Origin of the sequence: Butyricimonas paravirosa (assembly GCF_032878955.1) — a bacterium.
Taxonomy (GTDB): Bacteria; Bacteroidota; Bacteroidia; order Bacteroidales; family Marinifilaceae; genus Butyricimonas; species Butyricimonas paravirosa.
This window is the reverse complement of record NZ_CP043839.1, coordinates 2479876-2535605: the sequence shown is the minus strand read 5'-3', so window position 1 is coordinate 2535605 and position 55730 is coordinate 2479876. Positions and strand designations below refer to the sequence as shown.

Below are 55730 nucleotides of genomic sequence, written 5' to 3'. Positions count from 1 at the left end.
CACGATGATGGCTCCTCTTTCGTTGACTTCGACCCCGGCCGCCTTTAGATTCAAGCTTTCCGTGTTGGGTTTTCTACCCGTGGCGAGGAGAATTGCATCCGCTTGGAGCGTGTTCAATTCGCCGCTTGCTGTATCCTTATAGGTGAGGGTTGCTTCCTTTTCGCCATTAGTCACGGATTGCACGTTGGCATTCAGGATGAAACGAATCCCTTTTTTCTCCAGTACTTCCTGCACGTTGGCTGCAATATCCCGATCTTCCCGGGGAATCAATGCCGAGAATCCTTCCAGCACGGTGACTTCCGCTCCGAAGGAGGCGTACATGGAGGCAAATTCTAAACCGATGTAACCACCACCGACAATGATTAACTGCCGGGGAAGTTCTTCCAGCTCCATGATTGTTGTGCTTGTGAATACCTTGGGATTATCCTGAATCCCGCTGATCGGGGGTATCACGGTTTCCGCTCCCGTGTTGATAAAAATATGTTTTGCCGTTAGTTCGAAAGTCTCTTCTTTTGTTGTCACCCGAACGATCTCGGGTGAGACGAATTGTCCTTCGCCCGTGTAAACCGTAATGTTGGGGTTCCCGGCGAGGTTATCGTAGTTTTTCTGGCGTAACTTGTCTGTTACATTATTTTTGAACTCGATAGCCTTCCGGTAGTCCGCTTTCCGTTCTTCGAAAGAGAGCCCTTTTTTCAGCGTGGCAAGTTCTGCTTGGTGGATGAGTGCTTTGGTCGGGATGCACCCGATGTTGATGCAGGTCCCCCCGTACATTTTATCTGATCGTTCAATCATGGCAACTTTCCAGTCATGTTGAGCTAGTTCCGTGGCAAGGGTTTTACCGCCTTTGCCGAAACCAATGATGATAGCGTCAAATTCTTTCATGATTCTTGATGTTTTAATTGATTTAATACGCGTTGTGCAGAATCGGATAGTAGAACTATGGCTCCTGCTAATATGGCCGTGTCTTTAATCACGAGACGTCCGGCACCGGATAACAGGGGAAAGCCAAATTCCCCGCTTCCCAGGTTGGGGACCCATACTTCGGGTGTCGTGACAAGAAATGACAAGGTACCGATGGTCATAATGATGGCCAGAATATCTCCGATGATACCGATACGGGGGAAAAATAATCCCAAGAAGACCAGTATTCCGATGGTACAGATCAAGGCTCCCAGGCCGTGGGCGAAAGTGTATGTTCCGTTTGCTTGATGCCATTCCCGGTTCTTGATCACGTAGGCTCCTTCCGCGTTTTTGTATTCCTTGTATTCCGGGGCTTGTTTGTTGTAGAAAAAACTCATGAATGGACTGTTGGCAACGAACGGTACAATCCCGTCAGCCTCGTAGTGATAGTATTTCAGACCTCCGATCCACACGAAAATGATGAGTATGGCCACACGGATAAGTTTTATGCCTAAACCTTTGCTTGATGCTGCTATCGTTAAAAAACGACGGATGAATTTTGTTACTTGCTCGTTCATTTTATTCCTGAATTAGATTGTTTAACTTCAGGTACAAAGATCGGCTATCCGTGTGGGGTTAAAAATGGCAATTTTTCTGTTTTAGTTGTCAATTTTTCCCGATTCTTTCAACTGACGCTTGTACTGTGTAATACTTTCCCCGGAAACTTTCTTGAAGAAACGGCTGAAACTTGCCTGATCTTCGAAGCCTAAGAGATGGGCGATCTCCTTGGCTGTCATTTCACTATATAGTAAAAGCCGTTTTGCTTCTGCTTCCACCCTCTGGTGTATCACTTTCAACGGGGAAGGTAAATTGTATAACGATAAAAGGTGCGAAAGGGTTTTAGGGGATTTGCATAACATATCGGCGTAATCCTGTACTTGTTTCTTTTCTTTGAAGTGCTGGTCTACAAGCACGTAGAAACGACGAACCGAATTAAAACTTTCTTCCATGTCCGGCGTGATATGCAAGTTTTTGCGGGCAACCCGTGTTGCGTGAATGATAAAATGTTTCAACAGGATGCGTAACATTTCTTCTTTCAAGTTGTCGTTTACTTGAAATTCACTTTGCAGGCTGGTGATGATGGCCTCGCAAGTTGCTTTTTCTTCTTCCGAAAGGCGGAAGTGCATGATGCGGGAGGTGCCGTTGAAAAGGAATCCGCTACATGAAACTTCGTGGTCGTTCCCGTAGATGCAATAGAAATTACTGTTAAAAAGAAGTATCATGTAGTCTCCTTCAGATTCTTTGATTTCCAAGTGGTGAAGGTTGGTCAGGGAAATAATATCGTTTTCTTGTAGCGTGATGAGTTGATGGTCAACGTCTATCGTGACGGTTCCTTTCCTTGCCCAGATAAATTTATACAGGCTGTCATCTTCACGGAGCGTTTTCGTGAGTTGAAAAGAATCCGTGAGGGCAATTGTCCCTTTTAGTTTCGTGCTGAAGGTTAATTCCATTGGAAGTATTTGTTAAATTACGTCGTCCCTTGTGCAAAGGTACGTATTTCCGTTGGAATGTGGAGAATAAAAGAGCGTGGCAAAGGTCATTTTATGAACTCCCTCCCGGCTCCGCCGTACTCCCTCTATAAACAGAGGGAGAGTTGAAATACTCCCTGTCTTCGGGAGAAGTCACCAGCTCCTCCTCTGTTTATAGAGGAGGTGGCAGCGTAGCTGACGGAGGAGTTTGTTGAATAAAATGACTTTTGCCACACTCGTAAACCGATTGGTAATCAGCCTCCCCCTTGTATCAAGGGGGAGGAGCTGTTTTATGAAGGCAGACAAAAAGAAAAGATGTCTATATCCAGTTGTTTTTGGATAGCATCTTGTAACAGTAAATATTTTTGTTCTACCAAGGGATATTCCTCCATGAGTTCGTCTAGTTCCTCTTTCGTGGAAGAGAACAAGAATTGAAAATATTGCTGCACGTCCATCTCTTGACTTGGGATAAATAGAAGACAATCTTCCGGGTCTTCGATTTCGGACATATAAGGATCGAACGTGATGAATCCACATTCTCTGGCCTCGATAATTCCCTCTTCTACCGTGTACGATTCAAATAGGCTGTAGTCCCCGTAATACTCCTTGCTTACCTCGTAGAAAGCTCCCGGTACGAACCATGCCTCACGCTTTAGTAAATATTCGGTCCAAAGACTTTGATTAATATCTCCCCGGTAATTGTTGCGGGTGGTTTCATCGAGCGTTGCCAGATCGTCATTGATGTTTGCGATAGCGATAAAGCCGGAGCTTGAATAGGCGTTGACTAAATCATAATCACCCAGTATCCACAACTCAATACGATTGGCCAATTGAATCGTGAACGGGAAATATTTCTTTTTGAAATTGTCGTCATATATATTCAAGAACTGCTCCTCGATAAATTGCAGTCCGGTTTTAAGGACTTCTTTTTCCTGTTCCGGGGCTTTTAGCGAGATCGGGTTTTGATTGTTAAAGTTATAAACGTAGTCACTGGAATCCGGGTTGGTTAGGATGACCACACCGTATTTCTGGTAAAAGTCATAAACGTAATGCTGCACGTAATCGTTGGGATCATCGGTTAACGTGTACTTTCCGGCTTGTAATTCCACCTTTGGATTGTTTTCATCATGACATCCTAGAAGGATAAAAAATAGGGGTATGATATATATACTTTTCATGGTTTTGTTTTTTATAAGTTTATTGCTGTTCGGGGCGTTCAATGTTCACGATAATCTTGTTTTGTTCTCTGATCTTTTTGGGGATGGGTAGCGTATAGGATTTACTTCCCGCGGGTAGAATGTACTCTTTCCGACTTCCCCCGTTCGTGAAAATGTGTCGTAGTTCCGGCATTCCTTGTCTTCTCAGGTCGAACCAGCGATGTTTCTCGAAACAAAGTTCTCTCCTGCGTTCTTCCCAGACTTTGTTCAGGGCATCCTCCCGGTTGGTAGCCGTGATTTCATAATCGTTCTTGATACGCTTTTCCCTGATCGTGTTAATATCCGTGATGGCCGATTCCCATTTGTCCAAGAAAACCAATGCCTCGGCCCGGTTCAGATAGGCTTCTGACAGACGATAGGTGTTCCCGTAGGACTGGGAATTCGTGCTACTGAATTTGTGAGGTTTCTTGTTCTTGTCCCAAAATGTGGTTTTGCGCAAGTCATCATTACTAAAAAGTGAAATGATCTTATCGGAGACAAGGTATGTTGCATACGTGGAAGAGTAATTATAGATAAAATCAAAACTGGCCATGCCGTAACAGAACATGATCTCAGGGTTATTTCTGTTGATAAAATAGGAGTAGGAAGTCAGGCCGGCCGTATGTAGGTCGTAGAGCTGGTATCTCTCGTTATTAATAACGCTGTCTGCATAATTCTTGGCTAACTGGTACTCTTTTTTGTAAAGATGCAGCCGGGAGGCAAACAGGTAAGCCACGTCCAGGCTCGGGTGAACCACATTCTTGGTCCATTCCGTGTTTTTAAAACGTGCGATCGACTCGTGCAAATCGGACTCTATTTTCGCGTACACTTTCGCTAGAGTCTCTCTGGAATAGATGTTATCCATGATCGTGATTTCCTCGTTGATCGGGATTCCGAGGGCTTTCTCGGCTTGCTCTGCGCTTTCGTAGGGTTCTCCGTACAAGTTTATTAACTCGAAATAAGCTTGGGCCCGCATGAAATAAGTCTCTGCCAGAAGTTGATTCTTTTCTTCATCCGTGCCGTGCATGGAAGGTGTTTTATCGATGATGATATTGCAGGTGAAAATGGCGTGATATAATTCGCTCCATGCCTCGTCATTCCTCGTCGCCAGATCTCGTCCCTCTTCGGGTTCCCGTTGCCACGTGTAGTAGCCCCACAGCTGGTTGCGGTATTCATACTGGTTCCCGTCTTGATCTGCGAAATCATCTGTCATGACGGATAAATATTCGGTGTAGTCTTTTTTGTTCTGGATAATCTCTCCGAGTAAAAGTTCCCGCAGTTGGGAGACTGTTTTAGGAACGACTTTGTCCTGTGATTTAGGTTCAAGGAAATCATTACATCCTTGTGTCAACAGAACCAGAATTGCGAGTATAAAATATATGTTTTTCATGACTTCAGGGATTAAAAGTTAAGTGATAGCCGCATGGAATAAGTTTGTTGTGGGGGAATGGAGCGTGCCCCGAGGCTGATTTGTTCCGGGTCCCGTCCCTTGAGGGCTTTATCCTTGATAACAAAAAGGTTGGACACGGAGAACCCGAGATTCAACGAATTCAGGAAGAGCCTTTTGCACCATTCTTCCGGGAACCTGTAATTCAAGGACAGGTTCGTGCAGCGCAAGAAACTACTGGACACGGTCCGTAAATCCGAATAATTGTACATGTCCCATAAAGATGCCGCAACAGGGTATTTCAGATCTTGCGGGTACACCTTCATGTAGGCATCGTTCCATTCCGAAATTCTTAAAGCATCGTCACTTAACCGGGGTATATTCGTCCGGTCTTCATCCCCGGGCTTTCGCCACCTGTTCACGTATTCGGTACTCATGTTTTGCTGGGGATAGGGCAGCGTTTGATTCGCCACGTAGAGATTGTTTAGTCGTACCTTATGTCCCAGGTTAAAGGCGAACGTGGAACTTAGAGAGAAACGTTTATACCGGAAGTCGGCAGAGAGACCACCGCTTAAATCCGGTTCCCGGCTTCCCATGGCAACGAAAGCCCGGGCGTATGCCTCGTCGTAGGAACTGATGATGAAATCCCCTTTTTTGTGACCATTCCCGTCTTCCAAGTATTGTTCGTTGTAGTTCTTGAATGTCGGATAACCATTAGCGTCCAATTTGTCAAATTGATAGGAGTAGAACGTGTTTACCGGTTTGCCGTTGGTGATCACGCTTCCATTGACGTAATTTGTATAGGTGGTATGTTGTTCCTTGTCGGCGTTGGTAACCTTGTTGTACACTTTGGATGTATTAAAGGATAGACTTATCCCGTAGTCTTTGCGATTTAAAGGTTTAAGCCCGACGGATAATTCCCAACCTTTATTCCGGAGAGAACCTCGGTTGATGGCCACCCGGGATGCCCCGTTCGTGGAGGTGATTTCCTTGGTCACGATCATGTTCTTTCCCGTCTTTTTATATCCTTCTAGGGTAACGTCAAGTAAGCCTTTCAAGACAACCAGATTGATTCCCAAGTTGTAGGATTGTGTCTTTTCCCATTTTAAATGGTCATTGGGAACCTTGTATAGCGTGGACGAATACTCTTCTGAGATATTATCCATGCCTCCCATGGTCAGGATCATATCGGGGACTTGCTCCTCGTTGACATTCCCCTGTATACCGAAAGAGCCTCGCACGGCCAGAACGTCCAGCCATTTCACGTTTTGAAGGAATAGTTCCTCGTGGGCGTTCCATCTTCCGGAGATGGACCATATCGGTAGGAATCGGGTGGAAATGTCTTTCCCGAATTGATTTGAACCGTCAGCCCGGATATTGAAATTGAAACTGTACCTGTTGTCGAACGTGTAGGTGAAGGCCCCGTAAAAGGAGACTTTGTTGTCTTTGGTGTCCGTGATAGCCGGGTAGTTTTCGGCCACGGTGTTCCTGTACTTGCTGTAATTTTCCAGAACGATCTTGGCGAATTTATGTCCCCGTTCCCGGAGATACCCGTAATTTGTTTCCGTTTTACCGTCCATTTTCCTAGAGTTGATTTCTATTCCGGCGATGGCGTTAACTTCATGTTTTTGGAACGTTTGGAAATAGCTGAGGGAACTTGTTAACTGGTAGGACTGTCCCCGGTAATCCTTTTCATTCAAGATCCCACCCATGGGAAGTTCCGTGTCCGTGTAATAATTGGAAGCTAATTTCGCATCGGGTTCCTTGACGCCGTACGCGAGCAACCGTTTGGATTGTGCGAATGTGGATTGTTCATCCACCCATTCCTGTTCATTTGTGTGAGTAGTGGTCAGGTTGAACTGGGTGTGCCAGTTGAACATGGAGAACAGTTTCCAGTCCAGGTGGAAATTCATGGACGTGTTGCTGGTCGTACTCTCGTAACCGGAATGATCCAGTTCGTGAAATATGTTGAACTTAATATCCGGCGAGTAATAATCTTTTGCCGTGTTTTTCAACCCTTCTTTCGTGGTGTAAAAATAGTCACTTCCGTCCTCGTTGTAGGCGGGGATGGCCCGGGAGGTTTCGTATGCGTACTGGTATAAATCGACAGAACTATGCGTGCGCTTGCTTTTTACTCGGGCAGAAGAAATGTCTGCCCCTATTTTTAGATTGGGGTATAAATTGACATCCACTTTTGCCAAGGCGTTGTAGCGAGTGTATTTTTCCGGCTTTGCCACGCCTTTTTGATCATTGTACCCGGCTGATATGTAATAATTCACCCGATCACTTCCCCCGGAAACGGATAAGTTATAACTTTGCGTGAACGAGGTGTGGAACAGTAGATCGTACCAATCCGTGTTCATTTCCTTTAGTTTTTTCACTTGTTGATTGAATTCCTGGTAGGTGATGCGACGCTCCCACAGGTCCCTCAACGCTCCTTCGTAACCGATTTCAGACGGGTCATATTTGTTGAAATGTAATGCTTTCTCCTGCATTTCTTCCGAGACCTCGATGCGGTCTTTCGAATTCATTTGTTTCATGATGGAATAGTTTGGGCGGGCAACGACGGAAAGGTTCGTCGAGAAGTTCACCCTTGGCGGGCCGGATTGGCCTCTTTTGGTGGTGATCACGATTACCCCGTTGGCGGCACGTACCCCGTAAAGAGCCGTGGCAGAGGCATCTTTTAAAATGTCAATCCGGTCAATGTCTTCCGGGTTTAGGAAGGAAATCGCGTTCCCGATCAGGTTCACGTTGTCCATGCTGTTGATCTCTTCCGGGGTAAGTGGTATCGGGTCGGAAAGGATCACGCCGTCAACCACCCACACGGGTTCCCGGCTTCCCGAGATTGAGGAGGAGCCTCGAATCCTAATTTTTGGCGCTACTCCCGGTGTGCCCGACTGATTAATGGCCTGCAATCCCGGAATCTTCCCCTGCAACATTTGGTCGATGGACGTGTTGATCGGGTCCAGCACATCTGAACCTTTCACGCTCACCACGGCAGATGTCAGTTTACGTTTTTCGATCACTTGGTAACCTGTAACAACCACTTCTTCCAGCTCTTTTTTACTTGATTTGAGCGTGATCGTGACCGTTTTTTGTCCGGTATAGGGTAACGTGACGGATTCCATCCCGATAAAAGAGAAAACGAGGGTGTCCTTTTCTTGTAATTTAATCGAGAATTCTCCTTTCGTGTTCGTGGTTACTCCATTGCTTGACCCCTTCACGAGGACGGTTACTCCCGGCAGGGGGTGTTTGTTCTCGTCGAAAACCAGTCCGGTTAAGATATTTTTCTCGGGTTCTGCCATTTTGGGGGTAATCACGATGATGTCATTCTGGAAAGTGTACGAGAATCCCGTGGGACGCAGTATTTCTTCCATGACTTCCTGAACACTTTTATTTCTGACGGAAATGGTGATTTCCCCGATTTGTTCACCTTGATTGGTGTTGAAAATGAAACAATAACCTGTTTGTTTTTGAATCTCGGCGAAAAATTCCTTGCTTGTAGCGTTCTTGAAGTCCAGCGTGACTTTTTTCTGCTGCGAGTAGCCGGAGGCTGACAATCCGAGGTTAAAAACCAGAAGAATGAATGTGCAAATCTTCATAATTAGAATAATTTTACTTTTAGGACGCCCATGTACATGAGGTCGAAATTCAAAAGTTTTCATAAATTTGTGGTTTAATTTATTTAGTATTAGAATAAATGAGATGTCCAGTCTGATTTATTCGTTGTTCTGTAAGGGCGGATGATGGTGGAACATCTCCGTCCTTTGTTTTACCTGTTCGTGTACTCGTTTTTGTTTATAATAATTGTTCTTTCTTTTATATGAAATGTAGCGCTAACGGTAGATTCGATGGCATTTAAGATCACATCGATGTTGTCATATCGTTTCAGGTAACCCGTGAAACGGACCTCCTTCACGGATTCATTTTGATAAAATAGCTCCACGTCATACCACAGGGCAAGTTTGTCCAGAATGGTTTCCAAACGTTCGTTGTCAAATAGGAATATGCCTTCTGTCCAAGCCGTGTACGGAGTGGTATCGACCTCCCGGACGATGATATTCCCGTCAGTTTTTTGCACGATGGCTTGCTGGCTGGGTTTCAAGATATACTCTTGCGATGAATTTTGCACCCGGATTCCGACAGAGCCTTTAACTAGCGTGGTTTGTATTTGATTCTCAAGTAATGTGTTTATATTGAACGTGGTCCCGTACACTTTTACTTGGACGTCTTCAGCGATAACGAGAAAAGGTTTGTTCGTGTCTTTGCTTACTTCGAAATAAGCTTCTCCGGAGAGGAATATCTCCCGTTTGTCGGGAGCGAAATTCTTCGGGAATCTTAATTTGGAATTCGAATTCAGATGCACGAATGTTCCGTCCGGTAAGGTGATTTTGAATTCCCCGCCACGGGGGGTTATCAGTTCATGATATTGTTTTTCCTTTTCAGTCGTGGAGTCTGATACATAGATAAGTTTGTCGCCTTGTAAAACTAAATCGATTCCTTCCGGTAGTGCGGGTAGGGCATGATCCGGCGATAAGTCAATCGTTTCCCCTTGTGACAGAATCAAAATTGCTTTGTTGTTTCCATGGGTGATAGGTGATTGCGAAATTTCACGGGTTGCCGGCTCTTGATTCATGAGTAAATAAACAAGTCCCACGAGTACGGGGACGAGAAAAATAGCCGCGTATCGGCTTAAACGATAAATAGACTTTACTTTATGAGGTTGAGTATTCTTTTTGAATTTTGAAAATGCTCTTTCGGAATCGATGTGTTTTCGGGTTTCAAACTTTTGAAGCCTCTTTTCGGGGGAAATGACCTGTTGAAAGAAAGAGCGATTCTTTTCGTCTTCTTCCAGCCAAGCGGTTAACTCGTCTTGTTGTGTCTCGGAAAGTTTGTTTTCCATGTGCAACACGATGAGCTCTATAATTTTGCGGTGCTTGTTATTCATGAGTATTCATTTTGTATAACAAACAGCATGGGTAGTAAAAAGTACGATGCCAAAAATGAAAAAAGTGCTTTTCCCCTATTCTTCTTTACTCTTTCTTTATTCTCTCTCTATATTCTCACTACTTTCTTTACTGCTCTTCTACTGGTCTTCTACTGCTCATCTACTGTTATTATAGTATTAGAACTATTTATTTCAACTTAAATGGCTCTTTTTATACTAGAGAAGGTGTGGAGATATACTAGTGAAATGATAAGGAATCCCCGGTATATGTATTTTTACATGAATAATAAAAAGAAAAATAGCGGGTTCAGTCTTTCTTTTAAACGTTGAAATGCCTTCTGTTTTTGGCTTTTAACCGTTGAGAGGGAAATGCCGAGTTGTGAGGCAATTTCATTTTCTTTTTTCCCGGCCAAGTGTAATTTGAATATTTCCTTACAGCGTTCCGGCAATTGGTCGATGACGTTGAAGAAAATACGGTAGATCTCTTCTTCCATGACTTGGAAAACTTCCGATTCGTCTGATATTGATTCTCCTTGCTGGTAATTGATGTAATTTAATTCTGCTTTTTGATGTTTCAGATGGTTGATCGAACGATTCCGGATGAATAAATAGATAAACGAATGAAATGCGGAGATAGAATCAAAATACGTGTCTTTTTCCCACAATAGAGTCATTAAATCCTGTACAATGTCTTCGGCAACTTCCTGTCTGACATAGTGCATGGCGTACATGACCAAAGATGCATAGTAATCTTTGAAGAGCATTTGGAAAGCTTCCTCTTTTTTTCGGTTTAGCGCTTTGATGAACTGCTCGTTCGTGTGCATGGTGATGTAACGTTTAATTCTCTTCGCGTTAAAAATAGGAAATTAAAAAGGAAATAACAAACTGAGGAAAGAGATGAAGGGGTTGTCCCAAAAGTCATTTTTCAAACTCCCTCCCGGCTTCGCCGTACTCCCTCTATAAACAGAGGGAGAGCTGAAATACTCCCAGTCTACGGGAAGAGTCACCAGCTCCTCCTCTGTTTATAGAGGAGGTGGCACGAAGTGACGGAGGAGTTTTTTTAATAAAATAGACTTTTGGAACACCCCCTTCTCGTTATAACTTTTATCTCATTCTATTGTTCGTGTACTTCGTGATCAGCGTGTTCCGAAGTTGTACGTAGGTTTGCATGATCGTGTCGGCACATTCCTGCGTGTATTTATTGAGTAATTCTGTCGCTTTCTTGGGATTTTTCTTTTGCAAGGCGATAAACTCTTTCTCGATCTCTGCGTTGCGTTCGAAGAAGGATTGTTCCATGGGAGCCCGTGCGGCTTCCAAATCCTTTTTCCCATCCTGCCAGTTCAGGTAGAGTAAGTTATCGACAAAATCAATGGCCCAGCGAGCGGAATTGTCGGAGTATTCTTTGGGGTTATACGTGGAATAGACTTCCGGGATGCGGGTTACGCCAGTGAAGATGGGCAGGTAAGGTGACGTGTAGGCGTTATCTTGGAAAACCCAGTATATTCCACCAATTTCCCGGGGAAGATCCGAGCGGAGCTGGGCGACCATACCGTATTCCCCGTCAACCCGTGCTACTAGGCGTCTGCGGGTAGTCTTCATTAATTTTTGCGTTTCACTGGATGGGAAAGGGGTGGCCAGTTTACTTTTCACCATGTTCCCGTTCTTGTCCGGGTAATACCAAACGGCGTCATTCTCTTTGTCATAGATGGTCCCCGAGAACGTGGAACGTTGAAAGTCCATGAAGTCTTTCACGGAAACTTTTTGCTCCGGTTTAAAGGAGAACGGGTACACGCTAAGCGGTTCCACGTATTGGATATACTGGTTTAAGTTATCAAACGGGTTATTGGTACGTCTGGACGGGATCGGGTCGAGGGAGGGAGCGAACGTGTTGACGAATAACCAAAACCGGTTTGTGGCCCATTCTCTGGGAGTCGGGGCATAAACATCCTGCCAAACGAAAGGTTTGCCGCTTGCCGGGGAATACCAGCCGTTTTCAATGGCTACCTGCTGGTAGTTGGAAGAGGCACGGAATTGTTCCGGTTTTGAAAGATCTATTTCTTTAATGATGCTCCAGTTGGGAATCATGGCGATTTCATCGTCCGGCACCCGTTGAGCGGCCCAGATCACTCCCGGCTTACCACTTTCCGGATCCCAATCTTTACCCACACTGAAAAGTTCAAGTACCCATACTCCTTCCGGGTCCGCGATCGTGAGACATTCTGATTCCGGTCCGCAAGAGGGAAGGAACCCGTATTTTTCCATGAGCGAGGTGATGAGGGTAAGGGCCTCTTCTGCCGTTTTGCAACGTTGCAAGGCAAAAATCATGGCTTGCTCCACGGTCATGATCTGTTTCCCTTCTCCTTTGTTTACTTGTAATTCGGGGCGTTGGCTTGTGGTGCTTTCCCCGATACATAGCTGATACTCGTTGATGTGGGAGTAAGCGGATTGGAAATACGTGTAGGTTTGCTCAACTTGCGGGATGTAGCCTAAGATTTCCCCGTTGTCATCTAAGGGGAGGTCAACTCGCTGTATGCCGTAATACACGGGAGCCATGCTTCCTTTGGGGAATTTCTGGCCCGCCACGACCCGGATGCGACAATCCGCACCGGCATCCGTGTGTGAATTTAAAACACTACCGTCGACCGTGGCTTTTTTACCGGCCACGATGATCGTGCAGGCTTTTCCTGTCTGTAAAAAGAGGAAGGCTGCTGCTAGAAGTAAAAAAAAGGTTTTCATGTGCAATATGATTTTTTGTTTTGTGATTTATCAGAGTGCAATGTTGCAATATTTATTTTAACAAAAAAATTAAAAGCACGAAATAATACAAATTTAGAGGTAGAGTACTTCACCTTTCTCGGCTGCTTCTTTTATGGCATCGATAATTGTAAATAATTTATTACACATCATTTTTGGGGTGAGGATATTCCCTCGCATATCTTCATAAATTTGTTCTTTCTTGCTGATATAGCTATAAAAATAGAGATGTTCGAATTGGAAAATTTTAAAGTCAGCATTTTTAATATCGGGAATTTTGTCTTTTACATTCTGAATGTTTTTTCCGAAGTCTTGCATTAGGATATTAGGTATCCAATGGGAATTTTGTTTTTGGACAATTAACAGGTATGATGTGTCGGCTTTTTCTCGTACTAAAAGCATGGCAAGAGTGTCCGGTTGATACAAGGATAAGAGAAGGTTTTCGGGAGTAGGATCTTCGTAAAATTTGTCTATGTCTAAATGATAAAAAGGCATAAATTCTACATTGTCATTTTTTAGGGTGGCAATTTTTGTAAGTATTATGCTGGAGGATTTGGTTTTGCCATTGAGAGAGTCCGCAAAAGAAACTAATGATTCAATGATACCTTTTTGTTCTTCCGTTAATTTTTTTTGAGGTGATGGATCAATTCCAGCATAACAAATGAAATTGATGACGAGTAAAAATTGGATAAATGAATTCATGATTTGTATGTCATTTTAGTTGGTTCGGATTGTATAATATCCGGTAAAAACCAGTCAAATAGATACAAATATACAAAGAATATACGAGATCCCGGTAGGGGGATGGATAAGGAAAATTAGATTTTATTCCTCGGAGCTTTGCATCTGGGGCGAGCGTGAATTTGATTGAAAAGAACGTTCATGGAATGCACGTATGCGCTGTAAAACATTTTTTCTCAAATTCTGATTGTAAAGATTAAATTCTTCCACGTGTAGATTTCCTTTAGGTAAAAGTACTTCCACGCTGGGAATATAATATTTATCTTCATCAATTCCTGTTACCACGATTGTATGGATGGAAGGGTCGATAGATGCGGTAAAACCTTGATAAGAAACTCCGGGGCTAGCATCCGTTTTCCAGTTCAGGGGATTAATACACACGATGTTATTTTTGAACAATGGAGAAATTGCTTCCGGTTTTGTCACGCTATTGAATCCGATGATCACCCCCACGTCCGTGGAGTCTTTAGCCATTCGTAGATAAGGATAACTGTCTAGTTCCTCTTGCGTGATTGTATACCCGATGGCGTAAGATGCGACCAAGTGCTGGTAGATCTCCGGTGTTATCTCGTGCTTCAATAATTCGATCACGGCTTTTGCACCTTGGCTGTGGCCGGCAAGAATGAAAGGACGTCCTTGATTGTAATTGTTCCAATAGTAACGAAAGGCGGCTACCACGTCTTTGTAAGCCAATTGAAAACGTTTTTCGATAAGAGCCGTGTCCAAAGACAACCAGCTGTCCATCGAAATCTGACGGTAATAGGGAGAGAAAAAATTACAACTGTCTGACAAGATATTTTTGGCCAATCGAATAGACGGGTCTACCATTTGACGCTGTTTCGTGTTGAATATGTCCATGTTATGTTGTATTTGCCCGAGGCTGTCGGTATAATCCCAAATGCAAGTAGGTACCACGTAAAAAATATCGACCTTCTTGTTCATGCCCTCTTGATTGGCCTCGAACCAACACTTGCTATCCGAGTAATCCACCTCGTCATTCGTGGAATCCGAAGAAATTTTCCCGCAGGAGATAACTAAAAGCAAGGAGCAAAAAGCAAAAATATATTTCAAAACAGCCTTCCCCATAATTTTATTTTTGATGTAAAATTTAAGGCAAAAATAGGTATTTTCTTCATATGTTTGATTGTGGAATAAACGTTTTATCCTGCCGTGGATTTACTCTTAATTTGTAAGTGAATTGTTTCTGGGGGAATAGGGGGAAACCCAATGAATAGCTAATGTATATTCGATGTATACGGGAATTAAAGACGTATCAATTTCGAATCAAAGACGAATCAAAGACGTTCACGAGTGTCTTTGATTCGTCTTTGATTCGAAAAAGCAGGGTAGGAGAAATAGTTCTTTCATAGAATTTCATCGGTTTATTGTCGGCTAACATTCTCACAGTCTTATGCTTTTTTCGAAAAAAAAGATAGAAATGTTTGGTGGTGATGCATAAAGTTACTACCTTTGCGAGCCAAATTGAATAAAAGTAACTAATTTAAAAGTACTTGTATGCCAACTATTCAACAGTTAGTAAGAAAAGGAAGAACAAAAATCCAGGACAAGAGCAAGGCTCCGGCTTTGGATGCTTGCCCGCAAAGACGCGGGGTTTGTGTTCGTGTGTACACGACAACCCCGAAGAAACCGAACTCAGCGATGAGAAAGGTTGCCAGAGTTAGATTAACCAACGGAAAAGAGGTGAATGCCTACATTCCGGGAGAAGGACACAACTTGCAAGAGCACTCTATCGTGTTGATTAGAGGCGGTCGTGTGAAAGACCTTCCGGGAGTTCGTTATCACTTGGTTCGCGGTACATTGGATGCTGCTGGTGTAAACGGTCGTTTACAAAGTCGTTCCAAGTATGGTGCTAAGAGACCGAAAAAAGGTGCTGCTGCAGCTCCGGCAAAAGGTAAGAAGTAAAAAAAATTAATTGACAGGAGTTGTTTATGGGTTGTTCCCGAAAAGTTGAGTAAATGGTCGTGAGACCGTTGAAGACCGGTAAGGGCAGCGAACGAACAAATTCGTAAACTAGAAGAGATGAGAAAGAGTAAACCAAAAAAAAGAATCCTGTTACCGGACCCGAAGTTCAACGACGTGTTGGTTACCCGGTTCGTTAATGATTTAATGGTAGACGGAAAGAAGTCTATCGCGTTTAGAATTTTCTATGATGCAATTGACATCGTAGACGAGAAAATGGCCAAGAAGGAAGAGAAACCCGCATTGGACATCTGGAAGCAAGCTTTGGAGAATATCACTCCGCAAGTAGAGGTAAAGAGTCGTCGTGTAGGTGGTGCAACATTCCAAGTACCGATGGAAATCAACCCGATGAGAAAAAGAGCTATCTCCGTGAAAAATATGATATTGTTCTCTCGCAAAAGAAGCGGAAGAAACATGGCAGAAAAACTAGCTGCTGAAATCATGGCTGCATACAAGGAAGAAGGAGCGGCTTTCAAGAAGAAAGAGGATATTCATCGTATGGCTGAAGCCAACAGAGCTTTTGCACATTTCAGATTTTAATTGAAGGGATAAGATAAATGGCAAAGAGAGATTTACATTTAACAAGAAACATCGGTATCATGGCTCACATTGATGCCGGTAAAACGACAACAACTGAGCGTATCCTGTATTTCACCGGAGTGAATCACAAAATCGGTGAAACGCATGACGGTACGGCTACCATGGACTGGATGGTACAAGAGCAGGAGAGAGGTATTACCATTACTTCTGCCGCTACTACCTGTTTCTGGAATTATCAAGGTCAACAATATAAAGTAAATATTATTGACACTCCGGGACACGTTGACTTTACCGTTGAGGTGGAGCGTTCGTTGCGTGTGTTGGACGGTGCTGTTGCATTGTTCTGTGCCGTGGGTGGAGTTGAGGCGCAATCGGAAACGGTTTGGCGTCAAGCGAATAAATATGGTGTTCCGAGAATTGCTTTCGTGAATAAAATGGACCGTTCAGGTGCTGACTTCTTCAAAGCAGTACGTGAGATCCGCGAAAAATTACACGCGAATCCTATTCCATTACAGTTACCGATCGGTGCTGAGGATGGATTTCAGGGAGTTATCGATTTGATCGAGATGAAAGCTTACGTGTGGGAGAATGGTGAATTGGAAGCTACGATCAAGGAAATTCCGGAGAATTTGTTGGCAGAAGCTCAGGAATGGAGAGAAAAATTAGTTGAGGCCGCTGCCGTTCAGGATGAGGCTTTGATGGAGCGTTTCTTCGAAGATCCTGAATCAATCACTGTTGAAGAATTGAAAGCAGTGGTTCGTAAGGCCGTTATCGCTATGGACTTCTGTCCGGTGATGTGCGGTTCTTCATTCAAGAACAAAGGTGTTCAGAACCTGTTGGATGCTGTTATCGCTTACTTGCCGCACCCGCTGGATATTCCGGCTGCTGCTGGTAAAAGACCGCGTACGGAAGAGGCTGTGACTTTCGAGATTGATCCGGAAGCCCCGCTTTCTGCATTGGCATTCAAGATCGCTACTGACCCGTTCGTGGGACGTTTGTGCTACACTCGTATTTACTCTGGTAAGATCGAGGCCGGTTCATACGTGTACAACCCGCGTACCGAGAAAAAAGAACGTATTTCTCGTTTGTTCCAAATGCACTCTAACAAACAACAGCCGAAAGACGTGATCGAGGCTGGTGATATTTGTGCTTGCGTTGGATTTAAAGATATTCGTACCGGAGATACTCTGTGTACCGAGGAAAACCAGATCGTGTTGGAGAGTATGACTTTCCCCGAGCCGGTGATCGGTATCGCTGTTGAGCCGCTTACACAGAAAGATACTGATAAGTTAGGTATGGCTTTGGCTAAATTGGCTGAAGAAGACCCGACTTTCCGCGTAAAAACGGATGAAGATTCAGGTCAGACTGTCATTAGCGGTATGGGTGAGCTTCACTTGGATATTATCCTTGACCGTCTGAGACGTGAATTCAAGGTTGAATGTAACCAAGGTGCTCCTCAAGTGGCTTACAAAGAGGCTATTAACGGAACCGTTGAACACCGTCACGTGTTCAAGAAACAAACCGGAGGTCGTGGTAAATTCGCTGACATCATCTTTAGAATGGAGCCGGCTGAAGAAGGCAAAGAAGGTTTGACTTTCGTGAACGAGGTGAAAGGTGGTAATATTCCGAAGGAGTTTATCCCTTCTGTAGAGAAAGGATTCAAAGATGCGATGGCTAATGGTGTTTTGGCCGGTTATGAACTTGTTAGCTTGAAGATTACTTTGCTCGACGGTTCATTCCACCCGGTTGACTCTGATGCGTTGTCTTTCGAAATGGCCGCTAAGATCGGTTACAAGGAGGCAGCTCAAAAGGCTAAACCCGTATTGTTGGAGCCGATCATGAAACTTGAGGTGGTAACCCCGGAAGAGTACATGGGAGATATTATCGGTGACTTGAACCGTCGTCGCGGACAGGTTGAAGGAATGGAATCAAGAGCCGGGGCTCGCGTGATCGAGGCTAAAGTGCCGCTAGCAGAGCAATTCGGTTACGTGACCGTTTTGAGAACTTTGTCTTCCGGTCGTGCAAGTTCATCCATGGAATTCTCTCACTACGCTGAAGTTCCGAAGGGAATTGCCAAAGAAGTGGTAGAGAAAAATAACGGTAGAGTAGAACTATTATAAGAATTTTAGATTGCTGATTTACGATTCGAGAGTGATCGAGAATCGTAAATCTTAAATCATAAATCATAATTAAAAACATGAGCCAAAAAATCAGAATTAAGTTGAAATCTTACGATCACAACTTGGTTGACAAGTCTGCAGAGAAGATTGTAAAGACAGTGAAGGCTACCGGAGCAGTGGTTAGTGGTCCGATTCCACTTCCTACTCACAAGGGAATTTTTACTGTAAACCGCTCTACGTTCGTGAACAAAAAGAGCCGCGAGCAATTCTTGGTATGCACGTTCAAAAGATTAATCGACATCTACAGTTCAACTGCAGGTACGATTGACGCCTTGATGAAACTTGAATTACCGAGTGGTGTTGAAGTAGAGATTAAAGTTTGATAACGGCGAAAACCTATGTCGTTATTAAGAGATTGAAAACCTATTTTTAAAAAGAGAAAAAAAGAGATGCCAGGTTTAATTGGAAAAAAAGTCGGAATGACTTCCGTATTCAGTGCCGAGGGAAAAAGTATTCCATGCACTGTGATTGAGGCCGGTCCATGTGTTGTAACCCAAGTAAAGACTATTGAGAAAGATGGTTACACAGCAATTCAGTTGGGTTTTGATGACAAAAAAGAGAAAAACACAACCAAACCGCTAAGTGGACACTTTAAAAAGGCAGGCACAACTCCGAAAAGAAAACTCGTGGAATTTTCAGGGTATGATGTCGAGTACAAGTTAGGTGATGTAATTGACGTGAACTTGTTCGAAGGAACAGAGTACGTTGATGTAGTCGGGACTAGTAAAGGAAAAGGTTTCCAAGGTGTTGTGAAACGCCATGGATTTGCCGGAGTAGGAGAGGCTACTCACGGTCAGCACAACCGTCAAAGAAAACCGGGATCTATCGGTGCTTGTTCTACACCGTCACGCGTGTTCAAAGGAATGCGTATGGGTGGACAAACAGGTGGTGACAGAATAACGGTTCAGAACTTGGAAGTGCTGAAAGTGATACCTGAAAATAATTTGTTATTGGTGAAGGGTTCTATCCCCGGAGCTAAAGGTTCATACGTAATTATCGAGAAGTAATGGAGTTAAGTGTATTAAACATTGCCGGACAAGAGACAGGCAGGAAGGTAGAGTTAAACGACGCTATCTTCGGGATTCAGCCTAACGAGCACGCTATTTATCTTGATGTAAAGCAGTTTTTAGCGAACAACCGCCAAGGGACCCACAAGTCAAAACAAAGAAATGAAATTTCCGGTAGTACCCGCAAGCTGAAAAAGCAAAAAGGTACCGGTGGCGCCCGTGCAGGTGGTATCAAGAACCCTCTGTTTAGAGGAGGGGGTAGAGTGTTTGGACCCGTACCAAGAGATTATAGCTTCAAATTGAACAAGAAGCTGAAAAGATTGGCCCGTAAATCAGCATTATCTGTAAAAGCCGCTTCTAACGCGGTAACTATTGTTGAGGATCTCAACTTTGAGGCACCGAAAACAAAACAGATGATTCAGCTGTTTAACAACCTGAAATTAGATAACCGTAACATCCTGTTGGTTACCAATGACATGAACGAGAACGTTTTATTGTCAGCTCGTAACTTGCAATACGTGGATGTGATGAGAGTTAGCGATCTTGCAACTTACAATATCATGAGAGCTAAGAGTCTCGTGTTCGTTGAAAGTTCAGTGCAGGGCCTAAATGAAATGTTCAATCTTAATGAAGAGTAAGACATGCAAGTAATTGTGAAGCCCATTTTGTCAGAGAAAATGACTGCATTGACTGACAAGCAGAACAGAGTAGCATTCGTTGTTAGCAAAGCAGCGAATAAATTTGAGATTAAGAGAGCAGTTGAAACGATGTATAGCGTGACCGTGAAATCTGTGAACACGATGGTGTACCAAGGAGATGCTAAATCTCGTTACACGAAAGCAGGTGTTATTTCCGGAAGAACCGCTTCCTTCAAGAAAGCAATTGTGACCTTAGCAGAAGGTGATAGTATTGATTTTTTTAGCAATATTTAATTAAGATGGCTGTAAGAAAATTAAACCCTGTAACTCCTGGTCAGAGACATAAGGTAGCGATTACCTTTGATCAGTTGACTACAGATAGACCTGAGAAATCATTGTTAGGACCAAAGAGTAAAACTGGTGGACGTAACAACACCGGTAAAATGACAATGAGATATATAGGTGGTGGTCATAAACAAAGATACAGAATAATAGATTTCAAACGCGACAAGGATAATGTTCCGGCTCGTGTTGCAACGATCGAGTACGATCCCAATCGTACGGCGAGAATTGCTCTATTAGTGTATGCAGATGGAGAAAAACGTTACATCGTGGCACCGAACGGTTTGGAAGTTGGTCAAACCGTGATGAGTGGTGCAGGTGTTGCTCCGGAAGTTGGAAATGCATTGTTCTTATCTGAAATCCCATTAGGTACAATCATTCATAACATCGAGTTAAGACCGCAACAAGGAGCCGTGATGGCTCGTAGCGCCGGTTCTTACGCTCAGTTAGTAGCAAGAGAAGGGAAATACGCTTCAATCAAGTTACCTTCTGGTGAAGTCCGTATGGTGCTGTTAACCTGTCGTGCAACTGTTGGTACGGTGTCAAACTCCGACCACGCGCTGGAACGTTCAGGTAAAGCAGGTCGTACTCGCTGGTTAGGCCGCAGACCTCGCGTGAGAGGTGTCGTAATGAACCCGGTTGATCACCCGATGGGTGGTGGTGAAGGCCGTGCTTCAGGAGGACATCCTCGTTCAAGAAAAGGCTTGTTGGCTAAGGGTTACAAGACTAGAGCTCCTAAGAAACACTCTAGCAAGTATATCATAGAAAGAAGGAAAAAATAACTGATTAATTATTGATGTTATGAGTCGTTCGTTAAAAAAAGGCCCTTTTATTGATTTCAAGTTAGAGAGAAAAGTATTGGTAATGAATGAGTCCAATAAGAAATCGGTTGTTAAAACCTGGGCTCGTCGTTCCATGATCTCTCCGGACTTCGTAGGGCACACTATCGCTGTACACAACGGTAATAAATTTATCCCGGTATTCGTGACTGAAAATATGGTAGGTCATAAATTGGGGGAATTCGCGCCGACACGTACATTTAGAGGCCATGCTGATAAAAAGAAAAAATAATGCATGGTAAAGTTGAACTAAAGAAGATGTATTAAAATGGGTGCAAGAAAAAGATTAAGAGCAAATCAGAATAAAGAAGCCAAAAAAGAGAAGGCTTTTGCAATTCTTCGCGATTGTCCTACATCTCCTCAAAAAATGAGATTGGTGGCAGACTTGATCCGCGGAGTAGATGTACAAAAAGCTTTGGATATGCTTAAATTTTGTCCTAAAGAAGCTGCTCGTAGAGTTGAAAAGTTGTTGCTTTCAGCAATTGCTAACTGGGAACAAAAGAACGAGGGTAAACGTGTTGACGAAGCCTCCTTGTTCGTGCAGGAAATTTTCGTTGACGGTGCAGGTATGTTGAAAAGACTTAGACCGGCCCCGCAAGGAAGAGCTCACCGGATTCGTAAACGTTCAAATCACGTGACGATCGTGTTGGGAAGCAAGACAGCTGTTGAAAACATTACAAAAGAATAGTTAGCATGGGACAGAAAGTTAATCCAATAAGCAATAGATTAGGAATCATCAGAGGATGGGATTCTAACTGGTTTGGCGGTAAGAACTATGGCGATAAATTGGTGGAAGATTACAAGATCAGAAAGTATCTGAACGCCCGTCTCGCTAAAGCAGGAATCGCTAAGATTGTTATCGAGAGAACCCTGAAGCTAATCACGATCACGATCAACACCGCTCGTCCGGGTATTATCATCGGTAAAGGCGGACAAGAAGTTGATAAGTTGAAAGAGGAGCTGAAGAAGATCACCGATAAGGAAGTTCAAATTAATATCTTCGAGATCAAACGTCCTGAATTGGATGCCGTGATCGTGGGTAATAATATAGCTCGTCAGCTGGAAGGTCGTGTGGCTTACCGTAGAGCAATCAAGATGGCTATCGCTTCTACCATGAGAATGGGTGCAGAAGGTATCAAGATCTTGATTTCCGGTCGTTTGAACGGTGCTGAAATGGCAAGAGCCGAGATCTACAAAGAAGGTAGAATTCCATTGCACACGTTCCGTGCTGATATTGATTACGCTCAGGCCGAGGCATTGACGACCTATGGTCAGTTGGGTATTAAAGTTTGGATTTGCAAGGGAGAAGTTTACGGAAAACGTGAGCTGGTTCCGAATGCATTGGTTGGTGCTCAAAAAGAGAACAACAACCGTCCGAACAATGCCGGCAAAAAAGGCGGTTTCAAAAAGAGAAAAAAATAGTCTTTTAACTTTTAAATAGATCAAGAGCTATGTTACAGCCAAAAAGGACTAAATACAGAAGATCGCAGAAAGGGAGAATGAGAGGGAATGCCCAAAGAGGACATGAACTTGCATTTGGATCTTTCGGGATCAAGGCGTTGGAGAACATGTGGATCGAACAACGCCAGATTGAGGCAGCCCGTGTTGCAGTAACCCGTTACATGCAAAGACAGGGTCAGATATGGATTCGTATATTTCCAGATAAACCTATTACTAAGAAACCCGCTGAGGTTCGTATGGGTAAGGGTAAGGGATCTCCAGAAGGATTCGTTGCTCCTGTTACTCCGGGTCGTATTCTTTTCGAAGCAGATGGAGTTCCGTATGCAATCGCTAAGGAGGCATTGCGCCTGGCAGCACAAAAGCTACCCATCGCTACTAAGTTCGTGGTTAGACGTGATTACACTGAGTAGTCGTGAGACTATTTTGAATTTCGAAACGAAAAATTGTAAGAGAAATGAAAACATCAGAGATTAAAGATTTAACCACTGAAGAGATAAGAGAAAAGATCGAGACAGAAAAAGCTGCCTTGAACAAGATGAAGATGAACCATGCTGTTTCTCCACTTGAGAACCCGATGTTAATCCGGACGACAAGAAGAAACATCGCTAGATTGATGACGGAGTTACGCAAACGTGAATTAAATAAGTAGTAGAAAAATGGAAAGAAATCTTAGAAAAGAGCGTACCGGTCTTGTGGTAAGCAACAAGATGGACAAATCTATCACGGTTGCCGTTCATTTTAAGGAGAAACACCCGATTTACGGGAAGTTCGTCAACAAGACCAAGAAGTTCACTGCTCACGATGAGAAAAATGAATGTAACATCGGGGATACAGTGAGAATTATGGAGACCCGTCCTTTGAGTAAAACCAAGAGATGGAGATTAGTTGAAATCATTGAAAGAGCTAAGTAATCATGATACAACAAGAAAGTAGATTGACCGTAGCCGACAACAGCGGCGCTAGAGAAGTGCTTTGTATCCGTGTTCTTGGTGGTACCAGGAAAAGATATGCACGCGTAGGCGATAAAATCGTTGTTGCCGTGAAGAACGCCATCCCGAACGGTGAAGTAAAAAAAGGTTCAGTTAGTAAGGCTGTGGTAGTTCGTGTAAGTAAAGAATACAGACGTCCGGACGGATCTTATATCCGCTTTGATGACAATGCTTGCGTGTTATTGAACAACGCGGGTGAAATGAGAGGAACTCGTATCTTCGGACCTGTTGCCAGAGAAGTTCGTGAGGGTTATACCAAGATTGTGTCATTAGCCCCCGAAGTACTTTAAGATTTTAGATTTATGATTTTGGATTTTAGATTGCATAATCGAATTTCTTGAATCATAAGTCGTAAATCATAAATCATAAATAATTTATACGATGAGCAAGAAGTTTCATATAAAGAAAGGTGACTTAGTTCAGGTAAATGCAGGAGAAGACAGAGGAAAGCAGGGAAAAGTACTTGAAATGATTCCGGACAAGCAAAGAGCTATTGTTGAGGGTATCAACCTGGTAAGCAAACATACCAAACCCAACGCAACTCACCCGCAAGGAGGAATTATCAAGAAGGAAGCTCCTATTCACATTTCCAACTTGAACGTGGTTGATCCGGTTACGGGAAAACCGACAAAGGTAGGACGTAGACGGAATGCCGAAGGAAAATTAGTAAGATACGCTAAGAAATCCGGACAGGAATTGAAATAGTAAAATAAATAATTGCAGGTTGTCCCAGAGCAACTTGCAATTATTAATTTAAATTTGTAGCTTTGCAGCCGCAAATTTAATGTAATATGCCGTGAGGCATGATAACCAAATAATTATAAATGAAATACGTACCAAATTACAAAACAAAGTATAACGAAGAAATTGTACCGACTTTGATGAAGGAGTTCGGATACAAGTCAGTTATGCAGGCACCCAGATTGGAGAAGATAGTAATCAATCAGGGCGTGGGATCATCCATCCAGGATAAGAAAATCCTTGAGTTTTCAATGAACGAGATTGCAACCATTACCGGTCAAAAGCCTGTTGCTTGTAAATCTACCAAGGACGTTTCTAACTTTAAATTACGTAAAGGAATGCCGATTGGCGTTAGAGTAACCTTGCGTAAAGAACGTATGTATGAATTTTTAGAAAGACTTATTGTTTCCGCGCTTCCGCGTATCCGCGACTTCAAAGGAATCAACAATAAGCTTGATGGAAGAGGAAATTACACATTAGGAATAGAAGAGCAGATCATTTTCCCGGAAATCGTGTTGGACAGTGTTCACAAGATCATGGGTATGAATGTAACGTTTGTAACTTCGGCTAATACCGACGAAGAGGCTTTTGCTCTTCTAAGAGAATTTGGATTACCATTTAAAAAGAACTAAAAAAAAAGCGAAATGGCAAAAGAATCAATGAAGGCCCGTGAGGTAAAGCGTGCAAAATTGGTAGAAAAGTACGCCGCGAAACGAGCTAAATTAAAAGAGGAAGGAGACTATATTGGATTAAGCCTTCTGCCTAAGAATTCAAGTCGCGTTCGTTTGCACAACAGATGCAAATTGACGGGAAGACCGAGAGGGTACATGAGACAATTTGGTATAAGCAGAATTCAATTCCGCGAAATGGCATCTGCCGGACTTATACCTGGAGTTAAAAAGGCTAGTTGGTAATATTTAAAATTTGAAGAGATGACAGATCCAATAGCAGATTTCCTGACTCGTATTAGGAACGCAGTAAAAGCAGGTCATAAAGTTGTGGATATCCCCGGGTCAAAAATGAAACGGGAAATGACCAAAATCTTAAAAGAAAAAGGATATATCCTGAATTATAAATTCGAGCAAGATGGTGTTAGAAGCAACATTAAAATTGCTTTGAAATATCATCCTGAAACGAAGGCTCCCGCCATTAGGACATTGACACGTGTTTCAAAACCGGGTCTGAGACGTTACACGAACGTAGAGGATATGCCTCGCGTGTTAAACGGATTAGGTATCGCGATTTTGTCAACGTCATTAGGCGTAATGTCTGATAAAGAAGCTCGCCAAAAGAATGTTGGTGGAGAAGTATTGTGTTATGTTTATTAATAAAAAGGGCGGAAAATGTCACGAATAGGAAAATTACCAATAGATATACCACAAGGGGTTACAGTTACTGTAAATCCTGATAACACGGTCGTAGTTAAAGGTCCTAAGGGAGAACTTTCTCAGGACGTACACGCAGATATGATCGTGAAAGTGGAAGGAGCTCACGTTGTTGTAGAGCGTCCGTCAGAAGATAAAGCTCATAAAGCCATGCACGGTTTATATCGTTCCTTGATTCACAACATGGTTGTAGGTGTTTCTGAAGGTTACACGATCAAACAAGAGTTGGTCGGAGTAGGTTACAGAGCAAACGCTGAAGGTCAGGTTCTTGAATTGGGATTAGGTTATTCACACGGAATCTTCATGGTGTTACCGAACGAAGTGAAAGTAAGTGTGCTTAATGAAAAACGTGCTAACCCGATTATCACGCTGGAAAGTTGCGATAAACAATTGATCGGTCAGGTAGCGGCTAAGATTCGTTCATTCCGTAAACCGGAGCCGTATAAAGGTAAAGGTATTAAATTTGTGGGTGAAGTTCTTCGTCGTAAGGCTGGTAAATCAGCTAAAGTTTAATCACCTGTAAAAAAGTAATGTTATGGCTTTAACTAAGGTAGAAAGAAGAATAAGAATAAAGAGAAGAATACGTAAAGTAATCTTCGGAACAGCTGAGAGACCCCGTTTGTCCGTATACCGTTCAAACACGCAAATTTCTGCTCAGTTGATTGATGATAACGCCGGAAAAACTCTGGTATCAGCATCTTCTTTATGCAAGGAGATCGCTGAAAAGAAAGGTAACAAGACAGAACAGGCCCAATTGTTGGGGGCTATGCTTGCTGAAAAGGCAAAAGCAGCCGGGATTACCGCTGTTGTGTTTGACAGAAACGGGTATTTATATCACGGAAGAGTGAAAGCATTAGCAGATGCTGCTCGTAACGGTGGTCTTAATTTTTAAAAGTAGGCAAGAATGGAACAGAAGATTAATAGTGCAGACTTGGAATTGAAAGACAGATTGGTGGCTATCAACCGTGTAACGAAAGTTACCAAGGGAGGTAGAACATTCAGTTTCTCTGCTATTGTGGTTGTAGGCGACGAAAACGGTACCGTGGGTTACGGGTTAGGTAAAGCTAACGAGGTAACTACTGCTATTGCAAAAGGCGTTGAGGCTGCGAAGAAAAATTTGATTAAAGTACCTGTATTGAAAGGAACTCTTCCTCACGAGCAAGAGGCTAAATATAGTGGTGCAACTGTATTCATGCGTCCCGCTTCTTCCGGTACCGGGCTGGTTGCCGGAGGTGCTATGCGTGCCGTGTTGGAAAGTGCAGGAGTGAAAGACGTGTTGGCAAAATCTAAAGGATCATCCAACCCTCACAACTTGGTAAAAGCAACTTTCGCTGCTTTGAAGTTATTGAGAGATCCTCGTATGATTGCACAACAGAGAGGAATTAGTCTTGACAAAGTGTTTAACGGATAAACTGGAAGTAACGATGGCAAAGATTAAAATTACATTGGTAAGAAGTAGAATTGGTAGTGATAAACGTCAAATTGCTACTTTGAACGCACTGGGCCTCGGAAAAGTGAACAGCAGTGTTGAACACGAAACTTCACCGCAAATCATGGGAATGGTTGCTAAAGTGCAACATCTCGTGCGCGTGGAGGAAGTAAAGTAATTGTTAAACCTATTTTAAAGAGTATACAATGGATTTAAGTAGCTTAAAACCGGCTGCCGGATCAACTCACAGAGAAAAGAGAATTGGTCGTGGTCAAGGTTCCGGAAAAGGAGGTACTTCTACAAGAGGGCACAAGGGAGCCAAATCAAGATCAGGTTATAAATCTAAGATTGGTTTTGAAGGTGGGCAGATGCCTTTGCAGAGACGTGTACCGAAATTTGGCTTTAAAAATATAAACAGAGTAGAATATAAAGCTATCAATGTAGGGATGCTTCAGGCTCTGGCTGAAAGAGATAATCTTACCGTGATCGACCGGGATGTATTGATTCAAGCCGGGTTAATGTCTAAGAACGATCTTCTTAAGGTATTAGGTGACGGAGCGTTAACTGCTAAGCTTGAGGTGAAAGCTGATGCTTTCTCCGCTAAAGCGGTAGCCGCTATCGAGGCTGTTGGCGGAACAGTAGTTAAATTGTAAGATTAAAAATTTGGGAGTTTAAAGTTGTTTTTAAAATAGAATTACTATTTTTGAAGCAACTTTAACAAAATCCCAAATCAATGCCTTAAAAGAAAGAACTTATGAAGTTATTTGATACATTAAAGAACATTTGGAAAATAGAAGAGCTCAAGACTAGGATTCTTACTACGCTTGGGCTTATTCTCGTTTACAGGTTAGGAACAGAGATCGTACTGCCGGGTATCGACCCTCATGGTTTGCAGGCTCTGAAAGATCAGACATCCAGCGGAGTATTAGGCTTGTTGGATATGTTCTCAGGAGGTGCATTCTCGAACGCGTCGGTATTTGCGTTAGGTATTATGCCCTACATCTCCGCATCCATCGTTGTGCAGTTATTGGGAATTGCGGTTCCTTATTTCCAGCGCTTACAGAAGGAAGGCGAGAGCGGTAGACGTAAGATTAACCAGATTACGCGGTACCTCACATTAGTTATCCTGGTATTACAAGGTTCGGCGTATCTTACAAACTTGAAAGCTCAGGTACCGGCAGAGGCTTTTGTATCTACTGGTTTTTGGCAATTCCAGCTCCCTTCCATCGTGATCATGGCTGCAGGTTCAATGTTTGTCCTGTGGTTGGGAGAGAGAATTACTGATAAGGGAATCGGTAACGGTGTGTCCATCATCATTATGATCGGTATCATCGCTCGTTTACCGTTCGCTTTCTTTGCAGAGTTAACTTCCAGAGTTTCTCAACAAGGAGGAGGTTTGGTAGCATTCTTGATCGAGTTGATCATATTATTCCTGGTATTCTGTGGGTCAATCCTGCTTGTACAGGGAACACGTAAAGTGCCTGTACAGTATGCCAAGAGAATCGTGGGTAACAAACAATACGGTGGCGTTCGTCAATACATTCCGTTGAAGATCAACGCAGCCGGAGTTATGCCTATCATCTTCGCTCAGGCTATCATGTTATTGCCTATTTCTTTGATAAACTATGCAAATTCGGAATCATTATCCGGTTTTGCTGCAGCGTTTTCAAACTTCACGGGATTCTGGTATAACTTCACGTTCTTTATCATGATTGTCGCGTTTACTTATTTCTACACGGCTATCACGGTGAATCCGATGCAAATGTCTGAGGATATGAAGAAGAATGGTGGATTTATTCCGGGTGTAAAACCGGGAAGAAAAACGATGGAGTTCCTCGATACCATTATGTCTAGAATCACACTTCCTGGATCTATATTCCTGGGAATTGTAGCAATTCTTCCGGCTTTCGCCCAGATCTCGGGTGTTAACCACCAGTTTGCTCAGTTCTATGGAGGTACGTCTTTGTTGATTTTGGTTGGTGTAGTGTTGGATACATTACAACAAATCGAATCACACTTGTTGATGCGTCACTATGACGGGTTGATGAAATCGGGACGTATTAAAGGTAAAAATCCTGGAGGACCTGCTGCATATTAAGAAATAAATTGTACTTTTGCGGCATGATTTTTTTAAAGACACAGGAGGAGATTGAGTTATTGCGGGAAAGCAACCAATTAGTAGGAAAGACTCTGGGTGAGGTGTCCAAACACATTCGCCCGGGTATTTCGACTTTAGAGTTGGATAAGATCGCTGAGGATTTTATTCGTTCGAATGGTGGCATTCCCGGATTTCTCGGGTATGGAGGGTTCCCAAACACGCTTTGTATTTCAGTGAATGACGAAGTGGTTCATGGGATTCCGTCCTCTCGTCGTTTAGAGGAAGGTGATGTCGTATCCGTTGATTGCGGGGTTGTGAAGAATGGTTTTTATGGGGATAGCGCCTATACTTTTGCTGTCGGGGAGATTAGTGATGAAGTGAAAAAGCTTTTACAAGTGACAAAAGATAGCTTGTACAAAGGGATAGAACAGGCTGTTGCGGGAATGAGGATAGGAGATATTGGTTATGCCGTGCAGTCGTATGCCGAAGCGAATGGATTCTCTGTTGTCAGGGAACTGGTCGGTCATGGCGTGGGAAAGAACTTGCATGAAGAGCCTCAGGTGCCGAATTACGGACGAAGAGGACAGGGATGCAAATTGAAGATCGGAATGGTGATCGCTATTGAGCCCATGATTAATATGGGAGCCCGTAACGTTTTCCAGATGGCAGACGGATGGACAATAAAGACAAGAGATCATCTGCCCGCCGCACATTTCGAGCATACGTTGGCTATCAGAAAAGGTGAAGCTGATATTTTGTCAACATTTGAATATATAGAGACAGGAAATTGTAAAAATTGAATTATGGCGAAACAGCCTTCGATAGAGCAAGATGGAGTAATAACGGAAGCATTGTCAAATGCTATGTTTCGTGTTGAACTGGAAAACGGGCATATTATAACAGCCCACATTTCGGGAAAGATGCGAATGCACTATATAAAGATACTTCCGGGAGATAGAGTGAGAGTGGATATGTCCCCTTACGATCTCACGAAAGGTAGGATAACATTTAGATATAAAAATTAAATTGTTGAGCAATGAAGGTAAGAGCATCTGTTAAGAAGCGTAGTGCTGATTGCAAGATTGTAAGAAGAAAAGGCGTTTTGTACGTCATTTGCAAAAAGAACCCGAAGTTCAAACAACGTCAGGGTTGATTATTAATTTAGTAAAAAGAGTAAAAGAGATTTATGGCAAGAATCGTTGGTGTAGATTTGCCCTCAAACAAGAGAGGGGAGATAGCTCTGACCTATATCTTTGGTATAGGTAGAAGTAGTGCCAGGACCATATTAGAAAAGGCCGGCATCGATTTTGACACTAAGGTAAAGGATTGGAATGACGATCAACTAGCTGCTGTACGTAATGTCATCAATGGTGGGTACAAAGTAGAAGGAGAGTTGAGAACTTCAGTCCAAATGAACATCAAACGACTGATGGATATCGGTTGTTACAGAGGAATCAGACATCGTATCGGTCTTCCGGTAAGAGGACAAAGTACGAAGAACAATGCCCGTACGAGAAAGGGTAAAAAGAAAACTGTTGCTAACAAGAAGAAAGCAACTAAATAATTGATTAGAGATTGAATTATGGCAAAGAAGTCTACATCAAACAAGAAACGGCTAGTTAAAGTTGAAGCCGTGGGACAAGCACACGTTCATTCATCTTTTAATAACATCATTATCTCGTTGACTAATTCAAGTGGACAAGTCATCTCTTGGTCATCAGCAGGTAAGATGGGATTTAGAGGATCAAAGAAAAACACCCCTTATGCAGCCCAGACAGCAGCTACCGATTGTGGTAAAGTTGCTTTCGATTTGGGAATGAGAAAAGTTAAGGTATATGTCAAAGGACCGGGTAACGGTAGAGAATCAGCAATTCGTGCTATCCACGCTTGCGGAATCGAAGTTGCCGAGATCATTGATGTTACGCCACTTCCGCACAATGGATGTCGTCCTCCCAAACGGAGAAGAGTCTAATGTAATTTTAAATTGTAAATTGTAAATTGTAAAATTTGAGGTTCGAACGATTTGAAGAATCGCGACAATTTAAAATTTAAAATCTAAAATTTAAAATCATAATAAAATGGCTAGATATACAGGACCTAAGTCTAAGATAGCAAGAAAATTTGGTGAGCCCATTTTTGGACCGGATAAAGCGTTAGAACATCGTAATTACCCTCCCGGACAACACGGTATTGCTCATCGTAGAAAGAAAATCTCTGAGTACGGTACTCAGTTGAAAGAAAAACAAAAAGCAAAATATACTTACGGTTTGTTGGAAAGACAATTCCGTATCTTATTCGAGAGAGCTGAAAGTAGTAAGGGAGTAACCGGTGAGGTATTACTTCAATTGTTGGAATGTCGTTTGGATAACGTGGTTTATCGTTTAGGAATCGCTCCTACCCGTGCGGCTGCCCGTCAGTTTGTTTCTCACAGACACATCACTATTAACGGTCACGTATGTAACATTCCTTCATGTCACGTTCGTCCGGGAGATGTTGTTGCTGTAAGAGAGAAATCTAAGGCACTGGAAGTGATTAACGAATCATTGAGAGGAAATAGAAGTAGCAGATACTCTTGGTTAGAGTGGGATGCTGCAGCTATGAGTGGTAAACTACTTAATGTTCCGGAAAGAGCAGATATTCCAGAGAACATTAAAGAGCAGTTAATCGTAGAGTTGTATTCTAAGTAGTAAAATAAAAATATATATGGCAATATTAGCTTTCCAGAAACCGGACAAAGTAATCATGCTTGAATCAACGGATAGATTCGGTAAATTCGAATTCCGCCCGTTGGAGCCAGGTTACGGCATCACTATTGGTAATCCACTACGCAGAATCTTGTTGTCTTCTTTGGAAGGCTTTGCGATTACCGGTATTAAAATTCAAGGTGTAGATCATGAGTTTGCGACAATCCCTGGTGTCATTGAAGATGTAACCGAGATTATCTTGAACTTGAAACAGGTTCGGTTAAAAAGAAAAGTGGAGGACGTGGAGAATGAAAAGTTGACCGTTACCGTTTCTGGACAGGAGACGTTTACTGCCGGTGATATGAATCAATTCCTGAAAGGGTTTGAGGTTTTGAACCCGGAATTGGTAATCTGCAACATGGATACTTCCACGAGCCTAGACATGGAGTTGACCATTCAAAAAGGACGCGGTTATGTTCCTGCTTCAGAGAATATGCCTGTAGATGCCGAGATTGGTGTAATTCCTATCGATGCTATTTACACGCCGATTAAAAACGTGAAATACGAGATTGAGAACTACCGTGTAGAAGGAAAAACTGACTATGAACGTTTGGTTTTCGACATCGAGACTGATGGTTCTATCAATCCCACGGATGCGTTGAAAGAGGCTGCTAAAATCTTGATCCATCACTTCATGTTGTTCTCTGACGAGAAAATTACTCTTGAAACAGAGGATAAATATGGAAACGAAGAGTTTGATGAAGAGGTATTGCATATGCGTCAGCTGTTGAAGACGAAACTTGTGGACATGGATCTTTCCGTGCGTGCATTGAATTGTTTGAAGTCAGCTGAGGTTGAAACTTTGGGTGAGCTTGTTCAATTTAATAAGAACGACTTGTTGAAGTTTAGAAATTTCGGTAAGAAGTCTTTGACTGAGTTGGAAGCCCTTCTGGAGAACAATAACCTTGAATTCGGTATGGATGTTGCCAAGTATAAATTAGACAAAGAATAAGTAAAATGAGACATAATAAGAAAATTAACCATTTAGGTAGAACTAGTTCTCACAGACATGCTCTACTTTCTAATATGGCTTGTTCTTTGATTCTTCACAAGAGAATCCAAACGACACTAGCTAAAGCTAAGGCCCTAAAGGTCTATGTTGAGCCGCTTTTGACGAAAGCCAAAAACGACACGACTCACTCTAGAAGAACCGTCTTCTCTTACCTTCGTCGCAAAGAAGTTGTTGCTGAAATGTTCGGTGACGTTGCACAAAAAATTGCTAATCGTCCGGGAGGATATACCCGTATTTTGAAATTGGGTAACCGTTTGGGGGATAACGCTGAAATGTGTATGATTGAGTTGGTGGATTATAACACGACTTATACTGAAGTGAAGAAAGAAGAGGCTAAGAAAACTACTCGTCGTAGAAGACCTTCTGCTAAGAAAGAGGCTGCTCCTGCCGCTACCGAGGAAACTCAGGTGGCTGAGGCTCCTGCTACGGAAGAAGCTCCGAAAGCTGAATAAAGTATTATTCCAGATAAAAAATAACCCCGGGCAATACGTCCGGGGTTATTTTTTAGGGGAACGATTGTTTTGGCCGTAGGGAGAAAAATAAAAAAAGGTAGGGAGAAAATTATTTCCTTGTTATTGGAAGATCCGATGTTGAGTGCCACGGCTGTTGCGACACGGATCGGGATTTCGTCGAAAGCGGTAGAAAAACATTTTGCCCGGCTCAAAGCTGACGGAATACTCCGCAGAATCGGGCCGGACAAAGGTGGACGTTGGGAAGTGATAATTAAAAATTAAAACTCTTCTTCCATCATGTTCATCTCTTCCGAAGGGCGCTGTTGCTTTTGCTTGGAAGCTTTCATGTTTCCGAAGTTGTAGCTTAACGTGAAACGGAAAACCCCGCCTTTTCTCCAACTATCACTATCTTGTTTAAACCCGTTACCGGAAGTGATGCTGTGCCAACTACGGGAATTCAAAATGTCCTGCACGCTTATACTAAGGTTTATTTTCCGGTCAAAGAAAAACTTCCGGGCTCCCAGATCTAAGCGGTAACTTGCCTCCCGGTGGCCTTGAGCAATAATCTGTTTGGAGTTGTAGCTTCCGGTAGCCTGTAACGAGATGGCGTACGGTAGCATGGCATTGGCAATGATTTTACCTGTCCAGGAGAAGTTATCGTCCCGTTCTCCTGTAACCGGGGTGTCTGCTCCTGCCGGGAGGTAAGAAAAGCCTTCCAGTTCGTTATAATAGAAATTCAGGGTTGTTGTAAAGTCCAAGAATTTCAGTAGTTTGTTTTTTGCCACGATTTCGGCTCCGGCAGAAGAAGATTGTGTAATGTTCGCCGACGTACTTTTCATGACATCTCCTTCCCGGTAACGAATACGTTGGATCACGTCGTCCGTGTTCCGGTAGTAGGTGGAGACGGATAGCGTGTGTTTTTCCCAAGTCTTGATGTAATTCAACTCGAAGGAATTGGAATATTCCGGAGAAAGGTAAGGATTTCCGAACGAGATATTGAGTGAATCGGTCATGTTCATAAACGGGTTCAATTGCCAGCCTCTGGGACGTGAAATTCGTCGGGTGTAGTTGACCTGTATTTCATGATTTTTCGGAAGACTGTACGAGAGGAACAGGCTGGGGAATAAACTGAAATAGTCGTCTTTATAAGGAATGGCCGTGGCCTCGGTTTCTCCGTACCCCAGTGATTTGGTCTCCGTGTCCGTGTATTCTCCCCGTAAGCCTAGTTGCAACCCGAAGTTATTCACTTTCGTGGAGAACGTGGCGTATAAGGCTTGGATATTTCGGTCGTAAGAGTATTTGTTATATAATAACTCGTCAAAATCGGCTGTCGTTTCCGTTTCACCGGAATAGGTTTCCACGGGACTTTTTTGGCTGCTGAGCGTACCTTTATAACCTGCCTCCAACTTACTTTCTTCCGTGAATTGGTTCACGTAGTCTGCTTGAAATTCCCAGCTTTGTGAACGGTTGTCACTTTCCTGTTTTTGCCAGGAAGAGGTTTCTTTATTTTCTGGGTAGAGGGAATGTTGTTTGTATGTACTGGTCCCGTCAGAAACCCATAAATCCCACGAAGCACGAGCCACGAGATTACTGCTTTCGCTGAATTCATGCTTGTAGTCGAGGTTGATGTTGCCCCCTTTGGAGGAGTTGTCAGAATCGCTGATACGTTCGCTACTGGTGAACGAGCTAGGGACATCGCTTTCGTAACGAATGGTGTTGTTGGAATTCCGGTTCCCGAAATGTCCGAATCCTTCAATTCCGATATGGTCGGTCTGGGTGAGGTGTAGTGTTAGACCTGCCCGAGTGAAGAGTGAACCGCCATCCCGATCGTTCCAGCCTTTCTGGTTCAAGTAGGAGACCGGATTACCTTGGTCATCCAGATTAATACGATCTGTATTATCCTTACCTTCCGATTTCCTTTGGCGGTACCCGACGTTAAGGTAGGATTCAATCTTACCACTACTGTAATTGATACTACCGCTGGCATTATACCCGCCTAAAATATCGGCCCCGACTTGGAAACTACCGTAATATCCGGCTTTCCGGTTTTTCTTCAAAATAATGTTGATGATTCCGGAAGTCCCTTCCGGGCTGAATTTGGCCGAGGGGTTCGTGATCAATTCTATGCGCTCAATACTTTCAGCAGGAATTTGTTCTAGTATTTGGGCTTGGTTATCTGCGGACAGGCCTGATGCCTTGCCATTGATCCAGATCGTAACACTTGAGTTTCCCCGTAAAGAGATTTCACCCTCGTTGTCTACCTCCACCGAGGGAATATTTTCAAGTAGCTCGCTGGCTGATCCTCCGGCTTGAGAAATATTGGATTCCACGTCGAAGACTTTTTTGTCGATTTCGAATCTCATTTGTGCTCGTTGGCCGACAACCTTTATCTCGTCAATCACTTGACTGTCTTCTTCTAAAAGGATGTTTTTCACGTTTACGTTTCTCGCGGTCGGTGAGATCGTGAATTCTTTTTCCACGGATTTGTAACCGATAAACGAGGCGGTGAGCGTGTAAGTCCCGTTCTTCACTCGGTTGATACGGAAAACTCCGGTTGAATCACTGACTGTTCCGGTTAACGGGGTTTGAGTTCCCGTGGCCCGGATACTCACGTTGACAAACTCTAAGGGTTTCTTCGTTTTAGCATCTATAATTCGTCCCCTGACACTTCCCGTTTGGGCAAAGGTAGATAGGGCAAACAACGTGAAGAAGATAGCTAAAACAGCTTCTTTTACTTTACTCATATACACTTTATACACAATTGAACATTCCGTCGAAGAATGGAGTGTTTTTAATTACAAACCAAATCTTCGCACTATTAAGACAAATCTTTCCGAGGAAAGTTTATTGCGGGGCCAAAGTTTATGACAAGGAACTTTATAAACTTTATAAACCAAATCATGTGACTTTTTCAATTGTTTTACGTATCTTAGTCACAACAATTTATTTACGAACTTTTAAAGTTAAGAGGAATGTATATTACAGAAGTTATTGGAAGAGAAGTGTTGGATTCAAGAGGAAATCCGACCGTAGAAGTAGATGTTATTCTGGAATGTGGGGCGATGGGCCGTGCTGCGGTTCCGTCCGGAGCGTCCACGGGAGAACATGAAGCATTGGAATTGCGTGATGGAGACAAGAAAAGATATGGCGGTAAAGGGGTAACCAAAGCCGTGAATAATGTAAATACGGTGATTGCTGATGCCTTATTGGGAATGAATGTGACCGATCAGGTAGGGATTGACCGTGTTTTATTGGAATTGGACGGTACGCCGACCAAAAGTAATTTAGGTGCCAATGCATTATTAGGAGTGTCTTTGGCTTGTGCGAAAGCTGCTGCTAACGCATTGGAAATGCCGTTATATCGTTATATCGGTGGTGTAAACGCAAAAGTGTTACCGGTGCCGATGATGAATATTATTAACGGAGGATCTCATTCTGATGCCCCTATTGCGTTCCAGGAGTTTATGATTCGTCCGGTTGGGGCTGAATCTTTCCGTGAGGCTTTGCGCATGGGTGCGGAGGTTTTCCATAGTTTGAAGAAAGTTCTTCACGATCGCGGGTTGAGTACGGCCGTGGGTGACGAGGGTGGTTTTGCTCCCGCATTGAAAGGAACGGAAGATGCCTTGGAATCTATTATTAAAGCTATTGAGGCTGCCGGGTATAAGGCGGGTGAGGATGTGATGATCGGGTTGGATTGTGCCTCTTCTGAATTCTATAAGGATGGAGTTTACGATTATTCTAAATTTGAAGGAGCAACGGGCGCAAAGCGTTCTTCAGTCGAGCAGGTAGCTTATCTGGAGGAATTAATATCCCGTTACCCGATCGATTCTATCGAGGATGGTATGAGTGAGAACGATTGGGAAGGCTGGAAATTACTGACAGAGCGTATCGGGGACCGTTGCCAGTTAGTGGGGGATGATTTGTTCGTGACAAACGTGCAATATTTGAAGAAAGGCATTGAAATGGGATGTGCTAATTCCATTTTGATCAAGGTAAACCAGATTGGTACATTAACCGAAACATTGGATGCGATTGATATGGCTCACCGTGCCGGCTACACGTCGGTCACTTCTCATCGTTCCGGGGAGACGGAGGACGCGACTATTGCGGATATTGCGGTGGCAACCAATTCCGGACAAATTAAGACGGGATCATTAAGTCGTTCTGATCGTATGGCAAAATACAATCAATTACTTCGGATCGAGGAAGAATTAGGTGATAGTGCTCAGTTCTACGGACGGAAATTCAGCAAGTAATTGAAATTTATTTTATAGGAAAAAAGACTCTTATGACAATTGTTATAGGAGTCTTTTCTTTTTTTGAGCAGGATAACATATCCTAATTTTATAGTATATTTGTAATCCTAAAATCTTAAAAACAAATTTATGAAAAAGTATGTAGCTGAAATGATTGGTACTATGGTACTCGTGCTTATGGGATGCGGTAGTGCTGTTATTGCCGGAGCAGAAATCGGTTTTTTGGGGATTGCTTTCGCTTTTGGTTTGTCTGTGGTAGCAATGGCATATGCTATTGGTGGTATTTCCGGATGTCATATTAATCCGGCTATTACATTAGGTGTTTTCTTGACGGGGCGAATGAGCGGAAAGGATGCTGGGATGTATATGTTATTTCAGGTCATCGGTGCTTTTATCGGTTCGGCGATTCTTTACGTGATTTCTTCCGGGATGGGGTTGGAAGGAACGGGTGCAAATATGTACGGGGAAGGAAATATGGTTCCGGCTTTTGTGGCGGAGTTGGTGTTTACCTTTATCTTTATCCTTGTTGTTCTGGGGTCCACGAGTGCTAACGCTCCTGCCGGATTTGCGGGATTAGCAATTGGTCTATCTTTGGTTTTGATCCATATTGTATGTATCCCTGTGACAGGAACTTCTGTTAATCCGGCTCGAAGTATTGCTCCTGCTATTTTTGAAGGTGGTAATGCTTTAAGTCAGTTATGGTTGTTCATTATCGCTCCATTTTTAGGTGCTATCCTTGCTGCCGGAGTCTGGAAATATTTCGAATGTCAGAAATGTAAATAAATATGAAGATGGGGACTTGGTGGAGTCCCCATTTTTATTCTGATTCTTCCTCTTCTTTTTTGGGTTTACCTTCCACGATCATGACGATTTCTCCTTTTACCCCGTTTTCGGTAAAATGATCAATTAGTTCTTTCAACGTACCTCGCTGGAAATCTTCGAAAAGTTTACTGATCTCGCGAGCTACACAAGCATGTCGGTTTTCGCCGAAGAATTCAGCCATCTGTTCGAGGGCCTTTACCAGACGGAATGGTGATTCGTAGAATATCATTGTACGTTCCTCTTCAGCAAGAGTTATAAGTTTTTTTTGACGACCTTTCTTTTGTGGCAGGAATCCTTCAAAACAAAAACGGTCGCAGGGTAGACCGGAATTGACGAGAGCGGGAACAAATGCCGTGGCTCCAGGCAGACATTCAGTTTCTATTCCTTGTTCGATACAAGTACGTACAAGTAGAAATCCCGGGTCGGAGATTCCTGGTGTCCCGGCATCACTGATTAAGGCTATGTCTTCGCCTCGTGCAATACGCTCGGCAATACGACTCACTTGCTGGTGTTCGTTGAATTTATGATGTGAGAGCAGGGGGGTGTTGATCTCGTAATGTTTTAATAGTTTCGCAGAGGTACGGGTGTCTTCGGCAAGTACAAGAGGTACTTCTTTTAGTATACGAAGCGCTCTCAGCGTGATGTCTTCAAGATTGCCAACAGGAGTTGGGATCAGATATAATTTAGCCATAATGATTGAAAATTGAAAATTGAAAATTGAAAATTGAAAATGAATTTCTATTTTCAACGGTTTATGCAGGCAAAGGTAGGGAATTAATTTCATTGTAATGTATGTTTTTTGGGGTTTTATGCTACGTGTGTTTGCCTGTATGGGGGAATGGGTGGTTATTTTGTTAATATAGTATCGTTTTTTCATGTTGTTAATTTTCAATGCTTTGAAGACGTATTTGTAGTTAAATAATCAGTAATGTGAAAAAAAACACACGTTTTCTTTGGTAGGAATGAAATTTGCCGTATATTTGCAACCGCTAAAGCAAAAGATGGTCCGTTCGTCTAGGGGCTAGGACGCAAGATTCTCATTCTTGTAACACGGGTTCGATTCCCGTACGGACTACTAGGGCAAAAAGCAAAATATTTAACGATGGTCCGTTCGTCTAGGGGTTAGGACGCAAGATTTTCATTCTTGTAACACGAGTTCGATTCTCGTACGGACTACCGAGATTTTAGTGGGTTTTATGGTCCGTTCGTCTAGGGGTTAGGACGCAAGATTTTCATTCTTGTAACACGAGTTCGATTCTCGTACGGACTACAAAGTTGAATTAAATTAATTTGTAGAGATGGCAAATCATCAATCATCAGAAAAAAGAATAAGGCAGACTGAAAAAAGAAGATTACACAATCGTTATTACGCAAAGACTGCTAGAAATGCCGTTAGAAAGCTACGTGCAATGACCGAAAAGGAGACTGCAGCAGACTTGTTGCCGAAAGTGTCGGCTATGTTGGATAAATTAGCAAAAAAACATATTATCCACAAGAACAAAGCAGCTAACTTGAAGTCTAGCTTGGCTTTACATGTGAATAAACTGTAATTTTACTATCTTAAGATATTGAGGTAACAAACAGTTTGTTTGTTACCTTTATTTCTATGTGTCGGTTGATCTTGAGAAATTACTTCTCGAGATTTTTTTATTGCAAAAAAATAGCTACATTGCCAGTTATAAAGAAAAAGTTATGACTGGAAATTATATCCCGATTTCCTCGTGGGCGGAAGACGATAAGCCCCGGGAAAAGATGTTGTTGAAAGGTGTTACTGCGCTTTCGACAAACGAGTTGCTCGCAATCTTAATCCGTTCGGGGAGTGGAGGGGAATCAGCCTTGGATTTGTCTCGTCGGATTTTGACGGATGCCAGTAATGATTTGAATACGCTGGCTCGTCTTTCTGTATCGGATTTTATGAATCGCTATAAAGGAGTTGGGATGGCGAAAGCAGCCTCGATTATTGCTGCCATGGAATTGGGGCGCCGCCGGGCATTGTCGACGGCAAGGGAGGAACCGGCGTTGACAACCAGCAGGGATTTGTACGATTATCTTCAGCCGTTAATCGGTGATCTGGATCATGAAGAATTTTGGGTCGTAACCTTATCAAGCGCTTGCCGAATTAAGTCATGCGATCGTTTGTTTTCAGGAGGCATAGAGAGTACGATCATTGATATTCGTATGATATTCCGGAAGGTGCTGGAATCAAAAGCTTGTTCCATCGTGATAGCTCATAATCATCCTAGCGGTAATGATCGTCCGAGTTCCCATGATATTACTTTGACAAAGAAAGTACAGGAGGCTGGGCGTGTATTAGACATCACGTTGCTGGATCACATTGTCGTTTGCCCTAATCGGTATTATAGTTTTGCGGATAATGGGATGCTTTAATCCCATTAAGTACTGAAAAGTTGAATCGGAAGAATATCTTTTACTATCTTTGTGGCAGCTATTTGTGTCACATTGGCACTTGTAATGCTTGTCAATGTGGCATATTGACGGTTGGCAGGGATTTTGCTTAGAAAGAGTAGCTTAAAATGTTTATTCATAAAAAAAATTATATACGATATGGCAGAAGAGAAGAGATCGACTCAGGAGAACGAGTTTGAAGAGTCACAGACGAACGATACGGAAAAGGAAGAAGTGAATTCAGAAAAACATCAGGGAGAAGTTCACAAAAAGAAAGAAGACAAGTCTTGCCGAAAAGAGGATAAGCAATTGGAAGAGTTGGGACAGAAACTGATCGAGATGAATGATAAATACTTACGTTTGTCCGCGGAGTTCGATAATTACCGGAAACGTACCTTGAAGGAAAAAATGGAGTTAACCAAGAGTGCCGGGGAACAATTGTTAAGTAATATTTTACCCGTGGTGGATAACTTCGAACGAGCCTTGAAGAGTATGAGTACGGCGAAGGATGTGGCAGCTCTAAAAGAAGGAGTGGATTTGATCTATGCTAATTTTAAGTCTTTTCTGACACAGAATGGCGTGAAAGAAATCGAGACTGAAAATGCTGATTTTAACACGGATATTCACGAGGCGGTAACGACAATTCCGGCTCCGACTCCGGAGTTAAAGGGTAAAGTGTTGGATTGTATCGAGAAGGGATATTACTTGAATGACAAGGTGATGCGTTTTGCGAAAGTGGTTGTTGGTGAATAAAATATAGTTGCGTGGTAATGGAAAAGAGAGATTATTATGAGGTGTTGGGGGTATCTAAAAGTGCTGATGCCACTGAGATCAAGAAAGCATATCGAAAACTGGCTTTAAAGTATCACCCGGATAAGAACCCGGGGGACAAGGAGGCCGAGGAGAAATTTAAAGAAGCCGCCGAAGCATACGATGTGCTGAGTAACGAAGAAAAGAGACGTCGTTATGATCAGTTCGGTCACGCCGGAGTAGGTGGAGCCGGACAAGGAGGTTTTGGTGGCGGCATGAGTATGGATGATATTTTCTCTCAATTCGGGGATATTTTCGGAAGTTTCGGTGGCTTTAGTGGTTTCGGAGGTTTTGGTGGTGGCCGTAGTGCCCGCCGGGTAAACCGGGGAACGAACTTGAGAGTGAAGGTGAAAATGAACCTTCAGGAAATTGCTACCGGAATTGAGAAGAAAATCAAGGTAAAGAAATACGTGGCTTGTCAGCATTGTAATGGAACGGGAGCAAAGGATGGAAAATCCTATTCCACTTGTTCGACCTGTAAAGGATCGGGACAAGTGACCCGGGTACAAAATACGATATTGGGAGCGATGCAAACCACTTCCACGTGTCCGACTTGCGAGGGCGAAGGAAAGATTATCAATGAAAAATGTACTTTCTGTAATGGAGAGGGCGTGTTGATGTCGGAAGAGGTGATTTCTATCAATATTCCGGCAGGAGTGGGTGAAGGGATGCAATTGTCTTTGAGTGGTAAAGGAAACGCAGCTCGTCGTGGTGGCGTGAACGGTGACTTGATCGTGTTGATAGAAGAAGAAGAGCATCCGGAGTTGGTAAGAGATGGGAATGATTTATTATACAACGTGTTTATCGGGTATCCGGAAGCCGTGTTAGGGGAAACGGTTGAGATTCCGACCATCGAAGGGAAAGTGAAAGTGAAGATTGAGGCAGGTACCCAGCCGGGTAAAATATTGCGTTTGCGAGGAAAAGGATTGCCTGATGTGAACGGTTACGGTAAAGGGGATTTGTTGGCAAAGGTGAACGTGTGGATTCCTAAGAACTTGTCGAAGGACGAGAAAAAACTCGTGGAAAAGATGAAAGAGGCAGAAGGCTTTAAGCCGGGAAGTGGTGACAAGAAAAGTATCTTTTCCAAGATGAAAGATTTTTTTGATTAGAAATAATAATATATGATTACACTGACACAATTAGAATATGTTGTTGCGGTCGATGAATTCCGGCATTTTGCAACAGCCGCCGACAAGTGTTTCGTGACACAGCCGACACTGAGTATGCAAATTAAAAAGCTGGAAGATGATCTAGGTGTAATCATTTTCGATCGGAGTCGGCAACCGGTTGTTCCTACCGACATCGGTTACAAGTTGATCGAGCAGGCAAGAACAGTGCTGGCCTCGACTCAAAGAATAAAAGAGATTATTAATGAAGAGAAACAGGAGGTAGCGGGATCCCTGAAAATAGGTATTATTCCCACGCTGGCTCCTTATTTATTACCGATATTTATCGGGGATTATATTCGTCGTTATCCCGGGGTACAGGTGGAAGTGGAAGAATTAATTTCGGAAGAGATTATCCGACGATTGAAACATGACACGTTGGACGTGGGGGTGTTCGTGACACCTTATCATGACGATAAGATTGTAGAACAGCCCGTGTTTTACGAGGAGATGATGATTTACGCTCACCCTGATCATGAACTTTTGAAAAAGAAAGACGTAGAAACACAAGATATTGCAACTCCTGAGTTATGGATGTTGGGAGACGGGCATTGTTTCCGGGATCAAGTAGTGAATTTATGTGAGATGCGAGGAACGCAACATAAGAATTTGCCTTTTGATTTTGAGAGTAATTCTTTAGAGACCTTGATGAAGATCGTGGATCGGGAAGGGGGATTTACCTTGATTCCTGAGTTAGCCACGTTGTACATGACGGAGGAAAAGAAAAAGCAAGTTCGTTCATTCACGGTGTCCAAACCTTTGCGGGAGGTCAGTGTGATATATTCCCGTCATTTCACGAAACAAAAGTTGATTGATTTGCTTTGTGAAGATATACGACAAGTGGTTCCCCCGGGAATGTTGAAAAAAGAGAGGGGAAAAATCGTTGAATGGAAAAAGATAAGATAAATGTAATACCCGAATATATGGATAATATCAAGAAAAGTTTTTTGGAGGCGCAACAGGTGTTAGCTGATTTCGTGGAGGACGAGGAGAAGTTGAAACAAGTCGGATTGGCGGCAGAGATATTATCCCGGGTATTGAAAAACGGGGGTAAGGTCATAAGTTGTGGAAATGGTGGTTCCATGAGTGACGCCATGCATTTCGCCGAGGAACTTACCGGACGTTTCAGGGGAGACCGTCCCGCACTACCTGCAATGGCAATTTCCGATCCGACTCACTTGACCTGCGTGGCCAATGATTTCGGATTTGAGTACGTGTTCTCCCGTTACGTGGAGGCACACGGGAAAGCTGGTGATGTGTTATTGGCAATCAGTACTTCCGGTAATTCAGAGAACATTGTGAGAGCCGTTGATGCGGCTCACCGCAAGGGTATGTTGGTGATCGGGTTAACCGGTAAGGATGGCGGTAAAATGAAGAATATGTGTGACGTGAATATTTGTGTTCCTTGGAACGGGTATTCCGATCGGATTCAGGAGATTCACATCAAGGTGATTCATATCCTGATTGAGCAAATCGAGGCACATCTGTTCTCGGAACAATAAAGAGGTGTATATGTTTTTAATAATATAAGTTATGGGAAATAAAATTAATGATCCTATTGTCCGTTTGATGGGACTTAGGTACAAGTCACATCCGTGGCATGGTTTGGATATTGGGACGGATGCGCCGAACGTGGTTACCGCATTCATAGAGATGGTACCGACGGACACGGTGAAGTACGAGTTGGATAAAGTGAGTGGGTATATAAAAATAGATCGTCCGCAGAAGTATTCGAACGTGGTTCCCGCTTTATATGGTTTTTTACCGCAGACTTATTGCGGAGATTTAGTTGCCGAGTATTGTATGTCGCAGACCGAGAGAACGGATATTCACGGGGACGGAGACCCGCTTGATATTTGTGTCCTGACCGAGAAAACGATCTCTCACGGGGATATTATCGCAGAAGTTCGTCCTATCGGGGGATTCCGGATGTTGGATAAGAACGAGGCGGACGATAAGATTATTGCCGTGTTGAAACATGATGCCACGTATAATATTTATAATGACATTTCCGAATTACCACACGTGGTGATTGACAGGTTACGGCATTATTTTTTAACCTACAAGGATCTTCCCGGTGAGGAACGACGCACGGAAATCACTCATGTCTATAATAAGGAAGAGGCTTTCGAGGTGATTCGCCGGAGTGCCGAAGATTATAAAAATCACTTCCAAGGACTTGAAGATATACTAAGCCGGGTATAACGGTAAGGTAAAAGATAAAAACTAAAAGATAAAAGTTGAATTCTCACTTAACTTTTATCTTTTAGTTTTTATTTTTTAGTTCTCTCATCCACCCCATCCGTCCTTGTCGAGACTTCGGTATTGTATGGCTTCGGCGATATATTGCGGGGTTATTTTCTCGTTATGGTCTAGGTCGGCAATCGTTCGGGACAATTTGATGATCCGGTCATAAGCTCGGGCGGAAAGTCCGAAACGTTGCATGGCAATCTTTAGTAGTGCAACACATTTATCGTCCAGCGGACAATACTTTTTTAGTAGCGGTGAGGTCATCTGGGCATTACAATAAATCCCCGGGTAAGATTGAAAACGTTGGGTCTGGATAGCCCGGGCGGCGATCACCCTAGCCCGAACAACAGAGCTTGGTTCACTGTCCGAGGAATTTGTGATCTTGTCAAGCTCTACGGGAATCACTTCAATATGTATGTCAATCCGGTCGAGTAAAGGACCGGATATTTTCGATAAATACTTTTGAACGGCTCCGGGCGGACAATTACATTCCTTCGTGGGATGATTATAGTACCCACACGGGCAAGGATTCATAGATGCAATCAGCATGATGTTAGCCGGATATTCCACGCTGAACTTGGAACGACTGATGGTAATCTTCCGATCTTCAAGTGGTTGTCTCAATACTTCCAGTACTGCACGGCGGAACTCTGGGAGTTCATCTAGAAATAAAATACCATGGTGAGCAAGTGATATTTCCCCCGGTTGAGGCCAAGATCCTCCGCCAACAAGTGCAACATCAGATATGGTATGATGCGGCGAACGAAATGGACGTGAAGTAATTAAGGAATGATTATTTTGAATCTTCCCTGCGACGGAGTGGATTTTCGTTGTTTCCAGAGCCTCTTCGATGGTCATGGGAGGGAGAATGGTCGGTAATCTTCGGGCTAGCATGGTTTTCCCCGAACCGGGGGAGCCGATCATGATCATGTTATGCCCGCCTGCGGCGGCAACTTCCATCGCACGTTTCACGTTTTCTTGTCCCTTCACGTCTTTGAAATCAAGCAAGTCATCATCGGGAAATGCTGTCATGACTTGCTGGTCGAAGGAAATGGGAGAGAAGTCTTTTTCCTGTTTCAGAAAAGCGATCACTTCACTCAGATGGTGGAAACCGTAAACTTCAAAGCCTTGAACCACTGCAGCCTCGTTAGCATTCTGATAGGGCAGAAGAATACCTTTAAAACCTTCCTTTTTGGCGTGTATGGCGATGGGAAGTACCCCTTTGACCGCTTGTAGGCTGCCATCTAATGACAGCTCGCCCATGATCAGGTATTTATCCAGTTGTGCATTAGGTAACTGGTCATTAGCCGCAAGGATTCCAATGGCTAGCGGTAAGTCGAAAGACGATCCTTCTTTCTTCACGTCGGCGGGAGCCATGTTGATGATTACTCGTTTACCCGGAATTTTTAACCCGATTTCCCGGAGAGCGGAATCAATTCGTTGCTGGCTTTCTTTTACCGCATTATCGGGTAAACCGACAATAATAAATTTCGCTCCCCAAAGAATATTGACCTCGATTGTGATGGTCAAAGCATTGATTCCGTACACTGCACCCCCGAAAATTTTAACTAACATACCGTCTGATCTTATGTTTCACATACAGGCATGTAAGTTAAGATTATTTCACAGAAAAACAATGCAAAATAGGTTATTTTTTGCGATCGAGTTTTTCAAGAGAAACCTTCTCTCCGTCGAATACGGCATAACTGAAATGCGTGATCCAGTCTCCCGTGTTGATATAGTGACTGTTGGATTCAAGTTCAAGATTGAGAGGCAAATGGCGATGGCCGAAAATGAAATAATCCACGTGGTGTTCTTTCAAGATATTCTGGCAATAAATAACGATTTCTTCTTTGTCGTCTCCCAGATAGCCCCTCGCCTCGATCTGTCCGTTTCCTTTCAGTCGGGAATGGGATGACCATTTATTGGCCAAAGCGATCCCCCAGTCGGGATGGATAAACCGGAAACATCTTTGTAGGAAGCGATTATGGAAAGCGTTACGCAGGAAAAGATACCCTTTGTCGTTTGGATTCAGACCGTCACCATGTCCGATAAGGAAAGATTTTCCGTTTATCGTGGTTTCCATCATGGAAGTATGCAGGATAACACCACATTCTTTTGCCAAGTAGTCGAAAGCCCAGATGTCGTGGTTACCCGTGAAGAAATGTACCTTAATTCCCTGATCCGTGAAATTGGCCAGTTCGGCAAGAAAGCGTACGTGGCCTTTGGGTACAACGTGTTTGTATTCGAACCAAAAATCAAACATATCACCAAGCAGGTAAAGTTCCAAGCAATCAGGTTTGATGCTTTGCAAAAACTCCACGAGCATAATTTCTCTCTCCCGATTATCTTTCAATAGTTTGGCACCCAAGTGTGCGTCTGAAAGAAAATAAACCTTCTTGCCCTGCATGATGATATGTTCGTCCAATATAATTATTTTTTCAACAAGTCGTTCAAACGGTCTTCCAAACGGCTGCCGTACAAGTTTTTACCGACAATTTCTTTCTTTTGGTTAATGATGTAGTTTGCCGGAACACTCTTTACGTTCCAAGTCGAGGCTGCCCGACTTTGTAACGCTCCTTGATCCCATACGCAAATCCAGTTGATCTTGTTCGTTTTTATCACGTCTTCCCAAAGAAATTTGTTTTTATCCAGACAAACCATGTAGATTTCCACTCCCCGGTTTTTGAACTTGTTGTATACGCTTTTCATCTGGTCAATGTACTCTTGGCTCTCTTTGGCCGTGATCAGCCCGAAGTCAAGTACGATGAGTTTCGATTTGAGGGAGTTCAGTGAAATATCCTTGCCATTCACATCCGGCAGGTTAATATCCGGTAGAGATCCTTCCGTGTTGTTAATCACGGCAGCAAGTTGTTGATTACGGATTGCTTGGGATATTTGTTTCAAGTGATTCATGATTGCCTTCGTGTATTGAGATTCGGGATAAAGGGCGGTCAAGGATGATGCCACCACTTTAAAATAGTGAAGGTCCTCGAACTCGTCCATCACTCCGATATTATCATCAATTTTTTGATAAAGGGCATAATAAGATGCCGGAGAGGTGGCGTGTTTGATAATGAAGTCACGGGTGAAACTGATCTGTTTGTTTATTGCCTCTTCCCATGCCTTGGCGTATTCCTGACGTTGAGCGTCGTACTCGGTTCCTTGTGGGAGAGCCTGATAGGATCTCTTCAAAGAATCCGTTAGCGTGATTGTACGGGTGATCTGGAAATTCAGGAGTTTAATCCATAACGAGTTTTCAGAACCATCCACCCAGTAATTATTTTTAATGTCATTCAACGTACCGCTAATTTCAAGTACCTCGTCCGGACTGGCGATCAAGGTCACTTGCTCATTGTTAGAAAATCTTAAAGAATAGAATGTCGGGAGTTCGATGTTGAGTTTAAATTTGAACTCCCCGTTCTTGTTAATTTTTGTTGAGTCGATTGTTTTTCTTGAACTTACATCTATTTGTTCCAGATATACTTTCGTGTTGGCTGCATCTTTGATGGCCCCTGTAATTTCGACATTCGTCTTTTCAGTACAGGATGCGATAAGAACTACAAGTAGTCCAAGTAATAGTATTTTTCTCATAATTTGTTGGAATGATATAAATAATCTACATCTTGATTTATGAAGTTCGAAAGTAATACTTTTTTTCTATTTTTCACATCGTCGGATCAGATTTTGAATGAAAAAACCGTTAATTAATTGTTAATGGTGTATTTTGGGAGATTGAAATTTGAAAATTGTTTTATTTTTGCAAACGATGAAACAGAAAAAATTGAATATACCAGCACTTTTGCTATTGTTTACCTTTTTGTTAGGTACGATAGGTGTGAATGTAAGTAAAGTGTACTGTCAGCGTTGCCAGGAAACTTACTTGCACGTGATGGTTATTCCCCAGGACATCCCGTGTCCGTGTACGCATGGTTGTCACTGCTGTCATCGTATGTGCCACAATGCGCACAAAAAGAATTGCGATAACGCGAAACAAGAACATACTTATTATAAAGTTTCCGGTGATTGGGCAATGTCCCATTTCGAAATACAATTCTGCGATATGGTGCAGGAATGTAATTTTATGATGTCTTTACCGGATGCGGTTATTTCTAATGTACAACCTTTTAATTCTCCTGTTGCATACATAGACACGTCTCCGCCCTTGGAGCTGCTATGTATTTTCCGTTGTTGATTAAATTTTGATCCGTGACGAAGATGCTTTAAAAGTATCTTTCGACGAGTCGTGTGTATGCGTCTGACTTGACTGAAACATTATTTAAAATTTAATCAAGAGAGAACGTGTTTCGTGGCATTAGGTAAAAGAAATATCCCTGGCACGTTCCTGAAAATCGTGGAATCTATATGAGAAATTTGTTTATTATAATGTGTTTACTTGCCTCTGTTGGCTTACAGGCACAGACCATAAAAGGGCGTGTTATGGAAGAAACGGAAAATGGAGAGGTGGCGTTACCCGGGGCGAATGTCTATTGGGTAGGGACTTCGAAAGGATCTGTTTCGGATGCGAACGGGGAATTTAAAATCAAGTGGGAGAAGGTTGGGAAGTTGGTCGTTAGTTTTATCGGGTACCGCTCGGATACGATAGAGGTAAAATCCACGGATAAATTCGTGACCTGCACGTTGAAATCCGGGGAGCAATTGGACGAGGTGAGTGTGGCTGCCCGTAAACAGAGTACCGTGATGTCGACTCAGGGGCCTTTGATCGAGCAATTGATCACGGGCGAAGAGTTGTGCAAGGCGGCTTGCTGTAACTTGGGAGAGAGTTTCGAGACGAATGCTTCGGTTGACGTGTCGTATGCCGATGCCGTGACGGGTGCAAAGCAAATCCAGCTATTGGGATTAACCGGGAAGTACGTGCAGATGATGACCGAGAATATGCCTAATTTCCGGGGATTGGCCTCTTTGTACGGTTTGACTTATATTCCTGGTCCCTGGATGTCTGCGATTTCCGTTTCAAAAGGGACGGGATCGGTGATTAACGGTTACGAATCGATGGCCGGGCAGATCAGCGTGGACTACAAGAAACCCCGTGATCCGGAGTTACTCTCGGCTAATGTCTTCACGAGTAGCGAGGGAATGTACGAATTTAACTCTAATTTCAGTATCAAGTTCAATGACAAGTGGAGTACGATGTTTCTTTTGCATGGGGACTGGATGGAAGAGCCTCATGACGGGAACAAGGACGGATTCTTGGATATGCCGGAGAAAACGCAATACAACGTGATGAATCGTTGGGCTTATAAAGATGATACTTGGTATTTGCAATTCGGGGGTAAATTTATCGACGAGGAACGGAATGGCGGACAAACCACTCATGGCGGACATGCTCATGCAGATGAGAAATACGGGTTGTATAAAATTGGGATCGACACTCGTCGTTACGAGGCTTTCTTGAAGTTAGGTTACTTGATGCCCCAGTACGAGAACACGAGTATGGCGATTTTGGTGAACTATTCCGATCACACGCAGGATTCTTATTACGGGCCGAAAATGTATAATGCCGGGCAGAAGAGTTTGTTCGTGAACTACATCTACCAGTCTATTTTCGGGACGAATCCCAGCCAGATGTACTCTGCCGGGTTGAGTTTCAATTACGACAAATATGACGAAGATTTCCGTGATCCGGTTTTCAATTATGGAGAGGATATTTCTACCGATTTCATAAATATGAAACGAGAAGAACGGGTGCCGGGAGCTTTCTTCCAGTACACGGGAGAATTCTTGGATCAGCGTTTTATCGTGATGGCAGGTTTGCGCTACGATTATCACAATATCTTCGGGAGTATCTGGACCCCGCGGGCTCACATCATGTACAAACCAGATGAATTCACCAGCATCAAGGCCACTTTCGGCCGCGGTCTGCGTACACCGAATATCTTGGCCGAGAACAGTTACTTGCTGGCCTCTGCTGCGAACTTCTACGTGAATGGCGAGTTGTTGGGTAAAAATCCGGCTTTACTGGATGATCTAAAAATGGAGGATTCTTGGAATTTCGGGGCTAACGTGAACCGGAAGTTCGAAGTATTCGGGCGTACCTTGAATATCAACCTAGATTATTATCACACGAAATTCAATGATCAAGTGGTGGTGGATAACGAGACGGCATACAACAAGGTGAACTTTTATAATCTGGACGGGGATTCCTATTCGAATTGTTATCAGGTCGAGGTGAAATACGAGTTGATCCCTCGTTTGGAAGCCACGTTAGCTTATCGTTACAATGATGTGAAGACGACGATAAACGGAGATCTGAAACGTACTCCTTTAACGAGCCGTTATAAGGGATTGGTGAACTTGTCATATTTCACCAACTTGAAGAAATGGCAGTTCGATTTCACGACCCAGTTTAACGGTTCCGGACGTTTGCCGGAGCAGGGTGGGATTGCCGATGAATATCGGGTAGCCTCCCGTTTTGATGATTTCCAGATCATGAATGCGCAGGTTACGAAATATTTCCGTTTGTGGAGTATTTACGCGGGATGCGAGAATATCGGGGATTTTACTCAAAAGAACCCGATCGTGAATTCCCATAACCCTTGGAGCGATACCTTTGACTCGTCGAAAGTGTGGGGACCTCTTCACGGACGTAAATTTTATATCGGTTTGAGATTTGCCTTAGATCGAAAAGAATAATCAATAAAATAATTACTTTTGAAAAACAATGTTTTTAATAACTAATACGTTTACTATGAAAACAATGAAAATTTTATTCACGCTGGTAGTGTTCGTTATGATGGGTTTAACCGTGAGTGCCCAGACTAAGAAAGATACAACCGTTATTTTTAAAGTAGGAATACATTGCCCTTCTTGTAAGGCTAAACTGGATAAAGATATGCCTTTCGAGAAAGGAATCAAGGATTATAAGTTGAACATGAAAGATTCAACCGTGTTGATTTCTTTCCGTACCGACAAAAATTCTGTTGAGGCCTTGCGGGCTGCTATCGAGCGTCATGATGTGAAAGTAGTGGGAATGTGTGATAAAGACGGTAAGTTGATAAAATGCGGTAAAGCACATAAATGTTGTAAAGAGGGAAATAAAGAAGCTTGCAAGGGAAGTTGCGGCGAGAAACATAATTGCAGCGGGGCCTGTGGTCAAAGTTGTGGTGAAAAAAAGTGTGATGGAAAATGCGACCAGAACTGCGAGTCTAAGGAGAGTAAATGTGAAGGAAAATGTGGTGACAATTGCTGTTCCAAGACAGGTAAAACAGACGAGTGTTGCAAGAATAAGAAAAAGTAAGGAAAATTCTTGAAGGATACAAAAAACGGTAGCGAAAGCTACCGTTTTTTTGTATTATTGATCCAGAATAAACTGGTTCATCTTGTCGAATTGTCGTTCCATGTCCTGTAATAACCTGACTTGAACTTTAGCTCGTTGCAGGTTATGTTCGGGATAGGTGATCGGGTAATAATGATCCCCGTCCAAATAATCCGTTAGGAAACGGACGGCTTGTAGATAGGTCATTAGCGTACATCCTTGCGCAAGGGTCTTTTTTTCCTTGAGCGTGAAAAGATGTTTGGCTTTTTCCATGAATCCGGCGGTGAAAGCTTCGAAATAATTCATGTTAAAATGCACCTCATCAAGATTGCGGGTTTCCTCTCCGGCCGTGTTACAAGACGAGCGAATGGCATCCCCGAAGTCGTAATGCACGATTCCCGGCATCACGGTGTCCAGATCGATCACGCATAACGGATGATCATTGTGGTCGAACAGGAGATTATTCGCTTTCGTGTCATTGTGCGTGACCCGGAGCGGCAAAATTCCCTCGTCTTTCATCCGTTGTAATTCTAACATCTCGTTATCGAACTTTTTCAGGTATTCGAGCAGTTCCTTACTCGCCTCGATCCGGTCCGGTTCGGCTTTGGCTAGGGCCTCTTTTAATTCCCGTTGACGACGGGGAACATTGTGAAAAAGCGGGATGGTCTCGATCAACAATTTCGCATCGAAATCGGAAATCCGGTTCTCGAATTCTCCGAACCCGATACCCACTTGATAAGCGATCTGGGAATCCGGGATAACATCGTAGCTCTTTGAGCCTTTGATAAAGAGTGATAGCGTCCAGTAGTTTCCCTCGTAATCTTTGTAGTAAGCGTTTCCCTTGTCCGTGTAAAAATACGTGATGTATTTGCGGGTGATGTCGCTCACTTTGTGCCGGATAAGCCGGTTGCGGATATGCCCGCACACCAGTTCTTTGTTTCGCACCAGTTTTGGGATGTCCTTGAACACGTTACCATTGATCCTTTGGAGAATGTACTCGACATCCTCGTCCACTTTCACCAGATAGGTGTCGTTAATATGGCCAGAACCGTACGGTGTAGCGGATATAAACCGCCCGCTCGATACGAACGTGTCGTAAATTCTCTTCAGTTTGTCCATGCTTAGTTGTTTTTTAGTGTTTACCCGTTTTTATGCTATTTATTGCCCCATGTCAGTATATAATCCTTCCCCGTCGAATTTCTGCAAGGCGTTGTTCACTAGTTCCGTGTCCTCTTTGTATGTCACACCGAACCATTTGGCACTGGTGTTTAATACCTTCACTTTCACGGCTTTTTGCTTGATAAGTTCGTCAACCACGAAAGGTATGTAAATCTCCGCCTTGGGATTTTCGCTGTTCTTGTGGTAGAACTCGATGAATTGTTTCTCGATTTCCCCGAAAAGCATAGGTGAGAATCCCCAGAAATTCATGGAAACCACGTCATCCTCGTGCAAAACTACTCCCGAGTTCAGGTCTTTAATCATATCACCTTCCCGACCGATCTTCGTACGTTCGGTGATACTGGTCAAGAAATTGTCTCCGTCAACCGTGCATATTCCTCTGGATACTGTCCCGTTCTCGGATAGCGTGGCTGCCAACCGGTAGCCGGCGAGGCTGAAACATCTCTCGTCGGGATTACTGGCCACAAAATCGTGCATCTTCACGAAGGCATCCCGTCCGTAAAAGTCGTCAGCATTGATTGCGATAAACGGTTCGTGTATATGGTCTTTTGCGGCCCAGATGGCGTGAGCCGTTCCCCAGGGTTTTTCCCGCTGGATCGGGGGCAGGTTACCGGGCAGTTGATCCATTTCTTGGAAACAGTACACGGTTTCAACCAAGCTCTCGGCATATTTTCCCACGGCCTCTTTGAATTCGTTCTCGAAACTTCGGCGGATGATGAAAACAATTTTGTCAAACCCCGCATGTACGGCGTCATAGATTGAATAATGCAACAATGTTTTCTTGTGGGGGCCGAGCAATGCCAGTTGTTTCAAGCTACCAAACCGGGAACCCATCCCTGCTGCCATGATGAGCAAGGTCGTTTTATTCTTCGTCGTTTCCATGTTTTTATATTTAATCTTTTTACTTGTATAACCTTCTTTCGGACAAAGCTAATAAAAACTGCGGAAAGAATCTAGCAAGTCGTGTTTTGTTTTATTTTAGGTGAAAATCTTTGTTGTTTTTATGCCTCGTCATCTTCTGAAAATGAATCCAGTAGTGGGTTTTGCTCTTCTTTAGCCGGGAGGGCCTCTACCGAACGTAGTTGTCGCTGTATGGCTCGGGTTCGTTTGCCCATAACCTCTTCCAATTGGTTGTTAGCGGTTTGGAGATTTTTCTGGGCTTTCTCCAGAAGTCCCCCGAACTTTTCGAATTCTGCCTTTACACCACCAAGGATACGCCACACCTCGCTGCTGCGTTTTTGGATGGCCAGCGTGCGGAATCCCATTTGTAGGCTGTTCAGTATCGCTGCTAGTGTGGTCGGCCCCGTGACAATCACGTGGTATTCCTGCTGTAATTGTTCCAACAAGGCTGCCCGGCGGGTAACCTCTCCGTATATGCTCTCGAAAGGCAGGAACATGATCCCGAAGTCCGTGGTATGCGGTGGGGCTAGGTATTTGTCCCGGATGTCCTTTGCCATACTACGAATGGTCTGTTCGAGTATGCGGGAAGTGGTTTCCACCCGTTGCAAGTCTCCGGATTCGTAGGCATCAAGGAGTTGCTCGTAAACATCCTTCGGGAACTTGGCGTCGATGGGAAGGTAGACTGATTCGTCTCCTTCCGCCCGGCCGGGAAGTTTCACGGCGAATTCGACCAGTTTGTCCGATCCGGGTTTAGTTTTTACGTTAGCATCATATTGATCCGGGGCTAGAATTTGCTCCAATAGCATGGAAAGTTGTACTTCCCCGATCGTTCCCCGTATTTTCACGTTACTAAGCACCCGTTTCAGCCCACCGACATCCTGTGCCAGCGTCTGCATTTCCCCTAAGCCTTTCTGCACGTTTTCTAGTTGCTTGCTGACGAGTTCGAATGATTGTCCGATGCGTTCGTGTAGGGTCTTCTGTAATTTTTCATCCACGGTGGCTCGCATCTCTTCCAGTTTCTTTTCCGTGTTTTGCAGGAGTTCCTGTTGACGGAGTGATAGCTCCCCGAATTTTTCCCGTTGCAGGCGGTTGAATAATTCCATGCTTTCGGCAAAACTTTTTTGGAAAGCTTGTATGGCGGAGTTAGTCTGGGTGGTGATATTCTTTAAGGTTTCTCGATGTTCTGTCCGGAAATGGTTGAGGGTAGAGGCGAGTTCTTCCCGGTCTTTGCGGGAACGGTTCTCATCGTTTTCCCGGTTATAGCGTGATTCGTCCCGGATCACTTTTTCGAGGTCCGAGATGGATCGTGATATCTCCCGTGTGGTGTTGTTCTTGCGGGAACGAACGTGTAATCCGATAAGGACGATGTTGAG

General features: G+C 43.4%; 65 protein-coding genes and 3 tRNA genes (2 of these 68 only partly in view). 49 read left to right on the top strand and 19 right to left on the bottom strand.

The features are described from left to right. From F1644_RS10635 to F1644_RS10585, 11 genes are all read right to left on the bottom strand, one after another. Nucleotides 1–882: the 5' portion of an FAD-dependent oxidoreductase gene (locus F1644_RS10635; protein WP_118303756.1), read on the bottom strand. 498 nt of this gene lie to the left of the window's left edge; 882 of the gene's 1380 nt are visible here — the first part of the coding sequence; the start codon lies at nt 880–882; its stop codon lies beyond the left edge, outside the window. Beyond that, nucleotides 879–1478, bottom strand: a complete 600-nt coding sequence (locus F1644_RS10630) for a DUF417 family protein (RefSeq protein ID WP_118303758.1) — start codon at nt 1476–1478, stop codon at nt 879–881. Before F1644_RS10630 ends, F1644_RS10635 begins: the two co-directional genes overlap by 4 nt. 81 nt (nt 1479–1559) lie before the next feature. Then, nucleotides 1560–2411 carry a helix-turn-helix transcriptional regulator gene (locus F1644_RS10625; protein WP_087421379.1) on the bottom strand — a complete coding sequence of 284 codons (852 nt, stop codon included), beginning with the start codon at nt 2409–2411 and terminating at the stop codon, nt 1560–1562. Nucleotides 2412–2719: 308 nt separating this feature from the next. After that, the gene (locus tag F1644_RS10620) at nt 2720–3607 is read right to left on the bottom strand and encodes a hypothetical protein (RefSeq protein ID WP_118303759.1); all 888 of its coding nucleotides are present in this window, start codon (nt 3605–3607) and stop codon (nt 2720–2722) included. Nucleotides 3608–3626: 19 nt separating this feature from the next. After that, nucleotides 3627–5015, bottom strand: a complete 1389-nt coding sequence (locus F1644_RS10615; RefSeq protein WP_118303761.1) for a RagB/SusD family nutrient uptake outer membrane protein — start codon at nt 5013–5015, stop codon at nt 3627–3629. An 11-nt stretch (nt 5016–5026) separates the two neighbouring features. Then, entirely contained in the window at nt 5027–8614 is a 3588-nt protein-coding gene (locus tag F1644_RS10610; protein WP_158571843.1) for a SusC/RagA family TonB-linked outer membrane protein, read from the bottom strand. Nucleotides 8615–8784: 170 nt separating this feature from the next. Then, nucleotides 8785–9960, bottom strand: a complete 1176-nt coding sequence (locus tag F1644_RS10605; protein WP_118303765.1) for a FecR family protein — start codon at nt 9958–9960, stop codon at nt 8785–8787. 275 nt (nt 9961–10235) lie between these two features. After that, nucleotides 10236–10784 (bottom strand): RNA polymerase sigma factor, encoded by a 549-nt coding sequence (locus tag F1644_RS10600; RefSeq protein ID WP_118303767.1) that lies wholly within the window; start codon nt 10782–10784, stop codon nt 10236–10238. A 280-nt stretch (nt 10785–11064) separates the two neighbouring features. Beyond that, the gene (locus F1644_RS10595; RefSeq protein ID WP_118303769.1) at nt 11065–12696 is read right to left on the bottom strand and encodes a dipeptidase; all 1632 of its coding nucleotides are present in this window, start codon (nt 12694–12696) and stop codon (nt 11065–11067) included. Between the two features lie 93 nt (nt 12697–12789). After that, complete coding sequence (locus tag F1644_RS10590; protein ID WP_118303771.1) at nt 12790–13416, bottom strand: hypothetical protein; 627 nt, start codon at nt 13414–13416, stop codon at nt 12790–12792. 123 nt (nt 13417–13539) lie between these two features. Then, nucleotides 13540–14541 (bottom strand): DUF3089 domain-containing protein, encoded by a 1002-nt coding sequence (locus tag F1644_RS10585; protein ID WP_118303772.1) that lies wholly within the window; start codon nt 14539–14541, stop codon nt 13540–13542. A 429-nt stretch (nt 14542–14970) separates the two neighbouring features. Between F1644_RS10585 and rpsL the strand changes: the two genes are divergently transcribed. From rpsL to F1644_RS10415, 34 genes are all read left to right on the top strand, one after another. Next, the gene (gene rpsL, locus F1644_RS10580; RefSeq protein ID WP_087421393.1) at nt 14971–15378 is read left to right on the top strand and encodes a 30S ribosomal protein S12; all 408 of its coding nucleotides are present in this window, start codon (nt 14971–14973) and stop codon (nt 15376–15378) included. A 117-nt stretch (nt 15379–15495) separates the two neighbouring features. Further along, on the top strand, nt 15496–15975 hold the full coding sequence (gene rpsG / locus F1644_RS10575) for a 30S ribosomal protein S7 (protein ID WP_027201677.1): 480 nt from the start codon (nt 15496–15498) through the stop codon (nt 15973–15975). A 17-nt stretch (nt 15976–15992) separates the two neighbouring features. Beyond that, on the top strand, nt 15993–18095 hold the full coding sequence (gene fusA, locus F1644_RS10570; RefSeq protein WP_087421394.1) for an elongation factor G: 2103 nt from the start codon (nt 15993–15995) through the stop codon (nt 18093–18095). Nucleotides 18096–18172: 77 nt separating this feature from the next. Further along, the gene (rpsJ, locus tag F1644_RS10565; RefSeq protein WP_009137840.1) at nt 18173–18478 is read left to right on the top strand and encodes a 30S ribosomal protein S10; all 306 of its coding nucleotides are present in this window, start codon (nt 18173–18175) and stop codon (nt 18476–18478) included. 66 nt (nt 18479–18544) lie between these two features. After that, the gene (gene rplC, locus F1644_RS10560) at nt 18545–19162 is read left to right on the top strand and encodes a 50S ribosomal protein L3 (protein WP_027201675.1); all 618 of its coding nucleotides are present in this window, start codon (nt 18545–18547) and stop codon (nt 19160–19162) included. Further along, nucleotides 19162–19800 carry a 50S ribosomal protein L4 gene (gene rplD / locus F1644_RS10555; protein WP_118303774.1) on the top strand — a complete coding sequence of 213 codons (639 nt, stop codon included), beginning with the start codon at nt 19162–19164 and terminating at the stop codon, nt 19798–19800. The genes rplC and rplD overlap by 1 nt, the downstream gene beginning before the upstream one ends. A 3-nt stretch (nt 19801–19803) precedes the next feature. Continuing rightward, nucleotides 19804–20094, top strand: coding sequence for a 50S ribosomal protein L23 (rplW, locus tag F1644_RS10550; RefSeq protein ID WP_087421396.1), 291 nt, complete (start codon nt 19804–19806; stop codon nt 20092–20094). A 5-nt stretch (nt 20095–20099) separates the two neighbouring features. Beyond that, nucleotides 20100–20924, top strand: a complete 825-nt coding sequence (gene rplB / locus F1644_RS10545; protein ID WP_087421397.1) for a 50S ribosomal protein L2 — start codon at nt 20100–20102, stop codon at nt 20922–20924. A gap of 19 nt (nt 20925–20943) precedes the next feature. Next, nucleotides 20944–21213: a 30S ribosomal protein S19 gene (gene rpsS / locus F1644_RS10540; protein ID WP_027201671.1), complete on the top strand. Its 270-nt coding sequence runs from the start codon at nt 20944–20946 to the stop codon at nt 21211–21213. Between the two features lie 36 nt (nt 21214–21249). Next, nucleotides 21250–21669 carry a 50S ribosomal protein L22 gene (gene rplV, locus F1644_RS10535; RefSeq protein ID WP_027201670.1) on the top strand — a complete coding sequence of 140 codons (420 nt, stop codon included), beginning with the start codon at nt 21250–21252 and terminating at the stop codon, nt 21667–21669. A 5-nt stretch (nt 21670–21674) separates the two neighbouring features. Further along, nucleotides 21675–22403, top strand: coding sequence for a 30S ribosomal protein S3 (gene rpsC / locus F1644_RS10530; protein WP_027201669.1), 729 nt, complete (start codon nt 21675–21677; stop codon nt 22401–22403). A gap of 29 nt (nt 22404–22432) precedes the next feature. Then, nucleotides 22433–22852 carry a 50S ribosomal protein L16 gene (gene rplP, locus F1644_RS10525; RefSeq protein ID WP_027201668.1) on the top strand — a complete coding sequence of 140 codons (420 nt, stop codon included), beginning with the start codon at nt 22433–22435 and terminating at the stop codon, nt 22850–22852. Between the two features lie 44 nt (nt 22853–22896). Continuing rightward, nucleotides 22897–23091: a 50S ribosomal protein L29 gene (gene rpmC, locus F1644_RS10520; RefSeq protein ID WP_118303776.1), complete on the top strand. Its 195-nt coding sequence runs from the start codon at nt 22897–22899 to the stop codon at nt 23089–23091. A gap of 7 nt (nt 23092–23098) precedes the next feature. Beyond that, nucleotides 23099–23353 (top strand): 30S ribosomal protein S17, encoded by a 255-nt coding sequence (gene rpsQ, locus F1644_RS10515; protein ID WP_027201666.1) that lies wholly within the window; start codon nt 23099–23101, stop codon nt 23351–23353. Nucleotides 23354–23355: 2 nt separating this feature from the next. After that, nucleotides 23356–23721 carry a 50S ribosomal protein L14 gene (gene rplN / locus F1644_RS10510; RefSeq protein ID WP_118303778.1) on the top strand — a complete coding sequence of 122 codons (366 nt, stop codon included), beginning with the start codon at nt 23356–23358 and terminating at the stop codon, nt 23719–23721. Between the two features lie 91 nt (nt 23722–23812). After that, nucleotides 23813–24136, top strand: coding sequence for a 50S ribosomal protein L24 (gene rplX / locus F1644_RS10505; protein ID WP_027201664.1), 324 nt, complete (start codon nt 23813–23815; stop codon nt 24134–24136). 119 nt (nt 24137–24255) lie between these two features. After that, entirely contained in the window at nt 24256–24804 is a 549-nt protein-coding gene (gene rplE, locus F1644_RS10500; protein ID WP_087421400.1) for a 50S ribosomal protein L5, read from the top strand. 12 nt (nt 24805–24816) lie between these two features. Continuing rightward, nucleotides 24817–25086: a 30S ribosomal protein S14 gene (rpsN, locus tag F1644_RS10495; RefSeq protein ID WP_027201662.1), complete on the top strand. Its 270-nt coding sequence runs from the start codon at nt 24817–24819 to the stop codon at nt 25084–25086. 18 nt (nt 25087–25104) lie between these two features. Continuing rightward, on the top strand, nt 25105–25500 hold the full coding sequence (gene rpsH, locus F1644_RS10490) for a 30S ribosomal protein S8 (protein WP_018337672.1): 396 nt from the start codon (nt 25105–25107) through the stop codon (nt 25498–25500). 15 nt (nt 25501–25515) lie between these two features. Further along, the gene (rplF, locus tag F1644_RS10485) at nt 25516–26070 is read left to right on the top strand and encodes a 50S ribosomal protein L6 (RefSeq protein WP_087421401.1); all 555 of its coding nucleotides are present in this window, start codon (nt 25516–25518) and stop codon (nt 26068–26070) included. Nucleotides 26071–26092: 22 nt separating this feature from the next. Next, nucleotides 26093–26449 (top strand): 50S ribosomal protein L18, encoded by a 357-nt coding sequence (rplR, locus tag F1644_RS10480; RefSeq protein ID WP_027201660.1) that lies wholly within the window; start codon nt 26093–26095, stop codon nt 26447–26449. Between the two features lie 12 nt (nt 26450–26461). Next, on the top strand, nt 26462–26968 hold the full coding sequence (gene rpsE / locus F1644_RS10475; protein ID WP_027201659.1) for a 30S ribosomal protein S5: 507 nt from the start codon (nt 26462–26464) through the stop codon (nt 26966–26968). A gap of 13 nt (nt 26969–26981) precedes the next feature. Then, nucleotides 26982–27164: a 50S ribosomal protein L30 gene (rpmD, locus tag F1644_RS10470; protein ID WP_087421402.1), complete on the top strand. Its 183-nt coding sequence runs from the start codon at nt 26982–26984 to the stop codon at nt 27162–27164. A gap of 28 nt (nt 27165–27192) precedes the next feature. Continuing rightward, nucleotides 27193–27639, top strand: a complete 447-nt coding sequence (rplO, locus tag F1644_RS10465) for a 50S ribosomal protein L15 (RefSeq protein ID WP_087421403.1) — start codon at nt 27193–27195, stop codon at nt 27637–27639. Between the two features lie 101 nt (nt 27640–27740). Continuing rightward, on the top strand, nt 27741–29084 hold the full coding sequence (gene secY, locus F1644_RS10460) for a preprotein translocase subunit SecY (protein WP_118260069.1): 1344 nt from the start codon (nt 27741–27743) through the stop codon (nt 29082–29084). A gap of 23 nt (nt 29085–29107) precedes the next feature. Beyond that, a complete protein-coding gene (gene map, locus F1644_RS10455; protein WP_118303780.1) occupies nt 29108–29884 on the top strand; it encodes a type I methionyl aminopeptidase in 777 nt (258 codons plus the stop codon). 3 nt (nt 29885–29887) lie between these two features. Then, the gene (infA, locus tag F1644_RS10450; protein ID WP_009137817.1) at nt 29888–30109 is read left to right on the top strand and encodes a translation initiation factor IF-1; all 222 of its coding nucleotides are present in this window, start codon (nt 29888–29890) and stop codon (nt 30107–30109) included. A gap of 11 nt (nt 30110–30120) precedes the next feature. Further along, nucleotides 30121–30237 (top strand): type B 50S ribosomal protein L36, encoded by a 117-nt coding sequence (gene ykgO, locus F1644_RS10445; RefSeq protein WP_072025884.1) that lies wholly within the window; start codon nt 30121–30123, stop codon nt 30235–30237. 33 nt (nt 30238–30270) lie between these two features. Beyond that, a complete protein-coding gene (gene rpsM / locus F1644_RS10440; protein WP_027201654.1) occupies nt 30271–30648 on the top strand; it encodes a 30S ribosomal protein S13 in 378 nt (125 codons plus the stop codon). Nucleotides 30649–30666: 18 nt separating this feature from the next. After that, on the top strand, nt 30667–31056 hold the full coding sequence (rpsK, locus tag F1644_RS10435; protein ID WP_027201653.1) for a 30S ribosomal protein S11: 390 nt from the start codon (nt 30667–30669) through the stop codon (nt 31054–31056). 106 nt (nt 31057–31162) lie between these two features. Beyond that, a complete protein-coding gene (gene rpsD, locus F1644_RS10430) occupies nt 31163–31771 on the top strand; it encodes a 30S ribosomal protein S4 (protein WP_087421405.1) in 609 nt (202 codons plus the stop codon). Nucleotides 31772–31787: 16 nt separating this feature from the next. Next, nucleotides 31788–32780 (top strand): DNA-directed RNA polymerase subunit alpha, encoded by a 993-nt coding sequence (locus F1644_RS10425; protein ID WP_118303782.1) that lies wholly within the window; start codon nt 31788–31790, stop codon nt 32778–32780. Between the two features lie 5 nt (nt 32781–32785). Then, a complete protein-coding gene (rplQ, locus tag F1644_RS10420; protein WP_087421406.1) occupies nt 32786–33292 on the top strand; it encodes a 50S ribosomal protein L17 in 507 nt (168 codons plus the stop codon). A 69-nt stretch (nt 33293–33361) separates the two neighbouring features. Next, nucleotides 33362–33574 (top strand): winged helix-turn-helix transcriptional regulator, encoded by a 213-nt coding sequence (locus F1644_RS10415; protein ID WP_262889274.1) that lies wholly within the window; start codon nt 33362–33364, stop codon nt 33572–33574. Here F1644_RS10415 and F1644_RS10410 read toward each other — a convergent pair. Further along, nucleotides 33571–36036, bottom strand: a complete 2466-nt coding sequence (locus F1644_RS10410; RefSeq protein WP_118304006.1) for a TonB-dependent receptor domain-containing protein — start codon at nt 36034–36036, stop codon at nt 33571–33573. The two genes, F1644_RS10415 and F1644_RS10410, sit on opposite strands and share 4 nt — an antisense overlap. A 228-nt stretch (nt 36037–36264) precedes the next feature. On the opposite strand from F1644_RS10410, the gene eno reads away from it, so the two are divergent. Beyond that, entirely contained in the window at nt 36265–37548 is a 1284-nt protein-coding gene (gene eno / locus F1644_RS10405; RefSeq protein WP_118594263.1) for a phosphopyruvate hydratase, read from the top strand. Nucleotides 37549–37677: 129 nt separating this feature from the next. Continuing rightward, entirely contained in the window at nt 37678–38331 is a 654-nt protein-coding gene (locus tag F1644_RS10400; RefSeq protein ID WP_027201647.1) for an MIP family channel protein, read from the top strand. Between the two features lie 34 nt (nt 38332–38365). Here the strand turns inward: F1644_RS10400 and rsmI are convergent, their stop codons facing one another. After that, complete coding sequence (rsmI, locus tag F1644_RS10395; RefSeq protein ID WP_118594269.1) at nt 38366–39061, bottom strand: 16S rRNA (cytidine(1402)-2'-O)-methyltransferase; 696 nt, start codon at nt 39059–39061, stop codon at nt 38366–38368. Between the two features lie 312 nt (nt 39062–39373). Here rsmI and F1644_RS10390 point away from each other — a divergent pair. The 10 genes from F1644_RS10390 (at nt 39374) to F1644_RS10345 (ending at nt 44957) form a co-directional block, all read left to right on the top strand. Then, nucleotides 39374–39445: transfer RNA gene (locus F1644_RS10390), tRNA-Glu, on the top strand. Between the two features lie 29 nt (nt 39446–39474). Next, a tRNA-Glu gene (locus tag F1644_RS10385) sits at nt 39475–39546 on the top strand. Nucleotides 39547–39568: 22 nt separating this feature from the next. Next, nucleotides 39569–39640 (top strand) — tRNA-Glu (locus F1644_RS10380). Between the two features lie 28 nt (nt 39641–39668). After that, complete coding sequence (rpsT, locus tag F1644_RS10375) at nt 39669–39920, top strand: 30S ribosomal protein S20 (RefSeq protein ID WP_027201645.1); 252 nt, start codon at nt 39669–39671, stop codon at nt 39918–39920. 142 nt (nt 39921–40062) lie between these two features. Then, nucleotides 40063–40758 (top strand): RadC family protein, encoded by a 696-nt coding sequence (gene radC / locus F1644_RS10370; protein WP_087421869.1) that lies wholly within the window; start codon nt 40063–40065, stop codon nt 40756–40758. Between the two features lie 177 nt (nt 40759–40935). Then, nucleotides 40936–41529, top strand: coding sequence for a nucleotide exchange factor GrpE (locus F1644_RS10365; RefSeq protein ID WP_118594264.1), 594 nt, complete (start codon nt 40936–40938; stop codon nt 41527–41529). 17 nt (nt 41530–41546) lie between these two features. Further along, nucleotides 41547–42695, top strand: a complete 1149-nt coding sequence (dnaJ, locus tag F1644_RS10360) for a molecular chaperone DnaJ (RefSeq protein ID WP_118449896.1) — start codon at nt 41547–41549, stop codon at nt 42693–42695. 12 nt (nt 42696–42707) lie between these two features. Continuing rightward, entirely contained in the window at nt 42708–43658 is a 951-nt protein-coding gene (locus F1644_RS10355; protein WP_087421410.1) for a hydrogen peroxide-inducible genes activator, read from the top strand. Nucleotides 43659–43675: 17 nt separating this feature from the next. Further along, complete coding sequence (gene lpcA / locus F1644_RS10350) at nt 43676–44254, top strand: D-sedoheptulose 7-phosphate isomerase (protein ID WP_087421870.1); 579 nt, start codon at nt 43676–43678, stop codon at nt 44252–44254. Between the two features lie 31 nt (nt 44255–44285). Continuing rightward, nucleotides 44286–44957: an inorganic pyrophosphatase gene (locus F1644_RS10345; RefSeq protein WP_087421411.1), complete on the top strand. Its 672-nt coding sequence runs from the start codon at nt 44286–44288 to the stop codon at nt 44955–44957. An 84-nt stretch (nt 44958–45041) separates the two neighbouring features. Here the strand turns inward: F1644_RS10345 and F1644_RS10340 are convergent, their stop codons facing one another. The 3 genes from F1644_RS10340 to F1644_RS10330 all read right to left on the bottom strand — a co-directional run bounded on the left by F1644_RS10340 (nt 45042) and on the right by F1644_RS10330 (nt 48596). Then, on the bottom strand, nt 45042–46577 hold the full coding sequence (locus F1644_RS10340) for a YifB family Mg chelatase-like AAA ATPase (protein WP_118303788.1): 1536 nt from the start codon (nt 46575–46577) through the stop codon (nt 45042–45044). A gap of 73 nt (nt 46578–46650) precedes the next feature. Further along, on the bottom strand, nt 46651–47412 hold the full coding sequence (locus F1644_RS10335; RefSeq protein WP_118303790.1) for a UDP-2,3-diacylglucosamine diphosphatase: 762 nt from the start codon (nt 47410–47412) through the stop codon (nt 46651–46653). 23 nt (nt 47413–47435) lie between these two features. Further along, nucleotides 47436–48596 (bottom strand): DUF4369 domain-containing protein, encoded by a 1161-nt coding sequence (locus tag F1644_RS10330; RefSeq protein ID WP_118303792.1) that lies wholly within the window; start codon nt 48594–48596, stop codon nt 47436–47438. Between the two features lie 175 nt (nt 48597–48771). Between F1644_RS10330 and F1644_RS10325 the strand changes: the two genes are divergently transcribed. From F1644_RS10325 to F1644_RS10315, 3 genes are all read left to right on the top strand, one after another. Further along, nucleotides 48772–49197, top strand: coding sequence for a hypothetical protein (locus tag F1644_RS10325; protein ID WP_087421415.1), 426 nt, complete (start codon nt 48772–48774; stop codon nt 49195–49197). Between the two features lie 170 nt (nt 49198–49367). Next, nucleotides 49368–51656: a TonB-dependent receptor gene (locus F1644_RS10320; RefSeq protein WP_118303794.1), complete on the top strand. Its 2289-nt coding sequence runs from the start codon at nt 49368–49370 to the stop codon at nt 51654–51656. Between the two features lie 55 nt (nt 51657–51711). Further along, a complete protein-coding gene (locus tag F1644_RS10315; protein WP_158571844.1) occupies nt 51712–52260 on the top strand; it encodes a heavy-metal-associated domain-containing protein in 549 nt (182 codons plus the stop codon). Between the two features lie 54 nt (nt 52261–52314). On the opposite strand, the gene F1644_RS10310 is transcribed toward F1644_RS10315, so the two are convergent. From F1644_RS10310 to F1644_RS10300, 3 genes are all read right to left on the bottom strand, one after another. Further along, nucleotides 52315–53397 carry a phosphotransferase enzyme family protein gene (locus tag F1644_RS10310; protein WP_087421418.1) on the bottom strand — a complete coding sequence of 361 codons (1083 nt, stop codon included), beginning with the start codon at nt 53395–53397 and terminating at the stop codon, nt 52315–52317. Between the two features lie 39 nt (nt 53398–53436). Further along, nucleotides 53437–54339: a sugar phosphate nucleotidyltransferase gene (locus F1644_RS10305; protein WP_118303798.1), complete on the bottom strand. Its 903-nt coding sequence runs from the start codon at nt 54337–54339 to the stop codon at nt 53437–53439. Nucleotides 54340–54458: 119 nt separating this feature from the next. After that, on the bottom strand, nt 54459–55730 hold the 3' portion of the coding sequence (locus F1644_RS10300) for a DNA recombination protein RmuC (protein ID WP_118303800.1). Its footprint extends 42 nt past the window's final position; the window shows 1272 of its 1314 coding nt (coding positions 43–1314); its start codon lies off the right edge, out of view — the gene reads right to left on this strand; its stop codon occupies nt 54459–54461.

Coding starts and splice junctions, on each gene's coding strand:
- F1644_RS10630 (WP_118303758.1), bottom strand. CDS start 1,478: ATGAACGAGCAAGTAACAAAATTCATCCGTCGTTTTTTAACGATAGCA.
- F1644_RS10625 (WP_087421379.1), bottom strand. CDS start 2,411: ATGGAATTAACCTTCAGCACGAAACTAAAAGGGACAATTGCCCTCACG.
- F1644_RS10620 (WP_118303759.1), bottom strand. CDS start 3,607: ATGAAAAGTATATATATCATACCCCTATTTTTTATCCTTCTAGGATGT.
- F1644_RS10615 (WP_118303761.1), bottom strand. CDS start 5,015: ATGAAAAACATATATTTTATACTCGCAATTCTGGTTCTGTTGACACAA.
- F1644_RS10610 (WP_158571843.1), bottom strand. CDS start 8,614: ATGAAGATTTGCACATTCATTCTTCTGGTTTTTAACCTCGGATTGTCA.
- F1644_RS10605 (WP_118303765.1), bottom strand. CDS start 9,960: ATGAATAACAAGCACCGCAAAATTATAGAGCTCATCGTGTTGCACATG.
- F1644_RS10600 (WP_118303767.1), bottom strand. CDS start 10,784: ATGCACACGAACGAGCAGTTCATCAAAGCGCTAAACCGAAAAAAAGAG.
- F1644_RS10595 (WP_118303769.1), bottom strand. CDS start 12,696: ATGAAAACCTTTTTTTTACTTCTAGCAGCAGCCTTCCTCTTTTTACAG.
- F1644_RS10590 (WP_118303771.1), bottom strand. CDS start 13,416: ATGAATTCATTTATCCAATTTTTACTCGTCATCAATTTCATTTGTTAT.
- F1644_RS10585 (WP_118303772.1), bottom strand. CDS start 14,541: ATGGGGAAGGCTGTTTTGAAATATATTTTTGCTTTTTGCTCCTTGCTT.
- rpsL (WP_087421393.1), top strand. CDS start 14,971: ATGCCAACTATTCAACAGTTAGTAAGAAAAGGAAGAACAAAAATCCAG.
- rpsG (WP_027201677.1), top strand. CDS start 15,496: ATGAGAAAGAGTAAACCAAAAAAAAGAATCCTGTTACCGGACCCGAAG.
- fusA (WP_087421394.1), top strand. CDS start 15,993: ATGGCAAAGAGAGATTTACATTTAACAAGAAACATCGGTATCATGGCT.
- rpsJ (WP_009137840.1), top strand. CDS start 18,173: ATGAGCCAAAAAATCAGAATTAAGTTGAAATCTTACGATCACAACTTG.
- rplC (WP_027201675.1), top strand. CDS start 18,545: ATGCCAGGTTTAATTGGAAAAAAAGTCGGAATGACTTCCGTATTCAGT.
- rplD (WP_118303774.1), top strand. CDS start 19,162: ATGGAGTTAAGTGTATTAAACATTGCCGGACAAGAGACAGGCAGGAAG.
- rplW (WP_087421396.1), top strand. CDS start 19,804: ATGCAAGTAATTGTGAAGCCCATTTTGTCAGAGAAAATGACTGCATTG.
- rplB (WP_087421397.1), top strand. CDS start 20,100: ATGGCTGTAAGAAAATTAAACCCTGTAACTCCTGGTCAGAGACATAAG.
- rpsS (WP_027201671.1), top strand. CDS start 20,944: ATGAGTCGTTCGTTAAAAAAAGGCCCTTTTATTGATTTCAAGTTAGAG.
- rplV (WP_027201670.1), top strand. CDS start 21,250: ATGGGTGCAAGAAAAAGATTAAGAGCAAATCAGAATAAAGAAGCCAAA.
- rpsC (WP_027201669.1), top strand. CDS start 21,675: ATGGGACAGAAAGTTAATCCAATAAGCAATAGATTAGGAATCATCAGA.
- rplP (WP_027201668.1), top strand. CDS start 22,433: ATGTTACAGCCAAAAAGGACTAAATACAGAAGATCGCAGAAAGGGAGA.
- rpmC (WP_118303776.1), top strand. CDS start 22,897: ATGAAAACATCAGAGATTAAAGATTTAACCACTGAAGAGATAAGAGAA.
- rpsQ (WP_027201666.1), top strand. CDS start 23,099: ATGGAAAGAAATCTTAGAAAAGAGCGTACCGGTCTTGTGGTAAGCAAC.
- rplN (WP_118303778.1), top strand. CDS start 23,356: ATGATACAACAAGAAAGTAGATTGACCGTAGCCGACAACAGCGGCGCT.
- rplX (WP_027201664.1), top strand. CDS start 23,813: ATGAGCAAGAAGTTTCATATAAAGAAAGGTGACTTAGTTCAGGTAAAT.
- rplE (WP_087421400.1), top strand. CDS start 24,256: ATGAAATACGTACCAAATTACAAAACAAAGTATAACGAAGAAATTGTA.
- rpsN (WP_027201662.1), top strand. CDS start 24,817: ATGGCAAAAGAATCAATGAAGGCCCGTGAGGTAAAGCGTGCAAAATTG.
- rpsH (WP_018337672.1), top strand. CDS start 25,105: ATGACAGATCCAATAGCAGATTTCCTGACTCGTATTAGGAACGCAGTA.
- rplF (WP_087421401.1), top strand. CDS start 25,516: ATGTCACGAATAGGAAAATTACCAATAGATATACCACAAGGGGTTACA.
- rplR (WP_027201660.1), top strand. CDS start 26,093: ATGGCTTTAACTAAGGTAGAAAGAAGAATAAGAATAAAGAGAAGAATA.
- rpsE (WP_027201659.1), top strand. CDS start 26,462: ATGGAACAGAAGATTAATAGTGCAGACTTGGAATTGAAAGACAGATTG.
- rpmD (WP_087421402.1), top strand. CDS start 26,982: ATGGCAAAGATTAAAATTACATTGGTAAGAAGTAGAATTGGTAGTGAT.
- rplO (WP_087421403.1), top strand. CDS start 27,193: ATGGATTTAAGTAGCTTAAAACCGGCTGCCGGATCAACTCACAGAGAA.
- secY (WP_118260069.1), top strand. CDS start 27,741: ATGAAGTTATTTGATACATTAAAGAACATTTGGAAAATAGAAGAGCTC.
- map (WP_118303780.1), top strand. CDS start 29,108: ATGATTTTTTTAAAGACACAGGAGGAGATTGAGTTATTGCGGGAAAGC.
- infA (WP_009137817.1), top strand. CDS start 29,888: ATGGCGAAACAGCCTTCGATAGAGCAAGATGGAGTAATAACGGAAGCA.
- ykgO (WP_072025884.1), top strand. CDS start 30,121: ATGAAGGTAAGAGCATCTGTTAAGAAGCGTAGTGCTGATTGCAAGATT.
- rpsM (WP_027201654.1), top strand. CDS start 30,271: ATGGCAAGAATCGTTGGTGTAGATTTGCCCTCAAACAAGAGAGGGGAG.
- rpsK (WP_027201653.1), top strand. CDS start 30,667: ATGGCAAAGAAGTCTACATCAAACAAGAAACGGCTAGTTAAAGTTGAA.
- rpsD (WP_087421405.1), top strand. CDS start 31,163: ATGGCTAGATATACAGGACCTAAGTCTAAGATAGCAAGAAAATTTGGT.
- F1644_RS10425 (WP_118303782.1), top strand. CDS start 31,788: ATGGCAATATTAGCTTTCCAGAAACCGGACAAAGTAATCATGCTTGAA.
- rplQ (WP_087421406.1), top strand. CDS start 32,786: ATGAGACATAATAAGAAAATTAACCATTTAGGTAGAACTAGTTCTCAC.
- F1644_RS10410 (WP_118304006.1), bottom strand. CDS start 36,036: ATGAGTAAAGTAAAAGAAGCTGTTTTAGCTATCTTCTTCACGTTGTTT.
- eno (WP_118594263.1), top strand. CDS start 36,265: ATGTATATTACAGAAGTTATTGGAAGAGAAGTGTTGGATTCAAGAGGA.
- F1644_RS10400 (WP_027201647.1), top strand. CDS start 37,678: ATGAAAAAGTATGTAGCTGAAATGATTGGTACTATGGTACTCGTGCTT.
- rsmI (WP_118594269.1), bottom strand. CDS start 39,061: ATGGCTAAATTATATCTGATCCCAACTCCTGTTGGCAATCTTGAAGAC.
- rpsT (WP_027201645.1), top strand. CDS start 39,669: ATGGCAAATCATCAATCATCAGAAAAAAGAATAAGGCAGACTGAAAAA.
- radC (WP_087421869.1), top strand. CDS start 40,063: ATGACTGGAAATTATATCCCGATTTCCTCGTGGGCGGAAGACGATAAG.
- F1644_RS10365 (WP_118594264.1), top strand. CDS start 40,936: ATGGCAGAAGAGAAGAGATCGACTCAGGAGAACGAGTTTGAAGAGTCA.
- dnaJ (WP_118449896.1), top strand. CDS start 41,547: ATGGAAAAGAGAGATTATTATGAGGTGTTGGGGGTATCTAAAAGTGCT.
- F1644_RS10355 (WP_087421410.1), top strand. CDS start 42,708: ATGATTACACTGACACAATTAGAATATGTTGTTGCGGTCGATGAATTC.
- lpcA (WP_087421870.1), top strand. CDS start 43,676: ATGGATAATATCAAGAAAAGTTTTTTGGAGGCGCAACAGGTGTTAGCT.
- F1644_RS10345 (WP_087421411.1), top strand. CDS start 44,286: ATGGGAAATAAAATTAATGATCCTATTGTCCGTTTGATGGGACTTAGG.
- F1644_RS10340 (WP_118303788.1), bottom strand. CDS start 46,577: ATGTTAGTTAAAATTTTCGGGGGTGCAGTGTACGGAATCAATGCTTTG.
- F1644_RS10335 (WP_118303790.1), bottom strand. CDS start 47,412: ATGCAGGGCAAGAAGGTTTATTTTCTTTCAGACGCACACTTGGGTGCC.
- F1644_RS10330 (WP_118303792.1), bottom strand. CDS start 48,596: ATGAGAAAAATACTATTACTTGGACTACTTGTAGTTCTTATCGCATCC.
- F1644_RS10325 (WP_087421415.1), top strand. CDS start 48,772: ATGAAACAGAAAAAATTGAATATACCAGCACTTTTGCTATTGTTTACC.
- F1644_RS10320 (WP_118303794.1), top strand. CDS start 49,368: ATGAGAAATTTGTTTATTATAATGTGTTTACTTGCCTCTGTTGGCTTA.
- F1644_RS10315 (WP_158571844.1), top strand. CDS start 51,712: ATGAAAACAATGAAAATTTTATTCACGCTGGTAGTGTTCGTTATGATG.
- F1644_RS10310 (WP_087421418.1), bottom strand. CDS start 53,397: ATGGACAAACTGAAGAGAATTTACGACACGTTCGTATCGAGCGGGCGG.
- F1644_RS10305 (WP_118303798.1), bottom strand. CDS start 54,339: ATGGAAACGACGAAGAATAAAACGACCTTGCTCATCATGGCAGCAGGG.